The organism is Campylobacter sp. CFSAN093227 (assembly GCF_012897855.1).
In the GTDB taxonomy this organism is placed as follows: domain Bacteria; phylum Campylobacterota; class Campylobacteria; order Campylobacterales; family Campylobacteraceae; genus Campylobacter_D; species Campylobacter_D jejuni.
On record NZ_CP040610.1, the window covers coordinates 57,672 to 115,342 of the forward strand.

At 30.9% G+C, this 57,671-nt stretch carries 60 protein-coding genes, 1 other RNA gene and 5 pseudogenes (2 of these 66 cut by a window edge); 41 read left to right on the forward strand and 25 right to left on the reverse strand.

What is annotated here, in order from left to right:
- Positions 1-835, reverse strand: partial view of a translational GTPase TypA gene (typA, locus tag FBF06_RS00215; protein ID WP_002859745.1) — the beginning only. It extends 974 nt beyond the left edge of the window; only the first 835 of its 1,809 coding nucleotides appear in the window; it begins with the start codon at positions 833-835; the stop codon falls past the left edge of the window.
- A 134-nt stretch (positions 836-969) separates the two neighbouring features.
- On the opposite strand from typA, the gene FBF06_RS00220 reads away from it, so the two are divergent.
- The 4 genes from FBF06_RS00220 to FBF06_RS00235 are packed head-to-tail and all read left to right on the forward strand — an operon-like array spanning position 970 to position 5,681.
- Positions 970-1,293, forward strand: coding sequence for a hypothetical protein (locus FBF06_RS00220; protein ID WP_002782892.1), 324 nt, complete (start codon positions 970-972; stop codon positions 1,291-1,293).
- Between the two features lie 15 nt (positions 1,294-1,308).
- Positions 1,309-3,102, forward strand: coding sequence for a flagellar hook-length control protein FliK (locus FBF06_RS00225; RefSeq protein ID WP_079263621.1), 1,794 nt, complete (start codon positions 1,309-1,311; stop codon positions 3,100-3,102).
- A 53-nt stretch (positions 3,103-3,155) separates the two neighbouring features.
- Entirely contained in the window at positions 3,156-4,040 is an 885-nt protein-coding gene (locus FBF06_RS00230) for a flagellar basal body rod modification protein (protein WP_002805290.1), read from the forward strand.
- A gap of 3 nt (positions 4,041-4,043) precedes the next feature.
- Positions 4,044-5,681 (forward strand): flagellar hook protein FlgE, encoded by a 1,638-nt coding sequence (locus tag FBF06_RS00235; protein ID WP_002888850.1) that lies wholly within the window; start codon positions 4,044-4,046, stop codon positions 5,679-5,681.
- Between the two features lie 3 nt (positions 5,682-5,684).
- Here the strand turns inward: FBF06_RS00235 and FBF06_RS00240 are convergent.
- Together FBF06_RS00240 and FBF06_RS00245 are read right to left on the reverse strand one after the other, a co-directional pair.
- A pseudogene (locus FBF06_RS00240) lies at positions 5,685-7,557 on the reverse strand (flagellar assembly protein A).
- Entirely contained in the window at positions 7,514-8,278 is a 765-nt protein-coding gene (locus FBF06_RS00245) for a bacteriohemerythrin (protein WP_032592277.1), read from the reverse strand. Before FBF06_RS00245 ends, FBF06_RS00240 begins: the two are co-directional and overlap by 44 nt.
- A 179-nt stretch (positions 8,279-8,457) precedes the next feature.
- On the opposite strand from FBF06_RS00245, the gene ffs reads away from it, so the two are divergent.
- From ffs to FBF06_RS09950, 6 genes and pseudogenes are all read left to right on the forward strand, one after another.
- Positions 8,458-8,555, forward strand: an RNA gene (gene ffs, locus FBF06_RS00250) — signal recognition particle sRNA small type.
- Positions 8,556-8,792: 237 nt separating this feature from the next.
- Entirely contained in the window at positions 8,793-8,927 is a 135-nt protein-coding gene (locus FBF06_RS09555) for a hypothetical protein (protein ID WP_032591666.1), read from the forward strand.
- Positions 8,928-9,087: 160 nt separating this feature from the next.
- Positions 9,088-9,485: pseudogene (locus FBF06_RS09935) on the forward strand (SLC13 family permease).
- 53 nt (positions 9,486-9,538) lie between these two features.
- Entirely contained in the window at positions 9,539-9,763 is a 225-nt protein-coding gene (locus FBF06_RS09940; protein WP_002864358.1) for an anion permease, read from the forward strand.
- A complete protein-coding gene (locus FBF06_RS09945) occupies positions 9,702-9,941 on the forward strand; it encodes an anion permease (RefSeq protein ID WP_167557091.1) in 240 nt (79 codons plus the stop codon). The genes FBF06_RS09940 and FBF06_RS09945 overlap by 62 nt, the downstream gene beginning before the upstream one ends.
- Positions 9,942-10,063: 122 nt before the next feature.
- Positions 10,064-10,309, forward strand: coding sequence for an anion permease (locus tag FBF06_RS09950; protein ID WP_002908818.1), 246 nt, complete (start codon positions 10,064-10,066; stop codon positions 10,307-10,309).
- A 27-nt stretch (positions 10,310-10,336) separates the two neighbouring features.
- Here the strand turns inward: FBF06_RS09950 and mnmA are convergent, their stop codons facing one another.
- From mnmA to FBF06_RS00295, 4 genes are all read right to left on the reverse strand, one after another.
- A complete protein-coding gene (gene mnmA / locus FBF06_RS00280) occupies positions 10,337-11,353 on the reverse strand; it encodes a tRNA 2-thiouridine(34) synthase MnmA (protein WP_002889096.1) in 1,017 nt (338 codons plus the stop codon).
- On the reverse strand, positions 11,353-11,958 hold the full coding sequence (locus FBF06_RS00285) for a TIGR00730 family Rossman fold protein (RefSeq protein WP_002851677.1): 606 nt from the start codon (positions 11,956-11,958) through the stop codon (positions 11,353-11,355). The genes mnmA and FBF06_RS00285 overlap by 1 nt, the downstream gene beginning before the upstream one ends.
- Positions 11,959-12,057: 99 nt before the next feature.
- A complete protein-coding gene (locus FBF06_RS00290; protein WP_002859749.1) occupies positions 12,058-13,206 on the reverse strand; it encodes a hypothetical protein in 1,149 nt (382 codons plus the stop codon).
- 69 nt (positions 13,207-13,275) lie between these two features.
- The gene (locus FBF06_RS00295) at positions 13,276-13,791 is read right to left on the reverse strand and encodes a hypothetical protein (RefSeq protein WP_002870295.1); all 516 of its coding nucleotides are present in this window, start codon (positions 13,789-13,791) and stop codon (positions 13,276-13,278) included.
- Positions 13,792-13,923: 132 nt separating this feature from the next.
- Here FBF06_RS00295 and FBF06_RS09565 point away from each other — a divergent pair.
- Positions 13,924-14,777 (forward strand): annotated as a pseudogene (locus FBF06_RS09565) (hypothetical protein).
- A complete protein-coding gene (locus FBF06_RS00310) occupies positions 14,762-15,358 on the forward strand; it encodes a C39 family peptidase (RefSeq protein WP_002867895.1) in 597 nt (198 codons plus the stop codon). The pseudogene FBF06_RS09565 and the gene FBF06_RS00310 overlap by 16 nt, the downstream one beginning before the upstream one ends.
- 48 nt (positions 15,359-15,406) lie before the next feature.
- Here the strand turns inward: FBF06_RS00310 and fliY are convergent, their stop codons facing one another.
- Genes fliY through aroQ form a run of 8 tightly spaced genes read right to left on the reverse strand, consistent with a single transcriptional unit; the run spans position 15,407 to position 21,651 of the window.
- Entirely contained in the window at positions 15,407-16,249 is an 843-nt protein-coding gene (gene fliY, locus FBF06_RS00315; protein WP_002858804.1) for a flagellar motor switch protein FliY, read from the reverse strand.
- Positions 16,246-17,325: a flagellar motor switch protein FliM gene (fliM, locus tag FBF06_RS00320; RefSeq protein WP_002851710.1), complete on the reverse strand. Its 1,080-nt coding sequence runs from the start codon at positions 17,323-17,325 to the stop codon at positions 16,246-16,248. Before fliM ends, fliY begins: the two co-directional genes overlap by 4 nt.
- Entirely contained in the window at positions 17,325-18,017 is a 693-nt protein-coding gene (locus FBF06_RS00325; RefSeq protein ID WP_002851943.1) for an RNA polymerase sigma factor FliA, read from the reverse strand. The genes fliM and FBF06_RS00325 overlap by 1 nt, the downstream gene beginning before the upstream one ends.
- Positions 17,998-18,354 carry a membrane protein gene (locus tag FBF06_RS00330; protein WP_002851727.1) on the reverse strand — a complete coding sequence of 119 codons (357 nt, stop codon included), beginning with the start codon at positions 18,352-18,354 and terminating at the stop codon, positions 17,998-18,000. Before FBF06_RS00330 ends, FBF06_RS00325 begins: the two co-directional genes overlap by 20 nt.
- 18 nt (positions 18,355-18,372) lie before the next feature.
- Entirely contained in the window at positions 18,373-19,239 is an 867-nt protein-coding gene (gene flhG, locus FBF06_RS00335; protein ID WP_002851985.1) for a flagella biosynthesis ATPase FlhG, read from the reverse strand.
- On the reverse strand, positions 19,232-20,686 hold the full coding sequence (gene flhF, locus FBF06_RS00340; protein WP_002868362.1) for a flagellar biosynthesis protein FlhF: 1,455 nt from the start codon (positions 20,684-20,686) through the stop codon (positions 19,232-19,234). Before flhF ends, flhG begins: the two co-directional genes overlap by 8 nt.
- 9 nt (positions 20,687-20,695) lie before the next feature.
- Complete coding sequence (folK, locus tag FBF06_RS00345) at positions 20,696-21,169, reverse strand: 2-amino-4-hydroxy-6-hydroxymethyldihydropteridine diphosphokinase (RefSeq protein ID WP_002859755.1); 474 nt, start codon at positions 21,167-21,169, stop codon at positions 20,696-20,698.
- Positions 21,170-21,171: 2 nt separating this feature from the next.
- Entirely contained in the window at positions 21,172-21,651 is a 480-nt protein-coding gene (gene aroQ, locus FBF06_RS00350) for a type II 3-dehydroquinate dehydratase (RefSeq protein WP_002852001.1), read from the reverse strand.
- A 90-nt stretch (positions 21,652-21,741) separates the two neighbouring features.
- On the opposite strand from aroQ, the gene FBF06_RS00355 reads away from it, so the two are divergent.
- The 3 genes from FBF06_RS00355 (at position 21,742) to FBF06_RS00365 (ending at position 24,965) form a co-directional block, all read left to right on the forward strand.
- Complete coding sequence (locus FBF06_RS00355; protein WP_002851913.1) at positions 21,742-22,971, forward strand: metal-dependent hydrolase; 1,230 nt, start codon at positions 21,742-21,744, stop codon at positions 22,969-22,971.
- Positions 22,959-23,855, forward strand: a complete 897-nt coding sequence (gene sppA / locus FBF06_RS00360) for a signal peptide peptidase SppA (protein WP_002868363.1) — start codon at positions 22,959-22,961, stop codon at positions 23,853-23,855. The genes FBF06_RS00355 and sppA overlap by 13 nt, the downstream gene beginning before the upstream one ends.
- Positions 23,856-23,933: 78 nt before the next feature.
- Complete coding sequence (locus FBF06_RS00365; RefSeq protein ID WP_002860570.1) at positions 23,934-24,965, forward strand: Cj0069 family protein; 1,032 nt, start codon at positions 23,934-23,936, stop codon at positions 24,963-24,965.
- A gap of 243 nt (positions 24,966-25,208) precedes the next feature.
- On the opposite strand, the pseudogene FBF06_RS09635 reads toward FBF06_RS00365, so the two are convergent.
- From FBF06_RS09635 to cdtA, 8 genes and pseudogenes are all read right to left on the reverse strand, one after another.
- Positions 25,209-25,830: pseudogene (locus tag FBF06_RS09635) on the reverse strand (bacteriohemerythrin).
- A gap of 173 nt (positions 25,831-26,003) precedes the next feature.
- Complete coding sequence (locus tag FBF06_RS00380) at positions 26,004-26,660, reverse strand: lactate utilization protein C (protein ID WP_002857772.1); 657 nt, start codon at positions 26,658-26,660, stop codon at positions 26,004-26,006.
- A complete protein-coding gene (locus FBF06_RS00385; RefSeq protein ID WP_002851925.1) occupies positions 26,653-28,092 on the reverse strand; it encodes a LutB/LldF family L-lactate oxidation iron-sulfur protein in 1,440 nt (479 codons plus the stop codon). Before FBF06_RS00385 ends, FBF06_RS00380 begins: the two co-directional genes overlap by 8 nt.
- The gene (locus FBF06_RS00390) at positions 28,089-28,829 is read right to left on the reverse strand and encodes a (Fe-S)-binding protein (RefSeq protein ID WP_168977488.1); all 741 of its coding nucleotides are present in this window, start codon (positions 28,827-28,829) and stop codon (positions 28,089-28,091) included. The genes FBF06_RS00385 and FBF06_RS00390 overlap by 4 nt, the downstream gene beginning before the upstream one ends.
- A gap of 123 nt (positions 28,830-28,952) precedes the next feature.
- The gene (locus FBF06_RS00395; RefSeq protein ID WP_002851907.1) at positions 28,953-30,635 is read right to left on the reverse strand and encodes an L-lactate permease; all 1,683 of its coding nucleotides are present in this window, start codon (positions 30,633-30,635) and stop codon (positions 28,953-28,955) included.
- Between the two features lie 171 nt (positions 30,636-30,806).
- The gene (gene cdtC / locus FBF06_RS00400; RefSeq protein ID WP_002851967.1) at positions 30,807-31,376 is read right to left on the reverse strand and encodes a cytolethal distending toxin subunit Cj-CdtC; all 570 of its coding nucleotides are present in this window, start codon (positions 31,374-31,376) and stop codon (positions 30,807-30,809) included.
- A gap of 10 nt (positions 31,377-31,386) precedes the next feature.
- Positions 31,387-32,184, reverse strand: coding sequence for a cytolethal distending toxin nuclease subunit Cj-CdtB (gene cdtB, locus FBF06_RS00405; RefSeq protein ID WP_052796141.1), 798 nt, complete (start codon positions 32,182-32,184; stop codon positions 31,387-31,389).
- A complete protein-coding gene (gene cdtA, locus FBF06_RS00410) occupies positions 32,181-32,987 on the reverse strand; it encodes a cytolethal distending toxin subunit Cj-CdtA (protein ID WP_002852021.1) in 807 nt (268 codons plus the stop codon). Before cdtA ends, cdtB begins: the two co-directional genes overlap by 4 nt.
- Positions 32,988-33,099: 112 nt before the next feature.
- Here cdtA and FBF06_RS00415 point away from each other — a divergent pair, with 112 nt between their 5' ends.
- From FBF06_RS00415 to cydB, 3 genes are read left to right on the forward strand one after another with little or no spacing between them, the layout of a single operon-like run.
- Positions 33,100-33,333: a DUF4492 domain-containing protein gene (locus tag FBF06_RS00415; protein WP_002851632.1), complete on the forward strand. Its 234-nt coding sequence runs from the start codon at positions 33,100-33,102 to the stop codon at positions 33,331-33,333.
- Positions 33,334-34,896 (forward strand): cytochrome ubiquinol oxidase subunit I, encoded by a 1,563-nt coding sequence (locus FBF06_RS00420; protein ID WP_002859765.1) that lies wholly within the window; start codon positions 33,334-33,336, stop codon positions 34,894-34,896.
- Positions 34,896-36,020, forward strand: coding sequence for a cytochrome d ubiquinol oxidase subunit II (cydB, locus tag FBF06_RS00425; RefSeq protein ID WP_002867829.1), 1,125 nt, complete (start codon positions 34,896-34,898; stop codon positions 36,018-36,020). Before FBF06_RS00420 ends, cydB begins: the two co-directional genes overlap by 1 nt.
- A gap of 193 nt (positions 36,021-36,213) precedes the next feature.
- On the opposite strand, the gene FBF06_RS00430 is transcribed toward cydB, so the two are convergent.
- Together FBF06_RS00430 and ung are read right to left on the reverse strand one after the other, a co-directional pair.
- Positions 36,214-36,909 carry an aspartate/glutamate racemase family protein gene (locus tag FBF06_RS00430; RefSeq protein ID WP_002867827.1) on the reverse strand — a complete coding sequence of 232 codons (696 nt, stop codon included), beginning with the start codon at positions 36,907-36,909 and terminating at the stop codon, positions 36,214-36,216.
- A 119-nt stretch (positions 36,910-37,028) separates the two neighbouring features.
- A complete protein-coding gene (gene ung / locus FBF06_RS00435; protein ID WP_002859767.1) occupies positions 37,029-37,724 on the reverse strand; it encodes a uracil-DNA glycosylase in 696 nt (231 codons plus the stop codon).
- Positions 37,725-37,994: 270 nt separating this feature from the next.
- Here ung and aspA point away from each other — a divergent pair, with 270 nt between their 5' ends.
- From aspA to FBF06_RS00550, 23 genes and pseudogenes are all read left to right on the forward strand, one after another.
- Positions 37,995-39,401, forward strand: a complete 1,407-nt coding sequence (aspA, locus tag FBF06_RS00440; protein WP_002851742.1) for an aspartate ammonia-lyase — start codon at positions 37,995-37,997, stop codon at positions 39,399-39,401.
- Positions 39,402-39,417: 16 nt separating this feature from the next.
- Positions 39,418-40,755, forward strand: coding sequence for an anaerobic C4-dicarboxylate transporter (locus tag FBF06_RS00445; RefSeq protein ID WP_002859768.1), 1,338 nt, complete (start codon positions 39,418-39,420; stop codon positions 40,753-40,755).
- Positions 40,756-40,860: 105 nt separating this feature from the next.
- Positions 40,861-42,222, forward strand: coding sequence for a COG3014 family protein (locus FBF06_RS00450; RefSeq protein ID WP_002860580.1), 1,362 nt, complete (start codon positions 40,861-40,863; stop codon positions 42,220-42,222).
- 9 nt (positions 42,223-42,231) lie between these two features.
- Complete coding sequence (locus tag FBF06_RS00455; protein WP_002860581.1) at positions 42,232-42,600, forward strand: YcfL family protein; 369 nt, start codon at positions 42,232-42,234, stop codon at positions 42,598-42,600.
- A gap of 24 nt (positions 42,601-42,624) precedes the next feature.
- Positions 42,625-43,248, forward strand: a complete 624-nt coding sequence (gene lpoB / locus FBF06_RS00460) for a penicillin-binding protein activator LpoB (protein ID WP_002851945.1) — start codon at positions 42,625-42,627, stop codon at positions 43,246-43,248.
- Between the two features lie 82 nt (positions 43,249-43,330).
- A pseudogene (locus FBF06_RS00465) lies at positions 43,331-44,667 on the forward strand (DUF6844 domain-containing protein).
- 9 nt (positions 44,668-44,676) lie between these two features.
- On the forward strand, positions 44,677-45,879 hold the full coding sequence (locus tag FBF06_RS00470) for a CsgG/HfaB family protein (protein WP_002873439.1): 1,203 nt from the start codon (positions 44,677-44,679) through the stop codon (positions 45,877-45,879).
- 158 nt (positions 45,880-46,037) lie between these two features.
- Entirely contained in the window at positions 46,038-46,346 is a 309-nt protein-coding gene (gene rplU / locus FBF06_RS00475) for a 50S ribosomal protein L21 (protein ID WP_002778820.1), read from the forward strand.
- 10 nt (positions 46,347-46,356) lie between these two features.
- Positions 46,357-46,611 (forward strand): 50S ribosomal protein L27, encoded by a 255-nt coding sequence (rpmA, locus tag FBF06_RS00480; RefSeq protein WP_002800974.1) that lies wholly within the window; start codon positions 46,357-46,359, stop codon positions 46,609-46,611.
- A gap of 106 nt (positions 46,612-46,717) precedes the next feature.
- Positions 46,718-47,755: a GTPase ObgE gene (gene obgE, locus FBF06_RS00485; RefSeq protein ID WP_002873440.1), complete on the forward strand. Its 1,038-nt coding sequence runs from the start codon at positions 46,718-46,720 to the stop codon at positions 47,753-47,755.
- Between the two features lie 122 nt (positions 47,756-47,877).
- Positions 47,878-48,633, forward strand: a complete 756-nt coding sequence (proB, locus tag FBF06_RS00490) for a glutamate 5-kinase (protein ID WP_002873441.1) — start codon at positions 47,878-47,880, stop codon at positions 48,631-48,633.
- Positions 48,634-48,706: 73 nt separating this feature from the next.
- Complete coding sequence (fmt, locus tag FBF06_RS00495) at positions 48,707-49,624, forward strand: methionyl-tRNA formyltransferase (RefSeq protein ID WP_002901832.1); 918 nt, start codon at positions 48,707-48,709, stop codon at positions 49,622-49,624.
- Positions 49,587-50,240: a biotin--[acetyl-CoA-carboxylase] ligase gene (locus FBF06_RS00500; RefSeq protein ID WP_052796142.1), complete on the forward strand. Its 654-nt coding sequence runs from the start codon at positions 49,587-49,589 to the stop codon at positions 50,238-50,240. The genes fmt and FBF06_RS00500 overlap by 38 nt, the downstream gene beginning before the upstream one ends.
- Complete coding sequence (locus FBF06_RS00505) at positions 50,237-51,022, forward strand: AAA family ATPase (RefSeq protein ID WP_002851697.1); 786 nt, start codon at positions 50,237-50,239, stop codon at positions 51,020-51,022. Before FBF06_RS00500 ends, FBF06_RS00505 begins: the two co-directional genes overlap by 4 nt.
- A 5-nt stretch (positions 51,023-51,027) precedes the next feature.
- Positions 51,028-51,864 carry a ParB/RepB/Spo0J family partition protein gene (locus FBF06_RS00510; RefSeq protein WP_002859778.1) on the forward strand — a complete coding sequence of 279 codons (837 nt, stop codon included), beginning with the start codon at positions 51,028-51,030 and terminating at the stop codon, positions 51,862-51,864.
- Between the two features lie 60 nt (positions 51,865-51,924).
- Positions 51,925-52,350, forward strand: coding sequence for a FoF1 ATP synthase subunit B' (locus FBF06_RS00515; RefSeq protein WP_032583931.1), 426 nt, complete (start codon positions 51,925-51,927; stop codon positions 52,348-52,350).
- Between the two features lie 10 nt (positions 52,351-52,360).
- Complete coding sequence (locus FBF06_RS00520; protein ID WP_002867818.1) at positions 52,361-52,873, forward strand: F0F1 ATP synthase subunit B; 513 nt, start codon at positions 52,361-52,363, stop codon at positions 52,871-52,873.
- A 2-nt stretch (positions 52,874-52,875) separates the two neighbouring features.
- Entirely contained in the window at positions 52,876-53,397 is a 522-nt protein-coding gene (locus FBF06_RS00525) for a F0F1 ATP synthase subunit delta (RefSeq protein WP_002934628.1), read from the forward strand.
- A 13-nt stretch (positions 53,398-53,410) separates the two neighbouring features.
- Positions 53,411-54,916 (forward strand): F0F1 ATP synthase subunit alpha, encoded by a 1,506-nt coding sequence (gene atpA / locus FBF06_RS00530; RefSeq protein ID WP_002909187.1) that lies wholly within the window; start codon positions 53,411-53,413, stop codon positions 54,914-54,916.
- Positions 54,917-54,924: 8 nt separating this feature from the next.
- Complete coding sequence (gene atpG / locus FBF06_RS00535; protein WP_002918021.1) at positions 54,925-55,809, forward strand: ATP synthase F1 subunit gamma; 885 nt, start codon at positions 54,925-54,927, stop codon at positions 55,807-55,809.
- 25 nt (positions 55,810-55,834) lie between these two features.
- On the forward strand, positions 55,835-57,232 hold the full coding sequence (gene atpD / locus FBF06_RS00540) for a F0F1 ATP synthase subunit beta (RefSeq protein WP_002918022.1): 1,398 nt from the start codon (positions 55,835-55,837) through the stop codon (positions 57,230-57,232).
- Between the two features lie 3 nt (positions 57,233-57,235).
- Complete coding sequence (atpC, locus tag FBF06_RS00545; RefSeq protein WP_002918026.1) at positions 57,236-57,625, forward strand: ATP synthase F1 subunit epsilon; 390 nt, start codon at positions 57,236-57,238, stop codon at positions 57,623-57,625.
- On the forward strand, positions 57,625-57,671 hold the 5' end (the start) of the coding sequence (locus FBF06_RS00550; RefSeq protein WP_002892563.1) for a MotA/TolQ/ExbB proton channel family protein. It continues 508 nt past the right edge of the window; only the first 47 of its 555 coding nucleotides appear in the window; its start codon is at positions 57,625-57,627; the stop codon falls past the right edge of the window. Before atpC ends, FBF06_RS00550 begins: the two co-directional genes overlap by 1 nt.

Consider the following 57,671-nt stretch of genomic DNA (forward strand, 5'->3'; position numbering starts at 1 on the left):
CAAAACCTGCTATAGCTACGATATCTCCACTTCCTGCTTCTTCGATGTCCATTTTTTCTAAGCCCATAAAGCCAATGAGTTTTGAAATTCTACCATTTACCTTGGTACCATCAGCTTTTGCAAGCATTACGCTTTGGTTTTTCTTCACAACCCCATTGAAAATTCTAGCAATGCCTATTTTACCTACGAAATTATCATACCCCAAAGTGAAAACTTGAAGCTGCAAAGGATTTTCATCACTACCACTTGGAGCTGGAACGCGTTCAAGTATGGTTTTAAAAAGTGGCTCCATATTATCACTTTCATCGTTTAGATCAAGCTTAGCATAACCATTTTTTGCTGCAGCATAAACTATAGCAAAGTCAAGTTGCTCATCGTTTGCATCTAGGGCTACAAAAAGATCAAAAATTTCATTGATCACTCTTTCAGGATCAGCAGCTGGTTTGTCTATTTTGTTGATTACAACTATAGGTTTAAGCCCTAAAGATAAAGCTTTTTTAACCACGAATTTAGTTTGTGGCATAACGCCTTCTTGAGCATCTACTAAAAGCAAAACTCCATCAATCATTTTTAAAACACGTTCTACTTCTCCGCCAAAATCAGCATGCCCTGGAGTATCTATGATGTTGATTTTTGTACCTTTGTAATTGATCGCTGTGTTTTTTGAAAGTATGGTAATACCGCGTTCTTTTTCTATATCGTTGCTATCCATAACGCGTTCTGAAATTTGTTCTCTTTCGCTAAAGGTGCCTGATTGTTTTAACAATTCATCTACCATAGTGGTTTTACCATGGTCAACGTGAGCTATAACTGCTATATTTCTAATGTTTTCCAAATTTTCTTCTCCAAAGCTAAATTTTTAAAAGCTTAAATTATACAAAAATTTAACTTAAACTACAAAGTATCAAAACTTGGAACACTTCTTGCTTTAAAAACTTATGAAATTAAAATTTTAAAAAGGAAGTTAAAATGTCAAAACCATTAAATGAAGAGATTTTTGTTGAATTTAAAAGTGATCTAGCTGAAAGAAAAAATGAAGTTTTGCTTCAAGTTTTAGAGCTTTTAGAAACTTTTAGATCAGATGAAAACGAAAAAATGGCAAGAATTTCAAGTGAGCTTACAGAAATTTTAGAAAATGAAGAAAATTTAGAGAAAATTTTAAATGCTAAAAATTTAGAAGAGCTTTTAAATATCTTAACTGCTTTAAATGAAGATAAGATGATTAAAGTATATGAAGATTCTTATTTGAAAGAAAAATTTCCTAATGTAATGGTAGATAAATTTTTAAAATAATTTTTTGAAGGAAAAGTGATGTCAAATTTAGCTCCGCAAAATGATGTTTTAAATCTTACGCCGAGTAAAACTTCTAATACTAGTAGTTCCTTTAGTAAAACTAGTAAAAATAAAGAACATGAAAGTAGTGATAGTAAAAATTCAACTCAAGATGATACGGAAAGTTTTTTAAATTCTTTGCTTAATTCTATCAATGAAACCAATGAATTTTTACCTGATCATATGAAGATCAGTCAAAAAGAAGTTGTTAATGAAGCGATGAGCAGACTTCAAAAAGGAGCTTTTGATGAGAGCGATAAGATAAGCATTTTCGAATCTGCTTCTTTTATGCAAATTCTTTCTTTGTTAGATAAGCTAAAAACAGATACAGCAGATGTTAAACTAGCAAATCTTTCTACTCAACTTTCAAGTCTTATTAAAACAGAGGCTAATTTTAATGCTTTAAAAGGTGCATCAAATCTTAGTGAGCTTTTGGACATAGCTAAAGATCTGGGCTTAAATGTAAAAAATATTAAAGTAGATCGTCTTCTTGATCTTAAAGCAACTTTTCCAAATTTAGATAAGGCTGATTTTTTTAAGGGTGCTGTGGATAATGTTTTTAAAGAAATCATCAATAATAAAATTTCCAATGTGAGTAAAAATTTAAATCACAATTTAGAAAATACAACTCATACTACAAGCACTCATTCTATGCAAAAAACAAATTCTAAAGATAGCGGTTCTTTGCTTTCTCAAACTTTAAAAAATTTAGATTCCATACTTTCATCCAAAGAAAGCAAACACGAAAAAAACGATAAAGTTAAATCAAAAATAGAAGAAGATACCACAGATGCTAAAAATACTTTAAAAAATATCAAAAATGATGAGTTTGCAAAAAATTTAACAGAAGAGTTAAATATAAAAGATAAAAAAAACCAAGATAATTTAAATAAAGAAAGCAAAGACTTAAACAAAGATTTTAATAAAGAGTTAAATAAAAATCAAGAAAAAAACAATTTAAATCAAGAAAATATACAAGATCAAAATAAAAATTTAAAGAACAATGATCAAAATTTAAATCTTGATAAAAATTTAAATAAAGAAATTGTTAAAGATACTCAGAAATTAGTTTCAAATTTAACACAAAAAGATTTTAATCTAAATAAAGAGCCTAAAAACAACAACAAAGAAAATAAAGATATAAAACAAAATTTCTTTGATCAAAAATTAAATTTTGAAAATTTAAATAAAACTCAAGTAGTTCAAAACAAAGAGAATAATGCAAATTTTAATAATAATACTACTAATAAAGAAACTTTTACTCAAGAGCAAACAAAAACGCACAGTGAAAATGTAGATAAAAATAGCTTAGATGAGTTAAATTCTTTAGTCAAAGATTTAAATAAAGTAACACAAAACAATGCTCGCAATATCACTCCTAAAGAAACTTTGCAGTATTTTTCACAAGATTTAAAAGAGGCTGTGGATCAATACAAAGCGCCTATTACTAAACTTAGTATCACTCTAAATCCTAATAATCTTGGAGAAGTGGAGGTAACTTTGATACAAAGAGGTAATAACCTTCATATCAATTTCAACTCCAATACCAATGCAATGAATTTGTTTATCCAAAATCAAGCCGAGTTTAAAAATTCTCTTGTAAATATGGGATTTACTGGACTTGAAATGAATTTTAGTGATCAAGGTAAAAGAGAGCAAAATCAAAATCAAGGAAAAAATCGTAGTGGATATGGTTTTAAAGATGCTTTAGATGGAAAAAATGAAAGTGAAAAAGTCAATCTAGAGCTTGTTTTAGCGAAGTATTTTTAAATTGGAACACTTATTGCTTAAATAATAAAAAACTAAATAAAAAGGAGTTTATAATGATATCATCATCGGATTGGAATTTAAATACCACTGCTACAACTTCAGGTACTACTTCTTCAGGAAGTACTAGTGGAACAACTAGAACAGATTCAAGCAGTAGCTCAGGAATAGTGAGCAATCCAAACGCTACCTTAGATAAGGATGCGTTTTTAAAACTTCTTTTGATAGAGCTTCAACATCAAGATCCAACAGATCCTATGGATAGCGATAAAATGCTTACTCAAACTTCGCAGCTTAGCGCACTTGAAATGCAGCAAAATACCAATACAACTATGCAAAAAATGGTTGAAACTATGCAAAAGCTTTCTGATTCTTTTAGTACAAGTATGAGTACTTCAGCTTTAGGGGCTATTGGTAAAATGGCAACTGTTTCAGATAATAAAATCAAACTTACAGGTGCAGATGAGCTTATCGCTCTTAAAATGTATTTGCCTGAAGATTCTGATGAAAACGGTGTTACGCTAGAAATTTATGATAGCAATAATAAACTTGTTTTCAGTGAAAAAAGCGATGCTAAATCTATTTCTCAAGGTTTATTTACTATGGAGTGGCCAGGAAGAAATAACGATGGGGTTTATGCAGGTGATGGTGAGTACACTGTTAAAATGGTTTATAATAATAAAAATGGTGAAAAAATCACTGCAAATTACGGAACTTATCCTATCGAAGGTGTTGTTTTTAAAGATGGTGTTGCCTATGCAAAAATGGCTGGACAAGAAGTTCCTTTTGATGCAATACAAGAAATAACAGATTATAAGCTTGGTTCATCTTCATCTACTGGAGGAAGCGGTTCAAGTGGAGACTCAAGTGGTGGTTCAAGCGATGGAGATTCTTCTGGGTCTGGATCTACAGAAGATGGCGACAAAGAGGAAAAGGCATAAGCCATGATGAATTCATTTTATAATGGGATTTCTGGAGTAAAAAGCAATAGCTTTGGTATTGATATCACTGCTAATAACATAGCAAATGTCAATACCACGGGCTTTAAATACTCTGATGCTCAATTTAAAGATATTTTTTATACTACCATAACAACCCAATCAACCAACCCTGCTCAAGGTGGTTATGGTAGCAGTGCAGCATCTTCTCAAGTTGTTTTCGAACAGGGTTCTCCTGTTGCAAGTGATGGCGAATTTGATGTGGCTTTGCAAGGAAAAGGATTTTTTGGGGTTTTAGGGGCTGATGGCAATGCTTACTATACTAGAAATGGATCATTTAGAAGAGATGCCAATGGATATTTGGTAGATTCTTATGGAAATTTTGTTTTAGGAACAATGAATCCTGCTTTTACTGGTATTAACTATAGCGATAGAGTTGCTGGGCTTATGGGGGATTATCTTAACACAGGAACTCCGGTAAATAATGGTTTTACTGTAAATTCAAATAATTCTTTCAGTATAGGCACAACCGCTTCTCAAGGGGCTATTAAAGTACCTGTGAATATGTATTTACCTCCTCAAGTAACTCAAAATGTAAAATGGAGTGGAAGTTTAAATACTAACACAACAACAGAAGTAGTTAAAGTAGATCTTGATCCTAGTAAATTTAACATTACAAAAACTGAAGATGGAAAATATGTAGTTAGTGGTAGTGTTAGCAAAGAAGATGTGTTTAGTGCTAAAGCGGGTGATAGGATTATTTTAAATTTCACTGATGATAATGGCGTAAAAACAAGCTTTGAAGCGACTTTAGATGAAAATCTAAATTTTAAAAGTAACGAGCTTGATTTAAAAGGATTGGATGAAAATAGCATCAAGCTTGATACAGCTCAAATTTCAACAGAGCAACAAAAAGCCAATAAAGATATTTTAGAATCCCCTATTTATAATGCAGATGGAAGTAAAAGCACTTTAAGGGTTACACTTGAAAGAGTTTTACCGCAAGAAGGCGATAATATACAATATAAAGCTATTGCACAAATTTATGATTCTAATGGCAATGCCGTAGGCAATCCGACTGAAGGAAATATGGTTTTTGATAAAAATGGTGCTTTGCTTCAAAACAATATTACAAGCATTGCAAATCCAAATGGTGGAACAATTAATATTGATTTAGGTTCTCCTTATGATGCTAACAAGCCTGGTTCGGGTTATAGTGGGATTTATATTAAACAAGGCGTCGAAAAAAATGTAGTTACACAACAAGATGGTGTAGCTGAAGGGTTTTTTGAGCAATATAATATATCCGATGATGGAAGTATTGTTGCGCAATTTAGCAATGGTAAAAATGCCATAGTTGGAAAGCTTGCTTTATATAATTTTATCAATGAGCAAGGATTAGTTGCTATGGGAGATAATATTTTTGCAGCAACGGCAAATAGCGGTGATGCAAGTTTTATTATGAAAGATGGTCAAGTTGTTAATACAGCTAAATTTAAAGGCGGATTCTTAGAACAATCAAATGTTGATTTAAGCGCAGAGCTTTCAAACCTTATCGTAACTCAAAAAGCCTTTGATGCAAGCTCAAAAAGTATCACTACAAGTGATCAGATGATACAAAAAGCCATTAATATGAAAAGATAATTCTTAGGAATTATCTTTTTCTAATTTTTCAAAAATAATTTTAATTTCTTCTATGTCGCTTTCGCTATAATTATGGCTTGATTTAATATAACTTACTTGCTGTCCTTTTTCAAGATATAAAACCTTTTCATAGTCTTTTAAATTTATATGATGTTTTAGTTCAAGGTTGGTGTTTGTGTTAGGATAAAATTTTAAAAAATTATCCTCTCCGATATTTTCGGCTTTTATGTATATTTTTACATTGTAAACCATTTCATTTAAGAAATTTAATTTCGCATCAATTTGATATTTTAATTTTATAAATTTTTTATACGAAATGCTAAGATGATTGTATTTTTTTATGATATCGTGATAAAGATTTGAAAATTTCATTTCTATGGCGCTAGGATTTTTAGTCTTTTGAAGTTTGATGATTTTGATTTGATTTTTGATTAGATAATCATAGTAATTTTGCATTTTGCTTATGGTGTCATCAAGCTTACTTTTTATTTTAAGGCTTAGATTTTTAAGATTTTCGCATTCTGTATCTGAGTTGTTTTCAATAGAAACTAGTGGTGAAACTACGATATTGTTTTTAAATTTTATATTGTTTGTTATGATTAGATTTTTTCTTGGATATAAAGTATTATCCGTTAGTAAATTGCAAATATAAATATTTTCTGCTTCTATTTTTCCACCCATGCAGTTTTCAACAAATACATTTTTAGCTATAATTGTCCCATTTTCTAAATTTTTTATATATACAGTGTCAGCCTGCAAAGTTCCTTTGTTGTGTTGTAATAAAAATATCTTGTGCAAAAATTTCGCTTTTTGCATGAGTTAAGCCTTTTATGCTGATATTTTTTCCATAAAGTTTTGTTGCTCCAATACTCCCATTTACTTTTATATTTGAAGCTTGAACATTTACAATACCTGATTTAATAGCATCATCACTTATATCAAAATTAGTGATTTCTAAGTTTATATTTTCATCGGTATTTGTTTTGATTGAACCGGTTGTTTTAAGCCCTATTTGTGATAATTTTAAATTGTTTATAACGCTATATCCTGAGTGGTCTTTATTTAAAAATCCATAATTGGCGCTAAAATATTTAATTCTATCTTCTAATTCTTCTGTGTAAATGCTTTCATCTTTTATGATAAAAGGATTATCAAGAAAGGCTATTGGATTTAAATGAAGGATTTCTCCTCTTAAATTTCGTCCTTCTTTTCCAAGAATTCTATAAATGTATTCAAAAAGTAGCTCATTTTTTTCAATAGGTTTACAGTAGTTTCCTTCATCATAGTTAATATTTTCGTCAAAACATTCTTCGTTAACATCTCTATGATAAATAATTTCATCACTTTTATGTTCAATCTTATCTACACCTTTGGCAATTTCAAGCTCTATTTCTTTAATAGATGGACTTTTTTGTATTGATAAGATAAAATCATCAATCTTGTCAAATAAATTTTTATCAAGTCTTAAGATTAAAAATTTTTGTTTGATCATTATTTTGTAGATATTTTGCAAAATATCAAATTTTAAATTAGGGTAATATTTAAAATTTTCTGTAAGGTTGATACTGGCTTTTAGATGGGTTAGGTTGGAGTTGGATCTAAGTTTGACTGTAAAAGGAAAACTTTGGGTTTTTGGGTAAATTTCTATAAGAAATTTTTGCACTATGGTATTGTAGTTTTTTACAAAAAAATCATCTGCATAAAATAAGTCAAAATCCTTTCTTTCATAAGTTTTTGTTTTTGCTGGTTTTACACTAGAACACAGAAGTTTAAAATCTATAACTCTAAAATCAAGAATTTGTTCTGTGTTTACTTGTTCATGATTTAAACTTTCAAAAGGATTGAAAGTTTCTAAGGTTTTTACTTGAAAATTCATCTATCCCCCCCCCCATATCATTTTTTTGAGTCGTGAAATGGTGATTTTGTAGTGCATCTTCAAAAATAGCATTGAATTTTTCGAAATTTTGATTCAAATCAAAATAATCCAAATGAACTAAAATTTGCCCACATTTTTCGCACTTTAAGGTATTTTCTTTGCTAACAAGCTCTTGATGTATAGTCTGTGGAACTGCATGGATACGCAAAGAACAATTGCAAATATAATCATGAGTTTTTTCAGCTCTTAGGTCTTGTTTGATTGATTTTAGTTTTATGTATTGTTCTAAGGTATAATGGATTTCTTGAAGGTGTAGGGTTTTTTTTGTAAAATTAGCTATCCATAAATCTTCATTAGCAAAATGATCTAAAATCCAATCTTTGGTTAATATGGAAAGTTCTTGAGACATTTTTACAATATTATCTGAATGCTCTAAAAGCTCTTTAGTTTTTTCTACTAATATTTGATGAGATTTTTTATGTTCTTCAATCAAAGGAAAATCAATGCTTTCCATAAATTTTTCTTCATCTTTAAAATGAATTTTGATGTATTGAAATAGCTTTACAAGAATTTGTTTTAAATCATTTTTGTGTTGTGTATTATTATCTTGAATGTTTAGAGCTAAATCATTTGCAAGATTGGTAATTTCAAAAATTAGTTCGTGTTGTTTGTCTAATTGCATATTTTTAATGCTAAAATCTCTACTCCATTTAACTTCCATATTTTTCCTTTTTGGATGTAATAATTATTTTTATATCGTATTTTTTGAAAATAAAATAATAATTTGACAAATGAATTTTTAAAATTCTTATAAAAACAATGGATTGATTGCAAATTTATATATTGAATCTTAACAACTCAAGGCTTTTTAAGTATATTATGATATAATTTTTAAGCCTTTTCTTAGACCTGTGCAATGCTATTTTTAAGCACCGCTTCAGGGTGGGAACACAGCAGAGCACTTGATTTTAGTGTGTGCCGCAGTTATCTGGGGAAGGGTTTTATTCATTTTAAAATTCCCATTTTTCAATTAGGCTAGCTTTTTTATAAATTAAAAATTTATTTAAAAATTATAATTTTAAGATTTATTAAAATATTAGTTAACTAGAATTTAAGCATTGTAAATTACATTACCAATATCAAAGGATAAACAATGGATAGAAAGAAAATTCCCTTGTTGGTGCTGTGTATTTTAATTGCAACTGTGTTTTGGCCTATACCTACTCCTTGTAGGTTTGGAAGATAATTCTTGGCATTTTCTTGAGTTTTTTATTGCCGTGATTATGGCAGTGATTTTACAAGTAATGCCTTTTATAGCTATTGCCATAGTAGCTCTTAGTGGTATTACCACTACCCAATTGAAAATCTAAGTAAAATTTACACCAAAGCTACTTCGAAAACTTCTGCGCAACAACTTATTGATGAGACTAAAATTTCCTTTAAATACTTCAGCACTTGATTTTTTATATCAAAAGAGCATAAGATGAAAAGGTAAATACTGCTATATCAAATTTAAAATCTAAAACGGGTATAAAAGATGCTTTAAGTGGTTTTTCAAATTCTCTTATTTGGCTTATAGTGATTTCTATTATTGTGGCTCGTGGAGTTATTAAAACAGGACTTGGAGAGCATTTGGCTTATCATTTTATCAGTATTCTTGGTAAAAAAACTTAGGTATTGCTTATTCTATAGCTTTTTGTGAAACTATTTTAGCTCCAGTTGCTCCTTCAAATACTGCAAGAGCAGGGGCTATCATAAATCCTATAGTTCAAGTTATTGCAAGAAGTTTTAAATCCACTCCTGAAGATGGAACACAAAATAAAATAGGCACTTATCTTTCTTTGGTAAATTATCAAGAGCCAATCCTATTTCATCAGCTATGTTTATTACAGCTACAGCTCCAAATCCTTTGGTGGTTGATCTTATAGCACAAGCTACAAATTTAGAAGTGCATTTAACTTGGGGGTAATAGGCTTTAGGGATGTTTTTACCTGGTATAGCTGCTATGCTTTTGATGCCTTTGATGCTTTATTTTCTCTCTCCGCTAGAAATTAAATCCACGCCTAATGCTTCTACTTTTGCTAAAGATAAATTAAAAGAACTTGTAAAAATGAAAAATAGTGAAAAAATCATGCTCAGTGTTTTTGTCTCGCTTTTACTTTTATGGGCTGGAGCTTTGGGCTTGTTTTTTTGGAATTTCTCTTGATGCGACTAGTGTGGCTTTGCTTGGGTTGTCTTTGGTGTTGATTAGTGGAGTTTTAACTTTTGGGGAAGTTTTGGCTGAAAAAGCTGCTTGGAATACTTTAGTATGGTTTTCAGCTCTTGTAATGATGGCAACTTTACTTGGCAAACTTGGTGTTACACAGTTTTTAGCTGAAGCTTAAGGTGAATTTGCTTCTGCTATGGGACTTGGGGAAATTTCTATTATGATATTTTTAAGCCTTGCTTTTTTTATATACACACTATTTCTTTGCTTCTACTACAGCTCATATATCAGCAATGTTTTTTGTTTTTTATAGTGCAGCTTGCCTTAGGAGCACCACCACTTTTTTATGCTTTTATTATGATAGCTTCAGGTAATGTTATGATGGCATTAACTCACTATGCAATAGGAACAGCTCCTGTTATTTTTGGAACAGGCTGTGTAACTCTTAAAAAATGGTGGAGTATAGGTTTTGTGATTTCCATAGTTGATATAGTAGTGATGATAGCTGTTGAGCTTTTTTGGTGGAAAATTTTAGGATTTTATTAATAATTTCTAGGAATTAATTCCTAGAAATTATTCTATAAAACCGCTTGCTATGACTTTATCATGATCATAAAAGACTGCCATTTGTCCGCTAGCAAGTCCATAAACAGGATCTTTTAGAGTGATTTTTGCGCTTTTATCTTCATAAATTTCTACCTTACAAGGTGTAGATTTTGAACGATAGCGGATTTTTACTTCGCAAACAAGCTCTTTAGCGTCTATAAAAAGATTGATATTTTTTAGGTTAAATTCACTGATTTTAAGTTCTTCTTTGGTTCCTACGATGATTTGGTTTTGCTTAGGATTGATTTTTAAAACAAAATGTGGTTCATGTGCCCCACGCACTTCAAAGCCCCTTCTTTTGCCTATGGTATAGTGCATATAGCCCTCATGTTTGCCTACCACTTTTCCGCTACTATCTAATACTTCTCCAGGAATTTTTGTATCCATAAACTGATCTAAAACTTGCACATAAGTATCTTCAACAAAGCAAATTTCAGAACTTTCCTTTTGGGTGGCAAAAGATTTTAAAACCTCTATAGTGGAAGCAAATTTTTTCACATCTTCTTTTTTCATTTCGCCTAGCGGAAAAATAAGATATTTTAAAGCTTCTTTATCTGCGCTAGCTAAAAAATAGCTTTGATCCTTGCTTTCATCTACTGCGGTTTTTATTAAGTTGTTTTCAAGTCTTGCATAATGCCCTGTGGCAAGTTTTTCACAACCTAAACTTTTAGCAAATTCTAAAAGTTTTCCAAGTTTGATAAAACGGTTACATAAAGCGCAAGGATTTGGTGTTTTACCCTCTTTATAAGTATCCACAAAAGGCATGTAAACTTTGTTTTTAAAATCTTCTTGTAAGTCTAAAATATGATAAGGAATTTGCAAAAAGTTTGCAACTTTTTCTACTTTTTTGATATTTTCTTCGTGATAATTTGGTTTGCCATGAAGTTTCATATAACAACCTATAACTTCATGACCTAAATTTTTAAGTTTGTAAGCAGTGACTGTACTATCAACTCCACCGCTCATAGCGACTAGAATTTTCATTAAATTTCCTTTAAAGTATTAATTATAAAATCCAAGTCGTCAGTGATTTTATACTTTAACTCATCTCCTTTAGAAATCACTTCAAGTTTGAGTAAAGAATTTCTGACGAACTCATCAAAACCTCGCCAAAATTCACTCCCAAACAAAATAATAGGAACATCTTTTTTAAATTCTAATTGTTTTAATGTAAGAATTTCACACAATTCATCAAGTGTTCCAAAGCCGCCTGGGAAGATCACAAAAGCTAGACTCTTTTCAATAAGAGCCATTTTGCGTATGGCTAAGCTCTCAAAAGTAATATTATATTCTACAAAATCATTAAGTTTTTGCTCGTGAGGTAAAAATATATTAAACCCTACAGAACTCATTGAATTTGTATTATTTTTTTGTGAAAAAGCACCTTCGTTGGCTGCACGCATAATACCACCACCTCCACCACTTATCACACAAAAACCATTTTGAACACATTTTTGTGCCAAAATTTTAGCCTGCTGATAATAAAAATTATCTTCTTTAAGCCTTGCTGAACCAAAAAAAGTTACGGCATTTTTTAGGTTTGGTATGTTAGCAAATTTTTCTAAATCTTGGCTTATTTTTTCATTCATTTTTCAACCTTTAGTTAAAATAAATTCCATTCTAGCTAAAAATTTATAATAAGTTCTTTATTATATAAGTTTTAATAGAATTTAAAGACTTTTAAATCCTTAAGCTTTAATATCTATACTTTTTTGTGCAGTATTTTGAGAAATAATTTTGTTAAATTCTCCTGTGTTATCATCACTAAATTTCATACCAAAAAGAAGTTCTAACTCATCGCTTGTGCCAAATTTATTTTCCAGTAGCTTTTTTAAAAGCTCATTCATTTTATTATCATCTTTATAGGTTTCGCTTGAACTTTGCGCTTGTATAGGTTTAAATGGCTTTTTTTTGTCTTCTTCTGAAGTTTCTTTGTTATTTGTATTTTTTGTAGGATTGTTTAAATTTTCTTTTTGTTCTAGTATTTTTTGTTTAAAATCATCAATGCTCATATCTGAATTTAATAAATCAAAAAGCTTAAAAATATCTCCTTTAAAATTCATACTATTTTCACTTATGAATTTGTTTAAATTATCAATTTCACTTTGACTCATAGTTTTATCAAATCCTTGCATTTTGCCTAAAATACTTGTTTGTCCTTCGATAAAATAGTTTTTTGCTTGAAATCCAGTAAAGAAAGTCATAAAAATACCACTTTTTGTTATAGTTTTATCATTATTACTATAAGGAGTAGGATCTATTAAAGAATATTTAAAAATATCACTTTTATCATCAAGTGAGAAAAAAGTCATTATTTTTATATTATGGGAAGTCGGAGAGTAATTTTGATAATTAGACATAAAATCTTTATACTCTTTATCATTTAAATTATATTTTTTATTTATCTCCAAAGTATTTTGATTAAATTCGAAACCTTGTGGTATTTTTACTAAGTCTTCTTTTGTAAAATTGATTTTATTGTTTAACTCATCATTTAAAAGTTGTGAAAATACTTTATAAGCATTTCCTATACTTTTTGCTATATCAATATTAATATAACTTGATAATAGACTTTTTGTTTGAATATTAACAAAATTTTCTATATCTTTAGCATAAATCTTATAATCTTTTGGTAAGCCTGCAGCTTCGTTAAAATCGCTTGTAAAAAAGCCATCTTTATCTACGCCATATCCTAGCATTTTACTTACTGCCCTAGATTTATCGCTTACAAGGCTTGAGTTATCATTTGCAACATTAGATGATTTTATATTTGAAGTATTATTACTAAAAGTATTTGTGTAATTGTAGCTTGAATAAGAATTTATACCATTAATCATTTTTACCTTCCTGTAAGTAAAGTTTTATTTATAAGATAAATCGGCAAAAATGATTTTTTCATAAGTTTTTTATCTTCTAGCTCTAGCAGTCCAGCCACCAAGATTACTTTCAAATTGAGTTTTATATTTCATAGTTAATTCTTTAATAACCTGATTATTATTTAAAATCTCACTCGAATTAACTCTATGCAACCCCGTTTGTCTATCAAGTAGTGCAACACCATAGTTAAAAAGAACATAAGGTTTTCCCGAGCTTGATATTGCGATATTTCTTTTTACTGTATAACCTAAAAATGTATTTGAAAAAGTGTTATCGCCAGTTACGGTATAAATGGCTACCAACTGTTTATATGTTGTTGTATTATCTGGAATAGCTAATGCTATATATTCAGAATTTCCAAGTTTGCTTGTAAGAACTTGATATCCACCCTTAACTTGTTTCATCTCATCTAAATTAAGAGCCTTAACTCCTTGAGAATTATCACTTAAAGCACCATTACTAACCTTAGCTAAAAAATCCCCAGCAAAAGCAGAACTTGTAAATAAAGAACCCAAAATTAAACAATTTACTAATTTTTTTAACATATAATTCTCCTTTTCTTAACTATTTTACTCTTTATTTGAATAATATCATAAATTATATATTAAAATCAAATTTTTTTATTTGGAACATTCATTGCTTTAAAAAAATTTTTTAAAATATTTAGAAAGGTAACAATGAAAAAGATTTATTTAACATTTATGGTTTTAGTCAGTTGTGTTTTTGCTAGTGATGAACTAAATATAGACAGTTTGTTTAAAAAGCAAATAGGTTTAAGAAGTATTACAAGCTTTTCTTTACTTAGCACAGGAAATGCAAACTCGTATTCTCTTTATCCTAATATAACAATAGGCGGAGATCCTACAATTTGGAATGATACAAAGCAAGTGTTTTTAACTCAAACTTTCATTTATACCATAACACCTAAGTTTGACATACTTATTTCAGGGGGCGGAAGTTATGCAAGACAAGAATATACAAACTTTTTTACAAATGAGTATTCTAGTAAAAACAGAATAGGTTTTGATAGTTTATGACTAGGTTTTATTTATACAGGCGATAGCATTGCAGATTTAATTCCACAAATTACCTTTCAAGCTGCAGTCGTTCAAAGAGAAAAAGCAGTCAATCAAACCAAAACTTTTACCTAAAATCACAAAGCTTACAAGCTAGTCTAAGGGGATATAGCGATCCTGTTGTATATAGCATTTATACCGGCTTTGGTTATAACCAATCAAGAAAATTTAAAACCCTTAAAATAGAGTATGGAAATAGTATTTATGTGGGTGGGGATTTATCTATTATTCTAAGTCCTAAAATTACTTTAGATTTAGGAGCAGAGCAAAGATTTCAAACCGAGCAAAAAATTAATGGTTATCAAAATTCTGAAGTGCGTTCTATTCCAACTTTAAGTTTAGGTTCTACTTATAGCATTAATTCAGATACCGCAGTTTCTGTTAATGCTAGTTTTGGAGGAAGCTCTGCTTCTCCTGATAGCATATTTGGGATAAGCTTATGGAAAAAATTCTAAAAATTTTATTATTTTTACCCATTCTTACTTTGAGTGCAAAAGCGGAATGGGTAGTTAAATCCTATCAAGAAATTAAAAACGAAAGAGTAATAAGGCAAACTTACGAGCAATCTTGTGGGGCTTCATCTTTGGCAACTTTACTCAATATACTTGATGATAAAAAGTTTGATGAACTTGAACTTTTAAAGATTATGAGTGGACAGGAACTTTATACGGATATGGTAAGCTTTGCAGATTTAAGCGATGCAGTTAAAAAACTAGGCTATGAAAGCAATTCATATCAAATCAATAGAGAAAACTTGGATAAACTTGTAAATATTCCAATGCTTGTAAAAATTGAAGATGATCCACGCTTTCCACATTTTGTTATAATTATCAATCATAAAGGTAATTATTTACAAGTGCTTGATCCAAGTCATGGAGAATATATAAGTTCTAAAAGTCAATTTTTTAGTATTTGGGATAGATATAATAAAGGTGGTTATGCTTTAATTGTTGCTCCTAAAAAAGAGCTAAAACCTTTTAAGTTAAATACTCCAAAATCTTTACATTTTGATTTCAGCCCTTTTAGTTTGTTTTAGTTTTAATTCGTTTATATTTATTATTCTTAATTTGTAGGCTAAAACTTTTTATCTTAGTTGTTCTAATCTTTCTTTTTTAGAACCAATTTCTGTAATTTGAACGCCGAAGTTACCATCGACAATTACTACCTCGCCATAAGCAATTCTTTTATCCCCAATTAAAATTTCAAGCGGATCGTTTGCAAGTTGATTAAGCTCCACAACTGAACCTATATCCATAGTTAAAACATCTTTTAAAAGCATTTTTTTATTGCCTATACGCACACGAACAGGCAAACGCACATCCATGATAAGATTGATATTTTTAAGCTCTTCGCTAAGCATTATCGCTTTTTCTTCAGTATTGTGATTAGAATCAGTGCTTGTATTTCCTGTTTCAGCAGGTTTCCCGCTTAGGATGTTATGGAGTGTTTGATCCATGGCTAAAGAAACTTGTTCTTCTAAATCGCCTATTTTTACATCATATAAAAATAATTTTTTAAAATCTTTAAAATCTACGCTTTCAGGCACAAATTCACAAGATTCTATGCTAAAATCCATTTTTGGAATGTCTTTTTGGGCTCCTAAGGTTGTAGAAAATGCTGAAATGATATTTTGGATGGCTTCTTTAGCTGCATCCATTTCATCAGGACCTAGTTTATCGTTTTTGGTGATCTCTTCTTCACCCATCATCCATTCACCAATAGCACTCATTAAAACAGCACCAGCTAAAATTCCTATTTTTCCACCATTTGCTATATTAAATATAGCATACACTAAAGGTGCTTTTAAAGTATCGCTTGTATTGACATCAAATTCTTTATATTCGCTAAATTCAGCACTTTTTCCTGTTAAACCTTCAATGGTGCTGATGCATTCATTTGTAAACATTTTTAAAAAATCATTGATCATATTTCTTCATCCTCCTCTTCAGGCTCATCATAAACACTGGCTTTAGCTTTACGCTCTTCTTCGTATTTTTCCAAAATTTCTTTGATTTCATCTTTATCTGTGCGTATAAGTTCTAAAATTTTAATAGATTTTCTAAAACGATGCAATCCAATTTGTGCTAAGAAAACATCTTTTTTATCGATACTTACTATAGCTTTATCGTCTGCTTCTCTATCAAGCCTTAAAATATCGCCTTGTTTAAGTTCTAAAAATTCATGAACATTAATTAAGGTTTTTCCTAAAATTGCCTCATATACCACTTCAGCACGACCGATTAAAGTTTTAAGCTCTTTGTTACGTGATTTTTTGGCTGAGGTTTCACCCATCATAATATCACGGTTTGCTAAACGGCTTAATATACTTTCTAAATGTACTACAGGATAGCAGATATTTACCATTCCGCTTGAATTTCCTATGATGATTTCCATTACTACCATGATAACAATCTCATTTTGAGATACGATTTGCACAACATTTGGACTTGATTCTTTAGCTTCTATACTAGGATAAATTTCAGTTACGGTAGCCCAGCTTTCTTTAAGTCTTTGCATAATGATACGCAAAATAGAATCAAGTAAATTAAGCTCAATATCCGTAAGCTCACGCGAAGCTTCATAGCTATCGCCTTGACCACCTAAAAGCCTGTCTATCATAGGAAAAGCTATGCTTGGATTGATTTCTAAAACACAGTTTCCATCTAAAGGTTTGATAGAAAAAACATTAAAACTTGTTGGGCTTGGCAAAGACATTAAAAACTCTCCATAAGTCATCTGATCGACTGAATGAAGTTTAGTTTCAACAATACTTCTCATCATCGATGAAATTTGAGAGGCTAAATTTCTTGCTAATTTATCATGTATGCCTTTGATTGTCCTAAGTTGTTCTTTTGAAACTCTGTTGGGACGCTTAAAATCATATACAACGATATTTCTTTCATCTTTTTCATCTTTTGAATTTGAGGCTATGGGTGTGTCGGTGTTATCATCGACAACTTCAAGTAGAGCATCAATTTCTTCTTGGGAGAGTATCTCAGCCATTACACTAGCCTTTCTCTAAGTTTTTTAAGAAGTTTTTTGTGAATTTGTGAAATTCTGCTTTCACTGATTTGTAAAATTTCACTGATTTCTTTTAGGCTTAATTCTTCATAATAATAAAGCTGAATAATTAACTGATCGCGCTCTTTAAGATCATCTAGCACTTCGTGAATTTTTTCTAAAAGTTCTTCTTTTTCAATTTTTTCTAAAGTATTGTCTTCATTATAAAGTTCGATTTGCTCATCAATGGGCAGGGTATAGCTAATAGCATGAGCTGTTCTTACTTCTTTGATTTTTTCTACATCTAAATCAAGTTTTTTGGCTAGATACTCATCATCAGGTTCGCATTCATGTTCTAAAAAATATTCATCCATGATTGCATCAATATCTTTAATAATTTTACGATTATTTCGACTCATTACATCAAGACTTCTAAGATAATCAAGCATAGAGCCATTAACTCTTTTTCTTGCAAAACCCCAGAAGTTATCATTTTGTTCTTTATCGTAACGGCGTGAAAGCTTTATCATTTCTTCAACGCCTATGCTAATAAGATCATTAACATCTATACTTGAAGGCAAGCGTTCTTTTAGTCTAAAAGCCATAGCACGCAGAGCTGGCATGTAAGAAAGCACAAGCTCATCTTGCTCTTTCTTTAGCATTTGTGCATAAGCTTTAGGCGGCTCTTTTAGCATTTCTTCGTCTTTCTTTGAATTCATTTTTCTTTAGCTCTTCTCTTTCTTCATTGAGCTTTTCTAAAATTATATCCATTTTCTTTTCACGAATAACTAAATCGTTGATAATATTATTGCTAGTTTTTTCATAATCGTGTTTATTAAAGATTCTGCCACTAATTTTCTTTACATCTATAAAATTCATAATAGCAATATGAACAAAAACATAAAACATAAAAGTAATAAAACAAGTAAAAATCAGTATATCAAAGGCTTCATCTATACTAATAATGCTAAATGCAAGTCCTATAAAAAATCCACAAACAGTGAAAAATGCTACGTAATTTTCTGGCCTCATAATCTCTTCTCTTTATTGCTAAAATCTTTCAATAATTTTTCTAAAAAAACTTGAAAAACTACGATTTGAAACATTATCAAGCACTTTCCGTTCCAATCTATATAAAAGCTTGGAAGCTAGGGCTTTAATCTCATCACTTGAGGCTGTGTTTTCATCGCTAAATAAAGTTCTTTTTTTAATACTACCACTTACATCTTTAGAAGCGCTTAAATGACCTAAGAATTCTAAATTTAAAGGATTTTTAATGTTTGCATCTGCAACTTTTTTAATATTTTCAAAAACTTTTAAAGCTTCATTTTCATTTTTTACAACATTAAAGAGCATTAGTAAATTTTCTTTTGTCTTAGAAGTTGTTTTTATGGTTGCATACGCATCAGTGATTGCTGCAGGATCAGGAACAGTTACTACTATAACTTCATCAGCCATTTCTAAAAAATTTAAAATATTTCCACCAATACCCGCGCCTGTGTCGATAATAAGAAAATCAAGTTCATCTAAAATACTTGCTTGATTTAAAAATCTCTCGTAAATATTTTTATCATTATATTTTAAAATCTCATCTCCACTTTCGCCTGGGATGAGCCATAAATTTGGCTTAACTTCTATTAAAATGTCTTCCAAGGAGCATTCTCCGCGTAAAACATGCAAGAGATTTTTTTGTATGCGTACATTTAAAATGACATCCAAATTTGCCAAGCCAATATCAGCATCAAAAAGCCCAACTTTATAGCCATTATTTGCTAAAACATTGGCTAGATTCGCGCTAATCGTACTTTTTCCAACGCCACCTTTTCCACTTGTAATAGCTATAAAATGAGTGTTTTGGGATTTTTTGGTTCCATTTTGACTCATGAGATTGCGAAGTTTATTTGCTTGGTTATTCATTATTTTTTCCTTTGTTAAACCCTTCTAAAATACAATGAACTAGAAAATCACTATTGGCTACTTCTAAATCATCTGGCACTTCTTGTCCTATAGAGAAAAAGCTTAGAGGAATATTTGTTTCATAAACAAGAGAGAAGATATTTCCAAAAACCTTTGTTTCATCAAACTTAGTAATAATCAAAGTATCAATATTTAAAAATGAAAAATTTTTATAAATTTCCATTAAATCTTCATGTTTGGTGTTTGCAGAAACCACTAAATTTACATCAATTTCTGCATTTGAGTGCATTAAAAATTCTTTAGTTTTAGCAAGTTTGCTTTGATCGTATTGTGAATTTCCTATAGTATCAACTAAAATTACTTCGCAATTATTTAAGCTTTTTATCGCTTCATCTAAATCCTTTGGTTCTATGCTATCAATAATAGGAAGTTTCATCATTTTTGCATACTGAAAAAGTTGCTCAACTGCACCGATTCTATAAGTATCAAGCGTAATAATACCTGTTTTATAACGCTTATCTCCATAAGCATAGCGAAAAGCTAACTTAGCTAAGGTTGTTGTTTTTCCGACTCCTGTTGGGCCTACTAGCATCATGATTTTTTGTTTTTTTATATCGCTTTCAACACGACAAGGCAAGATATTTCTTAAAAGTGAGTGAAAATATCTTTGAACCGCATCTTTGTTGGTTTTCATAGCAGCTGGCATATTTTCTATAGTTGCTTTCATAATCGCTTCTAGATGATTTTCAAGCATTCCACTTTCTTTGGCTTGTTTATAAATACTTGCAAATTCAGGAGGTATCATAAGATTTTTTCTAGCTTCAGCTTTATCGTCCCACATCATATCTGCAAGAAGATCTATTTTATCATTAAGCTTGTTGATTTGTTTTTCAAATTGCTTTTCAAAATTTTCTATTTTTTTATTATAATTTGGATTAGGGGTGTAATTTTCTAAAGGTGTGTTTGTGACTTTAGAAATTTCATTGCTAACTTCACTTAGTTTTTCTTTGAAATCATCAAAGCCTAGAGTCTTATTTTGATGAGGGTTGATTTTGTTTTGCGGAAAATCTTGATAGGTTTTTTTAGTTAAGTCATTGTTTTTTACAGTGTTTAAATTTGTATTTAAGCGAGTGTTTGAGAAATCCAAGACTACATCTTCATCTTCTTGAGGGATTTGAGATCTAATTTTTTCTTCTGCAAGAGAGGTAGAAGATGGTTTTGGCGAGCTTTTTTTTGCAGGTAAAGATTTTCCTTGTTTTTTTAAGTGTTCTTCATAGTCGCTTTCTTCTATGGCTACCATAACCTCATAAAGCGCACTGCGATTTAAGGTTTTAGGACGAATTTGTTTATTTGTTATAATTAAAGCTTTATCTCCGTAATCTTCTTTTACTTTGGGTATAATTTGTTCTGTATCTTCAACAGTAAAAGTATGTATAAGTTGTCCCATTTATATTCCTTATATCATGCCTAAAGGCAAAATTACACTCACTCTTTCTTTAACCCCTTTATGAGGCACCTCACACCACTTATCACGCTTGACTTTTTGTGAAAAGTATAAAAGATCTAAATCAAGCGTTCTAGGAGCGTTTTTGAAAGTTCTCTTGCGTTTAAATTTTACTTCATAATAAAGTAAAACTTTCAAAAGTGCTCGTGCATGCAAATTAGTTTGTATCAACATAACAGCATTGGTAAAATCTTTTTGCTCTTTAAAACCAAAGGCTTCATTTATCAACATAGGAGATGTGGATAAAATTTTAAATCTTTTATCATCCATCATTACTCGAAAAAGCATATCAAATCTTTTTTTTTCGGGCTCTATATTGCTTCCTAAGCCTATAAGAGCTAAATATTTAAAAGATCGTATATTTTGACTAAAAAAAGGAAAAAAACGACTTTTTTCAAAGTGTTTTACTCCTTGAATTTTTAGCATTATTATTTATTCGTTTGTTGTGCTTGTTGCATCGCGCGCAAATTTTTTATTTGTTCACAAATTTGAATTATACCCATTAAAGCCAAGTGATAGCCAAAAGGACCAAAACCAACAATAGTTCCAGAACATACAGGTGCTATAAGACTTTTTTGACGAAATTCTTCTCTACGATAAACATTGCTAATATGTACTTCAATTGTAGGCAAAGCTACTGCTGCAATAGCATCGCGAATAGCTACTGAAGTATGAGTATAACCTGCTGCATTGATAATAATTCCATCAACTGTTCCAAGGCATTCTTGAATTTTATCTACGATTTCACCTTCAAAATTACTTTGGAAAAAGTCAAGTTCTACATTATTTTGCGATGCTGCAAGTTTCATTTGCTCGTGAATTTCTTCCATTTTCATAGCACCATAAATTCCCACTTCTCTTACGCCAAGCATATTAACATTTGGGCCTTGGATAATCATTATTTTCATGGATTTAACCTTAAAAATTTATTTTTAACCTTTTATTATAACATTTTAAAAATAAATTTTTGCTACAATGTAATTTTTGAAAGGAAAATCGTGTTTATAGTTGCTGCAAGATATCTTTTTTTATGCGATGAAGATTTTACAATACTAGAAAATCAAGCCTTTGTTTTTGAAGATAAAATTTTAGAATTGGGTGAATTGGATAATTTAAAAAAAAAATATCCTAAGGCTAAAATCATCAAAACACCTAAAAATTCGGTTATTTTACCTGCTTTTATAAATCCTCACACACACTTAGAATTTAGTGCAAATTCAACAACTTTACATTTTGGAGAATTTTTAATTTGGCTTAAAAGTGTTATAAATTCTCGTTCCATATTAAATGCACAGGCCAAAGAAGAATTAATACTTCAAAGCATTAAAAAAATGCAAAAAAGTGGTATAGGCACTATAGGTGAAATTTCAAGTTTTGGGAGTGATTTAGATCCTTGCTTAAAGGCTAGTCACAAGGGTATGCGTATAGTATTTTTTAATGAAATTTTGGGTACAAATGAAAATCAAGTTGAAGATAAAAAACAAGAATTTTTAAAAAGATTTGAAAATTCTTTGAAATTTAAAAATGATTTTTTTATCCCGGCAATTTCGATTCATTCTCCTTATTCAACTCATCCTAGTTTGGCTCATTTTGCTCTTGATTTAGCTAAAAAGCAAAATTTACTAGCTAGTACGCATTTTTTAGAAAGTAAGGCTGAAAATATCTGGCTTAGAGAGTCTAAAGGGGGTTTTAAAAAATGGCTTGAAAATTTCACACTTCATCCTAAGCCTCTTTATACACCAAAGGATTTTGTTAAACTTTTTAAAGGAGTAAGGACTCTTTTTACGCATTGTGTTTATCTAAAAGAATATGAATGGTTAGATAAAAATTTACATTCTATTACACATTGTGCATTTTCAAATCGCCTTTTAAGTCAAAAAAGCTTAGATTTAAAAACGGCTTTAAAAAGTGGATTAAATATCCATTTAGGAACCGATGGACTTAGCTCAAATATTTCATTGTCTTTACTTGATGAAATGCGCGCGAATTTGCTTATACATAAGAATTTTGATTTATTAGAGTTAGCCTCTAAGCTTTTGCAAATGGTAACACTTTATCCTGCAAGGGCTTTAAATTTAAATTTAGGAGAGCTTAAAAAAGGTAAAATTGCTGATTTTAACGTATTTGAGCTAGGAGAATGTGATAAAAAGCAAGCTCCTTTGCAGTTTATTTTAAATGCTAAGGAAGTGGATAAATTATTTATAAAAGGAAAAGAATGCAAATTTTAAAATCATTTTTTAAGGCTTTAGGATGCGGTATAAAATTTATCAATACTTATTTTAAAACCTTTGTTTTATTGTTGATTGTTATATGGATTTTAATACCTAGTGCAAATTCAAGCTCTAATCTTGCAAATTTAGAACGCATTGATTTAAAGGGTGAAATTTTTGACAGCTCTGCGGTTTTGGAAAAAATTATCAATGCTAAAAATGATAGCAATATCAAAGGAGTGCTTTTTGTTATAGACTCTCCTGGTGGAGCTTTTGCTCCTAGCATGGAACTAGCTCTAGCTATAAAGGATTTAAAAATTAAAAAGCCTGTGCTTGTTTATGCAAGCGGAACTATGGCAAGTGGAAGTTATTTAGCAGGAGTTGGAGCAAATAAAATTTTAGCCAATCCGGCAAGTTTTATAGGCTCTATCGGTGTGATTATGCAAGGAGCTGATTTAAGCGGATTGGCTAATAAACTCGGTATTAAAGAACAAACTATTCAAGCGGGTGAATTTAAAAGTGCTGGAACTTTTGCAAGAGCTTGGAATGAGAATGAAAGAAATTTTTTACAGGGTTTAATTGATCAAAGTTATGATCTTTTTACAGGTTTTGTTGCCAAGGAAAGAGCATTAGATCTTAATAAAAAAGATCAATGGGCAAATGCAAGAGTGTTTTTAGCTGCCAAGGCTAAGGAGCTTGGTCTTATAGATGAGCTTGGTAATTATGAAAATGCTAAAAAGGAGCTTGAAAAACTTGCTAATGTTTCAAATCCTGTTTGGAAAGAAGAAGATAAGATTGATAAATTTCTTAACCGCCTAGAAGGACAAACATCAAGCTTGATAAGTAAAAGCTTAATCGAAATCGCTTATAAAACTAATAGCAGTTTTATAAACGCTAGATAAAATATATAAATATTTTTATTTAATTTTTGTAATATTTTTATGCAATAATTATTTATATCTTAGATAAGGAGTAAAATAATGAAAAAAAATATTGTTTTTTTCGAAGTTAAAGGTGGGAGTGATAAAGGTGAAGATGGCTATAGAAAAGATACCATGCCTATGGTAAATGCCTTAAAAGCTAAGGGTTGGAATGCTGAGGTGATTTTTTTTGAAGTGGGTAAAAAAGATGAAATTTACAAATATGTGAAAGAAAATTTTGATGGTTATGTTTCTCGCATCAATCCTGGCAATCTTAAAGAAGAAAATGAGTATTTTGATATGTTAAGAAAACTTTATGCCGATAAGCTTGTAGGCATGCCTCATCCTGATGCTATGATAGGTTATGGCGCTAAAGATGCACTTACAAAATTAGCAGATACTGATCTTGTTCCAAGCGATACTTATGCTTACTATGATATTAAGACTTTTAAAGAAAATTTTCCAAAAAGTTTGGCTAAAGGTGAAAGGGTTTTAAAACAAAATCGTGGCTCTACAGGAGAGGGAATTTGGCGTGTGAGTGTAGAGGGTAATGTTAGTGGAGATAGTTTGCCTTTAAACACAAAAATCAAATGTACAGAAGCTAAGGATAATCATGTAGAACATAGAGAGCTTGGGGAATTTATGGATTTTTGCGAGCAATATATCATAGGTGATAATGGTATGCTTGTGGATATGACTTTTTTACCGCGCATTAAAGAAGGTGAAATCAGACTTTTAATGCTTTATAACACCCCTGTAAATGTAGTGCATAAAAAACCAGCCGAAGATGCTGATGCTTTTTCTGCTACGCTTTTTAGTGGGGCAAAATATCGCTATGATAAGCCAGAAGATTGGAAAACTTTGGTGGATATGTTTTTAGGCGAGCTTCCTAAGGTAAGGGAAAAATTAGGCAATTACGACTTACCATTGATTTGGACGGCTGATTTTATTTTAGATACTGATGAAAAGGGCAATGATAAATATGTTTTAGGCGAGATTAATTGTTCTTGTGTAGGTTTTACTTCTCATTTAGAACTTGCTGATGAAGTAGCTTCAAATATTATTAATATTGTAAGTAAAACTAAGGCTTAGTCTTTAAGTTTAATGTCCATTTTATTATTGCAAAATGGACATTCTTTTTCTATTGTTTTTAAGTTTGAGCTATATTCTATCGGGAAAAAATTTTCACAAAATGAGCATTTTGTATCTTTGGTTAGTATAGGATAGGAATAGTCAAATTTATCCAAAATAAAATATTTTATTTTTTTTATCCATTAAATTTCCTTCTTTGTCTAACTTATACTTTATTTATTATTTTAACGCATAAATAGTTAATTAGAAATTTTCTGAATATTTTTTATAAAACTGTATGGCTTCTTTACATTTTTTACATTTAAATTTTACACCCTTAAGTTGAATTTTTTGATGAATTCCAAAAGGTACATCATGCATTTGTCCTACGCATTCACATGTGTAAAGATAAACTGCATTTTCATCATCTTTTTCTTCTTTAACTTCTTCAAAGCTTACTTCTCCATCATCTTCAGAAGCCAAAGAAGATCTTCTGTATTGTTCAACCTTCATATCTTCATAAAGTATATGTTCTAAAAGCCATTTTTTAGAAACTGTGTAAAGCTTCTCTTTTAAATCATTAGTGGTTTTTATGTTTTGTATAAGATAAGACATATCACGAATGATATTTTATGCATGATTTTGTGTTCATTTAAATAAGGATAATGAATTTCTTGCATATAATCTTCTTCATTACTAAAATGTTCTTTCATATAGTTAAAAAGTTCTGTTAAAATTTCTTTGAGTTCTTCTCGTTTTACAAATTTATAAACAGCACTTTCAACCTTGCTTGCAAGTTCACAAAGTTTTTGGTGTTGAATGTCAATCATTGTGTCATGAATACTGTATTTTCATTCCAAGTTGGAATTAGTTTATCTAAAAGCACCTTCTTTAATTTTTGTATTTAAAAATTAATTTAATATATTTGAGTGAAATATTACATAATATTTTATTAAAATATTATTAATTAGAAATTATTTATTTTATTTATATTTGTATAATATAAAAAATATATATAATTAATATTAAAAATTAAGACTTACTGATTCTAGTATAGAATCAGTAAATAATAATATGTGCAATTTGTGGCCCATGAACACCAAAAACAGTGATAAGTTCTATATCTGCTGTTCTTGAAGGCCCTGCTATAAATAAGATATTAGTAGGTAAAATTTCATTTTCTTTTTTTACTAAATTTAAAGCTTCGCTAAGACTTTTAACAACATTTTCTTTTTTAAGCAATACTATGCAAAGTTTAGGTGCAAGGCTTAGCATTCTAGGTTGGGTTTTACTTGAAGGTATAAGTGCAACTCCGTGAGAGCTTACCCCTGCTCTTGCGTGAATGATGGAAAAATCACTATGAAAAACTTCAGATCTTAAATTTTCGATTTCTTTATCAAAGCAAATCTTTTTTTCTGCTTTGATTTGTTCTAAATTTAAATTTAAATCCGCTCCATAAATCATACTTTTAAAGCCATATTTTGCGACAATTTCATTGATTTTTTCTTCTAAGGTATCTTTTGTAGCATTTTCAACGATGTATTTGTTATCGCTCATTTTTTGCTTCATTTCTGTAAGCATATCTTGGGTTGTCTGGATATGTTCTACAGGATCTATACTTTCAATGCGTGTGAAAGTTGTTTCTTTGTAAGCTTTTTTAAGATGTTCTAAAATATTTGCTTTGCTTTTGCTTGAAATTTCATCGATTTTACTCATAGCTTACTCCTTCTAGTTTTTGCACTTCTTTATAAAGATCCATTTTAATTTGAGGTAATTCTTTAAAAGCGTACCATTTTTTAATCACAGGCAAAATGCTTGCGAAATTTTGTACCGTCCAGTTGAAATAATGTGCTTTTGAAAGTGAAAAACGCCATTTATCGCCATTGGTTGCGATATTTTTAAATTGTTTAAAAGCAAAGGCTTCTAGGGCATTGTGATGAACATTATTTGCTCCTAAAGGTGGATTTTTACCTTGTCCTATTTTATCACATCTTAATTTGCGAATAAGATCAGCCAAAGGAATTTGGACTGGACAAACTTCAGAACAACGCCCACAAAGTGAACAGAAATTCAAAATATCTCCTGTATGATCTATACCAAAAATATTAGGACTGATTACTTCTCCTATAGGTCCTGGATAAGTGGTTTGATAAGCATGTCCGCCGATTTGATCATAAACAGGGCAAAAATTCATACAAGCCCCGCATCGAATACAACGCAAAGCCTCATAATAATCCTCATGAGCTAACATTTTAGAGCGATTGTGATCAAATAAAATCACATGTACTTCTTTAGGACCATCTAAATCTCCATTTTTTCTAGGACCTGTAATGATATTGTTATAAGTTGGTATAAATTGTCCTGTGGCTGAAGGAGTAAGTAAAGAAACCATAGTAGCCGCATCTTCAAAGCTTTCCATGATTTTTTCTATACCACAAAGTGCGATATGAATATCAGGTGCTGTAGTGCACATTCTACCATTTCCTTCATTTTCTATAAGCCAAAAAGCTCCTTCTCTTGACATGGCAAAATTGACCCCACTAAGTCCAAGTTTTAAGCCTTCAAAATCTTTTCTTAAATGTTCTCTAGCCACCGCATTTAAACTTTCGGGTTCATCGTTTTCTAAATTTGCTCCTAATTTTTCTTTGAAAATTTCTCCGATTTCATGGCGGTTTCTATGTATGGCAGGTACAACTATGTGTAAAGGGGGTTCTTCATTAAGCTGTAAAATAAGCTCTCCAAGATCGGTTTCTATAGCTTTTAAACCTTTTTTTTCTAGGTAGTGATTTAGGCCTATTTCTTCACTTGCCATAGACTTGCCTTTTAAAAGCTTGGTGATATTTTTTTCTTTCATGATTTCATAGACGATTTCACAGGCATCTTCATCACTACTTGCCCAATGCACCTTAATGCCATTTTTTGTAGCATTTTTTTCAAATTCTAAAAGTCTTTCTTCTAAGCTCATTAAGGCATTATTTTTAGCTTGCTTAGCTTTAGCTCTTAAGCCCTGCCAGTCTTTAAATCTAGCATCAATAACATTGAGTCTATTTTTTTGCAAAGTATGCATGGCAGTCATTAAATTTTCTTGCATTTGTTTGTCATTGAGTTTAATTTGAACGATTTGTTCGTGAGGAATTTTTTGACTCATAGTCTCCCTCCTTCTAAGCGTTTAAGTAAAAAGTCATATAAATGTATGCCTTTTATATCCAAACCCATTCTTTTCATTGTGCCATCTATATTTAAAAGACAACCTCCATCACCACTGATGAGATATTTTGCACCGCTATTTTGTATATCTTTGATTTTGCTTCTTACCATAGCATTTGAAATTTCAGGCTCTTTTACTGAAAAGGTTCCTCCAAAACCACAGCATTCTTCTTCGTATTGAAGTTCTACTAATTCTACGTTTTTTAGTTTTTTGATAAGATTTTTACTCGCTTGTATGCTTTTTTGCACTCTTAAAGCATGGCAATTAGAATGCCAAGTTACTTTTATAGGTGCACCTTTATCTTCATAATCTACTTTTAAAACTTCATCAAGGTATTGTGAAAGTTCTATCACTCTAGAGCTAAAAGTTTTTATTTTGGAAAATTCAGGTCTGTTTTTAAAAAGCTCTTTATAGTCATGACTCATCATACCCGCACAAGAACCACTGGGTACAACGATGGGATAATCTTTATCAAATAAATCTACATTATATAAAGCGATCTCACGACTTTCATCGAAATAACCTGAGTTAAAAGAAGGTTGGGCGCAACAGGTTTGATTTTTTTTGAAAATCACTTCAATACCCTCACGCCTTAAAAGTTTTATCGCATTTAAAACGCTTTGTTGCATAGCAGTACTTCCTAAGCATGTGGCGTAAAAATACACTTTTTTCATCATTTTTCTCCTTTTAGGATAATTTAGGATAAATATTCTAATCCTGTAAAAATAAAAGCAAAGTAAAATTTCTAACAAATATTCTAAAAACGAATATTTGTTGAAATAAAACTTAAATTTTTTTAATTATTTCACTATAACTTCAGGGATGATTCCTTGTAAGAAAAAAGCTATAATGCAAGTCCAAATTCCTATTAAAATAATAAAAGCTACAGAATATTTTAATGTGAATTTGAAAAGATCAGATTCTTTTCCCACAAGTCCAACCGCTGCACAAGCTATAGCAATGCTTTGTGGACTGATCATCTTCCCAACAACCCCACCTACTGAATTAGCTGCTAAAAATAAAGCTTCGCTAATACCTAGTTTTTGAGCGCTTACTTGTTGCAAGGTTCCAAAAAGTAAATTAGCACTTGTATCAGAGCCTGTTAAAAATACCCCTATCCAGCCAATGATTGGTGAAAAGAAAGAAAAAGCATCACCTGTGTGTGCAAAAGCAAGTCCTAAAGTAGTGCTCATACCACTATTTTTAGAGATAAAAGCAAAGGCCACAACCAAACCTATGGTGATACAAGGTATAGCCATTTCTTTTAAGGTAACCCAAAAGCATTCTGCAGCATCTTCGGCTTTGATTTTTAAAATAGCTATAGTTAAAAAAGCGGCAAGTAAAATCGCTGTTCCTGCTTGAGCTACGGTTTTTCCATTGATTAAATCTACACCCAAGGCCAAAGATAAAGGCTTAGCTTCTCCTATGCCTGTGATAGAAGGGCTTAAAATTCCAGTTGTGATATTGCTAAATTGTAAAGTAATACTTGTATAGCTTAAAATTCCGTCCTTATCAAAGAGAGCTTTAAACCAAGGTTGTGTCCAAATGATAATACAAACAATGAGTAAAATAAAAGGTGACCAAGCTTTTAAAATTTGATTAAAACTTAAGGTGTTATCTTGAGTGAAATTGCTTTCATTGTCAAATCTAAAAATATTTTTTGGTTTCCAAAATTTCAAAAATACAGTCGTAACTGCTAAAGAAACCACAGCTGAAATAATATCAGGTAATTCCGCTCCTAGGTGATTTGAGCTTAAAAATTGAGTAGTTGTAAAACTTAGCGCCGCAACTAAAATAGCTGGAAAAGTTTCTTTAATACCTTTAAATCCATCCATTAAAAAAACTATGAAAAAAGGTATAGTAAGGCTTAAAGGAACTAGCATTCTACCTACCATGGCAGAAACTGAATGCTGTTCTATGCCGACAAGATTTGCCATAGCAATAATAGGAATTCCCACCGCACCAAAAGCAACAGGAGCGGTATTTGCGATAAGACAAAGCCCTGCAGCTTGTAAAGGACGCAAGCCAAGTCCTACTAAAAGTGCAGCGGTTATAGCCACAGGGCCACCAAAACCTATAGCACCCTCTAAAAATGAACCAAAACAAAAACCTATTAAAATCACTTGAATTCTATGATCTGGAGTAATGCTCATCACGCTTTTTTTAATGATTTCAAAAGAACCTGACTTGATAGAAAGTTTGTAAAGAAAGATTGCCGCGATGATAATCCAAGCTATAGGCCACATACCATTTGTAAAGCCTTGAATAAAACTTGCACCCACTAAATTCCAAGGCATTTTATAGGCAAATAAAGCTACTAAAGTAGCAAGTATAACAGTTAAAAAACCTGCTTGATAGCCTTTAAGTTTTAAAACAACCAAACAAACTAAAAAACATAGTATAGGTAAAAATGCCACTAAAGCACTTAGCCAAATGTTTGAAAAAGGGTCATAAATTTGTTGCCATGTTAAAATTTGTTCCAATTTTTCCTCCTTGATAATTATTATGTATAAATTTATTGTAACAAAAAATTAAATTAAAATAAAAGAATTATAAAGTAAGGTAAATTACATTGTATTATTATTAATTATTTTGTGTATTTTAGTAATATCATAAATATTAAATAAATATAAAAATAGAACAAGATAAAAATCTTATTCTAAAGGGGTAGCAGCTGTTAAAGGTGGGGTTATAATCATTAGTTCATTTACTTCAGCAAAAAAAATAGGATCTAGGGTGCAAGGGGCTATTCCAAAGCGTTTTTGTATAGGAATATTTGGATTAAAAAAAGTTACTATACATTCATCAGATTCCAAAACTAAAGAACGAATTTGCACAGCTGAAGTTGTTGTTGGCATTATAGAAAATACAGTTTCTAATTTACCATCTTTTAGATCATCTTGACAAGATTTTGCTCCAAAGGTTCCATCTTCTAAGATGGCTAAACAAAGATCGCTTTCTTTTGGATTTGTAAATTGCACATAACCAAAAGGAAGTTCATCAGCTAATTTATCTTTTTGTTTTAACTCATCGCTTAAAACAATTTCTTTAATATTCCAATTTTGATCAATAGGATCTTTTGAGGTATCCCTAAAGGCGCTTAAAAAAATTCCCGTTTCTAAGCTTCTTATAGAAACCATTTCGGTAAAATCTTTCAAATCTCCAGTAGGAGTTGCAAAGGCTAAAGTTATAAACATAAAAAACAAAGTAATAATTTTTTTCATATTAAATGTCCTAAAATTTTCTAAAATTTACTGGAAAATGATCTGAAACTATATGAGATCTTAAACTTGCAAGCATTAAAATCGCAGCTAAAAGCGGTGGAGTATAGGTTTGTTGTCTATTTGAATTTCCTGTAATTGCATAATCAAGAGTCCCTCCGCTTGCTTGAGTTGCGCTAGTTGGAAAAACCACTCTAATTCTATTTGCTAATTCTCTATCCACTGTACTTGTTATAGTAGAAGGATCACGGTTAAAATCCCCTGCTATCATCCAGTTAACTCGAGGCATATTTGCAAAATGTGCATCTACAGCTGTGATAATTGCTCCTACATCTGTTCCTCCATTAGCTAAAGCATGGATATTGAAAAAAGCATCATTTCCATTGCGAATTCCTATAATGGGTCTTGAAACTGTAGTAGGTGGAGGTAAAACAATCACTTCTTCAGCTTGCATTCTTGAAACTATAGCTAAATTTACACGATTAGCTCCTACATCAACGCGAGAATAATAAATAAAAACCCTATCAGGCCTTGAAAGAGTTCCTAAATTCCACTCATATTCATCAATAGGTGTTCCACCTTGTTGCACATGGCGTCCTGTTGGAGTGGCTGTTCTTGGTAAAGTTCCTGCTTCTTGTATCATTAAGATATCTAAGGGGTTTGCTCCACTTACAAGTTGTCTTACGCTAACACTCCATTTGCTTTCTGTGGCTGCGGATGAGCCTTGCAAATTCCAAGTGCCAACATTAAAATTTTCTAAATTTGCAAAAGCAAGGTTAAAAGATAAAAATAAACATATAATTTTTTTCATCGTACCTCTCCTTGGCGATATAAAGGTTTTGCGGTAAAAGGCGGAGTAGTTAAAAACCATTGTTGATCAAAATTATCTTTTTTTGCACACTCTACGGTAAAAATTTTAAAAACCTTGTGAAAATCACCATAAAGATTTGTAATAGGTGCTTGTATGCATTTTCCATTTCCTAAATTTTTAATTTGAACCGCTGTATTGCTCATAGGGATAAGTTTCCACATTTGTGCGTGATTGCTTGCATCGCAAGGATAATGGACAATTCCATTACCATAAGCATTAAGACAAGTATTGGTTTTGGCATTTTTAATCATTGCAAAATCATTAGGATAAAGCAAAAGTTGCCAAACTCTAGCATCGCCAAATCCTTTGCTATCGATTAAAGTATAGCCCCAAATCCAATTTCCTTGTGCTAAAGCCCAAACCGTTAAAGCTGCTCCGCTAGGGCCTAAAATGGTTAAAAAATCAGAAACCGCAGGGCGATTTTCAAAAATTAAAACATCATTAAAAGCTTCGTCTTTAAAGCGAGGATTGATCCCATTTGCTGCATTATTGTTGGCACTATTGCTTGTTCTAGTTAAAGGTGGGGTAATAGGAGTAATAGGTACTAAATCAGCACCGCTAATTAAACTTGGAATTTCTTGATTGGTAGGAAAAGTAGGTTCAAGTCCTAGTTTTAAAGGATCAGTATCTTCAAATTCTCCAAATGAACGCCCCAAAGGATTTACATTTTCAAATTTAGAAGAACATGCATAAAGAAAAAAAGTCATAAAACAACATAAAATAAAAACTATAATTTTTTGCATTAAAAACCTTGATATGTATTTAAATTTTTAAGAAAATAATAACATAAATTTCATTATAATTTTCCGCTTTTTAAAAATGTTTTATTTTGTTGTTTTTAAAGGTAGAATTTACATGTATCTTAAACACTTATATTTTAGCATCTCTCAAATTTTTAATTTTTACAAAGAAGGTTTTAAAAATTTAACTCTTGGAAAGACCCTTTGGAAAATTATTTTTATCAAACTTTTTGTTATGTTTGTGATTTTAAAACTTTTTGTTTTTGATGTAAATTTTAATTCTATTTTTAAAAGCGACAAAGAAAAAAGCACTTTTGTACTCAAAAATCTTACACTCGAAGGAAAATAAATGAACGAACTTAGTAGCGTTGATTGGTCAAGAGCGCAGTTTGCTTTAACTGCACTTTATCATTTTTTGTTTGTGCCTTTAACCTTAGGCTTGTCTTTTATGATCGCTATCATGGAAACCATCTATGTAAAAACTAAAAATGAAAGATGGAAAAAAATCACCAAATTTTGGCTTTCATTATTTGCTATAAATTTTGCTATCGGTGTAGCTACAGGCATTATAATGGAATTTGAATTTGGAACAAACTGGGCAAATTATAGCTGGTTTGTGGGTGATATTTTTGGTGCACCTTTGGCGGTTGAAGGTATTATGGCATTTTTTTTAGAGGCTACTTTTTTTGCAGTTATGTTTTTTGGCTGGGATAAAGTAAGCAAGGGTTTTCACTTACTTTCAACTTGGTGTGTGGCTATAGGAAGTAATCTTTCTGCTTTTTGGATTTTAGTGGCAAATGGTTGGATGCAATATCCTGTAGGAATGAGCTTTAACCCTGACACAGCAAGAAATGAAATGCAAAGCTTTTTTGAAGTAGCACTTTCTCCTGTAGCTATTTCAAAATTTTTACATACCATAGGCAGTGGTTATGTGATTTCAGCTTTATTTGTAATGGGAATTTCAGCTTGGTTTATGTTAAAAGGACGCCATATTATCGAGGCTAAAAAAAGCTTAGTTGTAGGAGCTAGTTTTGGTTTGGTTTGTTCAATCTTTTTGTTTTTCAGCGGAGATGAAAGCGCTTACCGTGTAACTCAAACTCAACCTATGAAACTTGCAGCTATGGAAGGGGTTTATCAAGGTGAACATCGTGCAGGACTTGTACCTTTTGGAATTTTAAATCCTAAAAAAACCATAGATAATAACGAAAGTGTGTTTTTATTTGACATTACTATACCTTACGCTCTTTCTATATTAGGAAACCGTGATCCAAATTCTTTTGTTCCAGGAATTGAAGATTTGATCTATGGAAATGAAAGCAAAGGTATAGAACCTATGCAAAATCGTATCGATAGAGGAAAAATCGCTATACAAGCTCTAAAAGACTATAAACTTGCTAAAGAAAACAATGATACAATAGCTATGGCAAATCACAAATCCATTTTAGAAACTCATTTTAAAGATTTTGGTTATGGATATTTAGAAAAACCAAGCGATACTATTCCACCTGTGGCTTTAACTTTTTATAGCTTTCATATCATGGTTGCTTTAGGAAGTTTTTTCTTTTTACTTTTCATCGTTACGCTTTATCTTACCATGGCAAATGATATTGAGAAATTTAGAAAAGTACTTTGGGTGTGTTTGTTATCCATTCCATTGGGTTATATTGCCGCTGAAGCAGGTTGGATTGTTGCTGAAGTAGGCAGACAACCTTGGGCAATTCAAGACTTGCTTCCTGTACATATCGCAGCAACACAACTTGGAAAAGTCAATGTTCAAATTTCATTTTGGATTTTTGCAGTACTTTTTACAGCCTTATTGATTGCAGAAGTTAAAATCATGCTTACTCAGATTAAAAAAGGTTTTGACGCACATGCAGGACATACTCCACTTATGGGCAAAGGAGAAAAATAATGTTTTTTGGTTTAGAACTTGAAGGTTTGCAAATTTATTGGTGGTTGATTTTAAGTTTACTCGGCGGACTTTTGGTTTTTATGTTTTTTGTCCAAGGTGGACAGACTTTAATCGATGAGCTTAGCAAGGATGAGCTTGAAAAAACCATGCTAGTCAATTCTTTAGGGCGTAAATGGGAGCTTGGTTTTACAACTCTCGTACTTTTTGGTGGAGCAGCTTTTGCGGCTTTTCCACTTTTTTATAGTACAAGTTTTGGCGGTGCTTATTGGGCTTGGCTTTGTATTTTATTTTGTTTTATCTTGCAAGCTGTAGCTTATGAATATCGCAAAAAAGAAAATAATGTTTATGGCTCTAAAACCTATGAAATTTTTCTTAAAATCAATGGCTATTTAGGTGTGTTTTTAATCGGAGTTGCGGTAAGTAGCTTTTTTAGCGGCTCTGAATTTATCTTAAATGAGCATAATTTTGTTTCTTGGCAAAATCCTTTGCATGGCTTAGAACTTTTACTTAATCCTTTTAATTATCTCTTAGGCTTAGCTTTAGTATTTTTAGCAAGGCTTTTAGGTGCAGCGTATTTTATGAACAATATCAATGATGAGAATATCAAAATAAGAGCTATGAAAAAACTCATGGTCAATAGCATTTTATTTTTACCTTTTTTCTTAGGTTTTTTAGTGTGGATTTTCTTAAAAGATGGTTTTAGTGTAGATGCAAATGGAGTTGTAAGCATGAGTGCGAATTTGTATTTATATAATTTCTTAAATCAAATGATTTTTGCTATCTTGCTTGTTGTTGGTGTGATTTTAGTGCTTTTAGGTATGGTTCAAGGAGCAAAAGGTTGCTCTAAAGCTATTTTTACCCTAGGACTTGGAACGGTTTTAACAGTTTTTGCTTTATTATCAAGCATTGGTTTAGGTCAAAGTGCTTTTTACCCATCTTTAAGTGATTTGCAAAGTTCTTTAACTTTAAAAAATGCAAGTTCAAGCTATTATACTCTAAGCGTCATGGCTTATGTGTCTTTACTTGTACCTTTTGTTTTAGCTTATATTATCTATGTCTGGAATGCAATGGATAAAGTAAAAATCACACGCGAAGAAATCGCAAACGATGATCACGCATATTAAGGAGAAAAAATGTTACATGCTTTGTTTTTATTGGCTTGGCCTTTAGTAATTTATCTAAGCTATAAATTTATCATGCTAAATATCAATCAATTAGAAAAAGATAGCAAACTATAAAGCAAGATAAGATTTAAACCGATATAAGTATAAATCTTTTCAAAATATTGCAATTTGCCCATTTTTGGGCATCTTTTAATTATAAATCTTTTAAAGCTTCATTAGCAGCATCAAGGGCGTGAATAAGACTTGTATCAAAAATTTTGATATTTGTATCATTTTTGGATATTAATAAACCAATTTCAGTGCAAGCTAAAAGCACTCCCTTTGCCCCTTTTTCTTGTAGTTTTTTTATAATATTTAAATATTTTTCTTTAGATTCTTGCTTGATTTCACCTTTACAAAGCTCATTAAAAATAATATCATTAACGATTTTTATATCTTCATCGCTAGGAATAATAACGCTAATATTTTCTTCAATCAGCATTTTTTTATAAAAATCCTGAGTCATTGTGTATTTAGTACCCAATAAACCAATTTTTTGTATGTTTTCTTGTTTTAAAGCCTTAGCAGAACTTTTTGCAATATGTAAAATAGGGATATTTATATTTTGTTGAATTTCATCAAAAACCTTATGCATAGTATTAGTTGCAATTATTATAAAATTAGCCCCTGCAAGTTCTAATTTTTTAGCACATTGAGTCAAAATTTGTGCAGCTTCTTGCCATTTATCTTGGCTTTGTAAATTTTCTATTTCTTCAAAATTAACACTGTAAAGTAAAATTTTTGCAGAATTTAAAGATTTTAATTTATCATTTATAGCTTGATTTATTGTTTTATAATAAGTAATAGTGCTTTCAAAACTCATTCCGCCTATAATACCAATGGTTTTCATTTTTCTCCTTAAGAATTAATTTTTGAGTCGTTTTATTACAATATATTTCATAGAAATATGATTTATTTTTAAATAAATAAATATATTTTAATATTTTTATTAAAGTTTAAAATAATTTTTTAAACTATTTTCCAATCTATAGGAATTTTACCAACTTTTTTTAAAAATTCATTAGCCTTTGAAAAATGCTTACAACCTAAAAATCCTGTTCTAGCTAAAGGACTTGGGTGAGCTGCTTTTAAAATCAAATGCTTAGTATTATCAATCAAAATCTCCTTGTTTTTTGCGTAATTTCCCCAAAGCATAAAAACAAGCCCTGATTTTTCATTACTTAATTTATGTATTATAGCATCACTAAATTCTTGCCAACCCCACGAACTATGGCTAGCTGCTTTATTTGCTTCAACGCTAAGAATAGAATTTAAGAGCAAAACTCCTTGTTTTGCCCAAGAGCTTAAATCTCCGCTTTTTGCTGGAGTGATGTTTAAATCATTTTGCAATTCTTTAAAAATATTATTAAGACTTGGTGGGATTTTTACATTTTTTGGAACCGAAAAACTAAGCCCCATTGCTTGATTTGGTTGATGATAAGGATCTTGTCCTAGGATAATAATTTTAATTTCTTTTAAAGGACATAAATTAAAAGCATTAAAGATTAAATTTGCAGGCGGATAAATAACTATATTTTGATTAATCGCATTTAGGTATTGTTTTTTGATTTCTAGAAAATATTTTTTTTGAAATTCGTCTCTTAAAAATTCTTTCCAGTCATCATTTATTTTAATCTTATCTATGTTTATTGTAATTTCTTCCATATTATCCCTAATTATTTAAATTATTAAAAATTTTATTCTAACAAAAAAGCTTGCAAAAATATATTAATTTTTTTTGAAGTAAATAAAATTTTTTATATTAATAAAAATTAAATATAAAGACATAATAGGATATAAAAATACTTAATTTATTGTATTTGAAAGTAGTTTTCTTATTAACCAATTATTAACTAAAAATGCAATATCATTATTTTATGATTTAAATCAAAAATTTTTGATTTTAAATTAAAATACTTTTATGGAAGGTTCAAAATGGGAACAAGAAAAGAACATGATTTTATTGGGGAATTAGAAATCTCTGATGAGGTTTATTATGGAGTGCAAACTTTTAGAGCTGTTGAAAATTTTGATATTTCTCATGATAGATTAAAAGATTTTCCTCGCTTTGTTAGAGCTTTGGCTAGAGTAAAAAAAGCTGCAGCTATGGCAAATCATGAATTAGGTCTTTTGGATAAAAATATCCAAGATGCGATTATTAAAGCGTGCGATAAAATTTTAGAAGGCGGGTATTATGATCAATTTGTAGTAGATATGATCCAAGGAGGTGCTGGAACAAGTACAAATATGAATGCTAATGAAGTTATAGCGAATATAGGACTTGAACTTATGGGTCATAAAAAAGGTGAATACCAATATCTTCATCCAAATGATCATGTTAATTTAAGCCAAAGTACTAATGATGCTTATCCTACGGCTTTACACCTTGCCTTGCATGATTATTTAAGTGATTTGGCAAAAGCTATGGAACATCTAAAAAAAGCTTATGAGAGAAAAGCTGAAGAATTTAAAGATGTTCTTAAAATGGGTAGAACCCAACTGCAAGATGCTGTACCTATGACTTTAGGTCGTGAATTTAAAACTTTTGCCGTAATGATAGGTGAAGATATACAAAGAGTATTAGAAGCTAGAAAATTGATTTTAGAGATCAATTTGGGTGGAACTGCTATTGGAACGGGAATTAATTCTCATCCTGATTATCCGAAGGTTGTAGAAAGAAAAATAAGAGAAGTGACAGGTTTTGAATATACTGTGGCTGAGGATTTGATCGAGGCGACTCAAGATACGGGAGCTTATGTACAAATTTCAGGTGTTTTAAAACGTGTTGCAACAAAACTTTCTAAAGTATGTAATGACTTAAGACTTTTAAGTAGTGGTCCAAAATGTGGTCTTAATGAGATTAATCTTCCAAAAATGCAACCAGGTAGTTCTATCATGCCAGGTAAGGTAAATCCTGTTATTCCTGAAGTAGTTAATCAAGTTTGTTATTTTGTTATTGGAGCAGACGTAACTGTAACTTTTGCTTGTGAGGGTGGACAATTACAACTTAATGTTTTTGAACCAGTTGTAGCATATAGCTTATTTAATTCTGTTGTAATGCTAGAAAAAGCAATGTATACTTTAGCTGATAAATGTATAGATGGTATTACCGCAAATGAAAAAATTTGTTCAGACTTTGTCTATAATTCAGTAGGTATAGTAACAGCTTTAAATCCTTATATTGGTTATGAAAATTCAGCTTCTATAGCTAAAGAGGCAATGAACACTGGAAAAAGAGTGGCTGATATTGCGCTTGAAAGAGGGCTTTTAAGTAAAGAACAAATTGATGAAATTTTAACTCCATCAAATATGCTAAATCCTCACATGGAAGCTAAAAAATAGCATTTTAGGATTTAATATGGATATAATGATAATTTTGCAAGTAATCGTCCTTCTTGGGGCGATTTTTATCGGTATTCGCCTAGGCGGCATTGCTATAGGTTATGCTGGAGGATTAGGTGTAGTTATACTAGGACTTGTTTTAGGTATGAAACCTGGTAATATTCCTTGGGATGTTATTTTAATTATTGCTGCAGCTATTGCAGCAATTTCTGCTATGCAACAAGCAGGTGGACTTGATTACATGGTAAGGGTGACAGAAAAAATTTTAAGATCAAGCCCTAAATTTATAAATTATTTAGCTCCAGCTTGTGGATGGTTGCTTACAATCTTAGCAGGAACAGGAAATGCAGTATTTTCTTTAATGCCTGTTGTAGTTGATGTTGCAAAATCTCAAAACATAAAACCTAGTGTTCCACTTTCATTAATGGTTGTTTCTTCGCAAATTGGAATCACTGCTTCTCCTGTAAGTGCAGCTGTGGTTTATATGAGCGGAGTTTTAGAGCCACTTGGATGGAATTATCCAACTTTAATTGGAATTTGGATTAGCACAACTTTTGTAGCTTGTATGCTTGCAGCTTTTATAGTGAGTTTAATCACTCCTATGGATTTGAGTAAGGATAGTGTTTATCAAGAACGATTAAAAGCAGGACTTGTAAAGGATGCAGGAGCTGTTTTGCATGGCGAAGATAAACCAGGTGCTAAACTTTCAGTGGTAATTTTCTTGATCACTGTTTTGGCAGTTGTACTTTATGCAACCGCAATTTCAAGTAATATTAAATGGATTGATCCTGTTGTGGTTCCAAGAGATGCAGCTATTATGAGCTTTTTACTTACTGCAGCAACTTTGATCACTTGGCTTTGTAAAGTTGAACCAGGTAAAATTCTTGACACTAGTGTATTTAAAAGCGGTATGACTGCTTGTGTTTGTGTTTTTGGTGTAGCATGGCTTGGAAATACTTTTGTTGCAGGACACGAAGCTTCTATCAAAGAAGTAGCAGGCGACTGGGTTAAACAAACCCCTGCTATGTTAGCAGTTGCATTTTTCTTTGCAAGTATGCTTTTATATTCCCAAGCAGCAACCGCAAAGGCCATTGTACCTGTAATTATCACTGCTTTAGGAATTTCAGCAGCAAATCCGCATGATTCTTATATGCTTGTAGCTTGTTTTGCAGCAGTTTCGGCACTTTTTGTGCTTCCAACTTATCCAACCTTGCTTGGTGCAGTGCAAATGGATGATACAGGAACGACTAGAATTGGTAAATTTATATTTAATCACTCATTCTTTATACCAGGGGTTTTAGCTATTGCAATTGCTGTAGTATTAGGCTTTGTATTAGCTCCTATGCTTATTTAAATCAAACCCTAGGTTTTTCTCCTAGGGTTAAATTTTTTTCATTAGTTTTTAAGTATATACTACGTTATAATATTCATTTTCAATTTTCTTTAAGAAAGGAATTTAATGAAGATAAAAGTTGGGTTGATTTTTTCAGGTATTGTTTGCCTTTTTTTAACAGCTTGTGTTAATCAGGTTAAACAAAATACAACATTTGAAAATACTTTAACACAAAAATATTGTGGTGATGATTTTTTCAATCAAAATTTAGAAAAAATTAAAAAAAATGATGATGTCATTTATACAGGATTAAATGCAGGTTTGATTGCTAGAAATTGTGGTGATTTTAATAAAAGTAATGTATTTTTTGATGCTGTAGAAGAATCTTATAAATATGATGTGGATTTAGAAAATGTAAGCCCTAAAGCAACTAAATTTGTTGGTACAACCTTGCTTAATGATACTATAGTAGATTATGATGGTTCTTTATATGAAAGAATTATGGTTAATATATATAAAGCTCTAAACTATATGGAAGAAGATGATTATGAAAATGCAAGAGTTGAGTTTAATCGTGCTTTAATGCGTCAAGATAAGGCAAAAGAATATTTTGCTAAAGAAATTGAAAAAAATCGTGCTGATTTAGATAAGGCAAAAGAAGATAAAAATTATGATAAAAATATGAATGAAAATTCAAAAGTTATAGAAGAGCAATATGACAACTTATTTAAAGAATTTGATACAACAAAAAATTTCATAAATCCTTATGCGACTTATCTTGCTTCAATATTTTTCTTTATGGATAAAGATTATAGAAAAGCTGCAGATTTATTTAGAGAAGTAGCTATTATTTATCCAAAAAACAAAACTATCAAAAAAGAGGCTAAAATTTTTAAAGAATATGCCACAAAAATAAAAGTCAAAAAAGCTAAAAAATATGTTTTTGTAGTTTATGAAAATGGATTTGGTGTAGTTAAGGATGAATTTGCTTTAACCTTACCTTTTATAGTGGATAAAAAAATTATTAGCACAAATATTGCTTTACAAACCTTAAAAAAAAGGGAAGCTTCTTTTGCAAATTTAAATATAAATGGTCAAAATACAAATGATTTTGTAGATTTAGACAATATTGTCGCTACTGAATTTAAAATAAATATGCCTGCAATGATTGCTAAAGCCTTAGCTCAAACTATAATTAAAACCACTTTAAATGTAGCTGTTGCAAATAATGACTCTACAGGTGGATGGCTAAGTCTTGCAACAGCAGTAGCAACTGCTGCAACCAATAAAGCTGATGTGCGTTCTTGGAGAGGTTTACCAAAAAGTATTGCCATAGCAACAATAGAAAACGACGGAAATTTAGAAATCAAAGATCCACAAGGCAATATTTTGTTTCAAAAATCATTGGATAAAAATAAAAATGCTCTTGTGATAGTGCGTTCTTTTGCTCCGTATTTACCCGCAAGTGTTGCTATCATGGAAAAATAAGGCTAAAAGATGAAAAAAAATATTTTATTTATTTTAATGTTTTTACTTAGTGCTTGTGCACCAAGTTATCAAATAAATTCAAATCAAAATACTGTAATTTTAGGTTCAAATTTACCAAAAAGTTTAGTAAAACAATTTCAAAAGCGTATAAATAGCAATGGTTATTTAGAATTTGAAGTGATTTTACGCAGTACTTTTGCTAAAGATGTAATTTATAAAGTGGATTGGTTAGATAAAGATGGTTTTGTGCTAAGAGATGTTTTAAATGAGGACTATCAAGCCCTTAGAATTCCAGCAGGACAAGAGGTAATTCTTCGTAAACTTGCATCTGATACAAGAGCGAAGGATTTTAGATTAGAAATTAAAGCAAAAAATTAATCTCATTTGTAGGAAGGATAAATCATGAAAAAAACAAAAATTTTAGGAACAGCTCTTATTGGAGCTTTGCTTTTTAGTGGTTGTGCGCAAACAGCTTATACAGATGGAAAGGCAAGTCAGGTAAAAAAAGGCGATGCTTTAACCTTGGGTCTTGATAGACAAGATTTTGAAAGTGCAGCTGAAACTATGATAAATAGTATGTTAAGCGATCCTGCTTTTGCAAATATTAAACCAGGTACAAGAAAGGTTATTGCTATTGGTAGGGTTGTGAATGATACCCCGCAAAGAATCGATACTGAAAAACTCACCGCAAAAATCACTTCTGCATTAAGAAAATCAGGTAAATTTGTTCTAACTTCAGCAGTTGCTGCAGGCGGAGCACTTGATAGCATGAGTGAAGATGTAAGAGAATTAAGAGATAATGATGAGTTTAATCAAAAAACCATAGCAAAAAAAGGGACATTGGTATCGCCTGATTTTTCTCTTGCGGGTAAAATTAGACAAGATAATGTAAAACTTAGCAATGGTAAAACTCAAGTAGAATACTTTTTCTTGCTAAGACTTACTGATCTAACATCAGGTTTAGTTTATTGGGAAGATGAACAAACTATTGATAAAACCGGTTCTAGTAAATCAGTTACTTGGTAAAATAAAAATTAATTTATGAATAAATTTTTTTAGCTCAAGTGTTTAGCTTGGGCTTTTTTTATGATTTTTAAAAGGATACGAAATGAAAAAAATATTATTTATCGGCTCTTTAGTTATGGCAAGTTTACTTTATGCACAAGGTTCCCAGCCTGTAGAAATTACACAACAAGATATAAATATTCAAAATGAAATGTCTGACGCAAGTACTAAGGATATTACCCCAAAATCAATTGAAGATTTTTTTGAAGAATTTGCCGATAATTTCGGTATAGAATATGGTATAACCAAAGATGGAAAAACTTTTTATACAGGAAAAAGTACTGTTGCTGTAAATGATACTGATCCACAATTTGCACAAGCTTTACAAAATGCTTATCAAAAAGCAATGTTAAATTTACAAAGCGAATTTATAAGAGATGCTTTTGGAAGAATTGCTACAAGCAAGATTCAAAATTATGAAGCAGACAATTCTACTAATGCTAAGGAATTTGATGAATTGCCAAAAGGTGATAAGGTTGATCAAATTTTAAATAAACTTACACAATTAGCTGGTGCTCAGCTTGATAAGGCATTAAAAGATTTAGGTATAGATACAAATTCTTTAAGCGAAGACAGAAAAAAGACTTTATTAAAGCAAGAATTTCTTAATAAAACTATGACAAATGCCATAGGTTCTATGAGTGGACTTGTTCCTGTGTAAACTATAGTTACACAAAGAAGAGGTGAGTATGATGTAGGTGTTATTGCTGTTATTTCCAATAAAACTCGCCAATTAGCAAAAGATATGGCACTAGCAAGACAGAGTGCTATTAAGGGTAAAGGCAAGGCAATAAGTGAGTATCTGCCAAAAGATACAAAAGGCTTTTAAATGAATATGGAATTCGCTTAGTTTATGATGAAAATGGTGCACCTATTATTTTAAGTTATGGAAACTGGGGTTATGTAGCAGATCCTAGCAATGCTAAAAAAACAAATATTTTAGAAGATAGAGCCAAAGAAACAGCACTTACTATGGCTGATGCTGCTATTATAGAGTTTATTAATACAAATTTAAGTCTTAAAGATGAAAGAACAACTGGTGATACTTACGAGGAAATCATCAAACAAAGTATTAATGTTAATGATAGTTCCACTCAAGAACAAACTCAAAACATAACAAATATTATTGACAAAGTAAATAGTAAAATAAAAGCAAGCGCAAGCGGTAAAATTCGTGGTATTCGTACTCTTAAAAAATGGAGCTATACAAGTGAAAATGGTATTGAACATGTAGGAGCTGTGAGATTTTATTCTTATGAAAATTTAGCTAACACAAATGAGGCTTTAAATTCAAAGTCAAATGCAACAAAAAATGAAGCTAAAAAATCTTCTAGCATACAAAGAAGTTCTAATGTTGTAAATAGCATGGATGATTTTTAAAGGTAAAAGATGAAAATAATTAAAATTCTTTTTTTAGGCTTATTTTTAAGCCTAAGTCTTAATGCTAAAGTTATAACCACAACTTCAACAAAATCAAGCACAGGTGAAGGCACAGGCTTGACTAGGGAAGATGCGATAAACAATGCCATTATAGAAGCTATAGGAAAAATGAGTGGAGTAAGCATCAATTCTCTTAAGAAATCTAACACTAGCGTTTCAACTGATAATTCAGGTTCAAATATACAAGATAATTACAGCGAGCAAATTTCAAAAGCCACCAAAGGTAGAGCTGATACTTATGAAATCAATAGTGTTGAACAAGATGTAAATGGTAAATATACAGCCAATGTAACGATTTTTAAAACCACAACAACAAAAAAGTATCAAGCTCCAGGTTTAAGTGCAGATAATAGAAGAAGTATTACTGTTTTTGATTCTACTCCAGATGCTGCAAAAAGAGGTATAGGCTCAGCTTTGCAACAAAAAATCATTTCTGATTTATTGCAAAGTCGTAAATTTAATGTTTTAGACCGTGATTCTAGTGGCTATTATGAAATGGAAAAAGCTTTAATCAAAAGTGGCGACGCAGCTAGCGATGAAGTTTATAAACTTAAAAATGTGTTAGCAACAGATTATATTTTATTGTTTTCTATTTCAGGACTTGAAGGTAAACAAAAAACAAGCAATTTAACAGGAAAAAGCAAAACTGAAATTGAAGTTATCGTAGATTATCGTGTGCTTTTATTTGCTACAAGACAAATTAAATTTTCTAATACTTTAAGCATGAAAGTCAATCTTAAAGACAATAGTCTTAGTGCCAATGAAACCGCACTCAAACAAATTGCAAATCGTATAGCAGGAGATATTTTAAACGCAATTTATCCTTTGAAAGTTGCAAGTGTTGAAAACAATGAAGTAATATTTTCTCAAAGCTTAAATCAAGGTGATGTTTATGAATGTTTTGCTCTTGGCAAGGCTATAAAAGATACTTATACAAAAGAAAATACAGGAAGAGTAGAAAGCAAAACAGGAAGTATTGAAATCACTCGCACAAGCCCTAAATTTTCTTATGCAAAAATCACAGAAGGTAGTGTAAAAGTGGGCGATATTTGCAGACCTTTAAGTAATACTGGTAGTGGAAATGGCTACACTATAGGTCGTGATGCAAATTATCAAACCCAAGAAGGCGGCGGAGTAAATCTAGGCTTTTAAATTTTTAGAGTTTGATTTTTCTCAAACTCTAAACTCTTTCTTAAATTCATCAAAAATTAAAGAAAAATTTTGTAAAATCGAAATTTTATTAAACCACTAAAGCTTTTAAATCCGTTATTACGGTGCTTTATGGTACTACCAATTTATAAGGAAAAGCAATGTATGCTATTATCAAACACAGCGGAAAGCAATACAAAGTAAGTGTTGGCGATGAGCTAAAACTAGATCACTTTGAAGCTGAAAGCAAAGCAAGTATTGAAGTAAGCGAAGTTCTTGCTATCAATGATAAAGAATTAAAGGTAGGTGCGCCTTTCGTAGCAGGTGCAAAAGTTGTTTTGGAAGTGATCAATCACGGAAAAGATAAAAAAGTTGTGATTTACAAAAAAAGACGCAGAAAAGATTCTAAACTCAAACGCGGTTTTAGAAGACAATTTACTCGCGTTGTAGTAAAAGATATTAAAGCTTAAGGAGTAAAGAATGGCACACAAGAAAGGTCAAGGTTCAACTCAAAATAACCGCGATTCCATAGGTCGTCGTTTAGGTGTTAAAAAATTTGGTGGCGAGTTTGTTAGAGCTGGAAATATCATCATCCGCCAAAGAGGAACTGCAACTCATGCAGGTAACAATGTAGGCATGGGAAAAGATCATACTATCTTTGCTCTAATTGATGGTTTTGTAAAATTCGAAAGAAAAGACAAAGATAGAAAAAAAGTTTCTGTATATCCTGCATAAGTTTTTAGGACGCTTTTTAGCGTCTTGAAAACTTTAAATTTATAAATTTAACTTCTTTTATTTACTCAAATTTAGCTTTATAAATTTAAAGTCAAAGGCAATTTAAATGTTTATTGATAGTGTTAAAATTACTTTAGCTTCAGGCGATGGTGGCAAAGGTGCTGTAAGTTTTCGCCGTGAAAAACATGTTCCACTTGGTGGCCCTGATGGAGGAGATGGTGGAAATGGTGGTGATATTATTTTCGTATGTGATAATAATACCCACACTCTTGTAAATTTCAAAGGCAAAAGAGAATTACGCGCGCAAAATGGTGCTGGTGGAATGGGACGCAATAAAAATGGCAAAAAGGGTGAAAATTTAGAACTTATAGTGCCCGAAGGAACGCAAGTTATCGATGTACAAACCAATGAAATTTTACTTGATCTTACCAAAGAAGGACAAAGAGAGCTTTTTTTAAAAGGTGGAAAAGGTGGACTTGGCAACACCCATTTTAAACACGCCACCAATCAACGCCCCGATTACGCACAACCTGGTATAAAAGGAGAAAGTCGCTTAGTCAGACTTGAACTTAAACTTATTGCCGATGTAGGGCTTGTGGGCTTTCCAAATGTGGGAAAATCTACTCTTATAAGCGTTGTTTCAAATGCAAAACCTGAAATTGCAAATTATGAATTTACCACCCTTACTCCAAAACTTGGACTTGTAGATGTAGATGAGTATAATTCCTTTGTTATGGCTGATATTCCAGGGATTATCGAAGGAGCAAGTGGGGGTAAAGGCTTAGGACTTGCCTTTTTAAAGCACATAGAAAGAACGAGCTTTTTACTTTTCGTGCTAGATCCTATGAGGCAAATGCCTTTAAAAGAACAATTTATAGTACTAAGAAAAGAACTTGAAAAATTTTCCAATGAACTTTTTGGGCGTAAATTTGGCATCATGATTTCAAAAAGTGATAGTGTTCGTTTAGGAGAGGAATTTGCTGAGCAAATTGCTTTAAACATTAATGAGTTAGACAATTATCTCAAAGAAATAAATAATCCACAAAGCTTTTTAATCAAAGTCTCAAGCCTTGAAAAAACAGGACTTAAAGAACTTAAATTCATGCTTTTAGAAGAAATTAAAACTTTAAGAAATAACAAATAAAAATTTTAACAATCTAGGAAGTGTTTTATATTAAAAATTTCAAACACTCCCTATTTTTTCAAAAAATAACTAGTTTATATGAAATTTTGGCTAAAATTATAAAAATTTTTCAAGGAATAAGCATGAAAAGAATAGTTGTTAAAGTGGGTTCTCATGTGATTAGCGAAGAAAACACTTTAAATTTTGAGCGTCTTAAAAATTTAGTCGCATTTTTAGCTAAACTCATGGAAAAATATGAAGTAATTTTAGTAACCTCGGCGGCTATTTCGGCAGGACACACCAAACTAGATATCGATAGAAAAAACCTTATTAATAAACAAGTTTTAGCTGCTATTGGACAACCTTTTTTAATTAGTGTTTATAACGAGCTTTTAGCCAAATTTAACAAACTAGGCGGACAAATTTTACTTACAGGCAAGGATTTTGACTCTAGAAAAGCTACCAAACACGCAAAAAATGCTATCGATATGATGATAAATTTAGGAATTTTGCCTATTATCAATGAAAATGACGCTACAGCTATAGAAGAAATTGTCTTTGGTGATAATGATAGTTTAAGTGCTTATGCTACGCATTTTTTTGATGCGGATTTGCTTGTGATTTTAAGCGATATTGATGGATTTTACGATAAAAATCCTAGTGAATTTAGTGATGCAAAGCGTTTAGAAAAAATCACTCATATTAAAGAAGAATGGCTACAAGCAACCATAAAAACAGGTAGTGAGCACGGAACAGGTGGCATAGTAACCAAACTTAAGGCAGCTAAATTTTTACTTGAACACAATAAAAAAATGTTTTTAGCAAGTGGCTTTGATTTAAGTGTGGCAAAGACATTTTTATTAGAAGATAAACAAATAGGTGGAACTTTGTTTGAGTGATTAATTTATTAAATTCTCTTTTAAAATCAAATAAGCTATAATTAAAACTTTTAATTTCACACAAAGCGAAAAAATGAAAAAAATTATTTTTATGGGCACTCCATCTTACGCAACTTGTATTTTAAAAGCACTAGTAGAAAATGAAAATTTTAAACTCGTAGCACTTTTTACTCAGCCTGATAAAGCCGTAGGTAGAAAGCAAATTTTAACTCCAAGTGATACTAAGGCTTTTTTAAGTCAAAATTATCCTAGTATTCCTATTTTTACTCCAAGTTCTTTAAAAGATAAAAATATTATAAGAGAGATTAAGGATTTAAATCCTGATTTTATCGTGGTTGCTGCCTATGGAAAAATTTTACCTAAAGTCATTTTGGATTTAGCGCCTTGTGTGAATTTGCACGCTTCTTTACTTCCAAAATACCGTGGTGCCAGTCCGATCCAAAGTGCAATTTTAAATAAAGATGAAAAAAGTGGAGTTTGCACCATGCTCATGGAAGAAGGGCTTGACACAGGTGCTATACTTGAAAGCTTAGAATGTGATATAAAAGATAAAAATTCAAGTGAAGTTTTTGAACTTTTAGCAAATTTGGCCGCTAAGCTGATCCTCTCTACTCTTTTAAATTTTGATAAAATCACCCCTAAAAAACAAGAGGAAAGTCTAGCAACGCTTTGTAGAAAAATCAAAAAAGAAGATGGGCTTATAAATTTGCAAAATGCAAGAGAACTTTATCAAAAATATCTAGCTTTCACCCCTTGGCCTGGAGTTTTCTTGGAAAATGGACTTAAATTCTTAGAACTTGAACTTGTGGATGAATTAAAACAAAATGCTAAGATGGGTGAAATTTTAGAATTAGAAAAAGAAAGTTTTTTGCTTGCTTGCAAACAAGGAGTTTTGCGTATTAAAAAACTTCAAGAAAGTGGAAAAAAAGCTCTTGATGGCAGGACTTATTTAAATGGAAAAAGGCTTAAAAGTGAAGATAGTTTGTGTTGAAAGTATAGACTCAACTCATCTTTTTTTATGCGAGCAAATACGCAATGGAAAGATTGATGAAAATTTTGCTATTTATGCTTTAGAACAAACAAATGGAGTTGGAAGTAGGGAAAATTCTTGGCAAAGCTCTAAAGGAAATTTACATCTTTCTTTTTGTATTAAAGAAGAAGATTTACCAAAAGATTTACCTTTAGCTTCTGTGAGTATTTATTTTGCTTATTTACTTAAAGAACTTTTACAAGAAAAAGGTTCTAAAATTTGGCTTAAATGGCCTAACGATCTATATTTAGATGATAAAAAAGCTGGAGGAGTTATAAGTGCTAAAATTTCAAATTTTATCATAGGCGGTATGGGTTTAAATCTTAAATTTGCACCCCAAAATACAGCTTTATGCGATATAGAAATTTCGCTTAAAGATTTAGTGAGTGAGTTTTTGCAAAAAGTAGAAAAAAAAATTTTATGGAAGAATATTTTTAGCAAGTATATGTTAGAATTTGAAAAATCAAGAAAATTTAGCGTCCATCATGAAGGTAAAGTTTTTTCACTTGAAAATTCTTTTTTGTACGAAGATGGTTCAATTTTACTAGGCGATAAAAGGGTGTATAGTTTAAGATGAGCGAAATTATTACAATAGCAAATCAAAAAGGTGGAGTAGGAAAGACTACAACAGCAGTAAATTTAGCCGCTTCTTTGGCTGTGGCTGAAAAAAAAGTACTTTTGATTGATGTTGATCCACAAGCTAATGCGACTACAGGGCTTGGTTTTAATCGTAATAATTATGAGTATAATATTTACCATGTTTTTATAGGAAGAAAAAAGCTTTCAGATATTATTTTAAAAACAGAATTGCCACAACTTCATTTAGCTCCTTCAAATATAGGTCTTGTAGGTATAGAACAAGAGCTTGCTAAAGGTGAAAATAATGAGAAAAAAATGTTACTTAAAAATCAAATTCAAGAAGTAATTGATGAGTATGATTTTATTATTATTGATTCTCCACCTGCTCTTGGAAGTATTACTATAAATGCTTTTGCAGCAAGTGATAGCGTAATTATCCCTATACAGTGTGAATTTTATGCGCTTGAGGGTGTAGCTATGGTTTTAAATACAATTAAAATTATCAAAAAAACTATTAATTCTAAACTCAGGGTTCGTGGATTTTTACCGACAATGTATAGCTCTCAAAATAATCTTTCTAAAGATGTTGTAGATGATTTGAAACAAAATTTTAAAAAACAACTTTTTACTATTAATGGAAACGAAGATGACTTTATTGTGATCCCTCGCAATGTAAAACTTGCAGAAAGTCCAAGTTTTGGAAAGCCTATAATTCTTTATGATATTAAATCGCCAGGTTCTGTTGCTTATCAAAATTTGGCGTATTCTATATTAGGATAATTATAATGGGGTTAAATAAAGATAGGGGTTTAAGTAGTTTAATCAGTGATATGGATACTGTTTATAGCAAAGAATTGGGTTTTGATAAAAATCAAAGCACTATGATAGAAATTGATCAAATTTCACCCAATCCATTTCAGCCAAGAAAGAATTTTGATCAAGAAGCTTTAGATGAGCTTGCTAATTCTATCAAAGAATTTGGACTTATTCAGCCTATTATTGTATTTAAAAAAAATAATAAATTTATTTTAATTGCTGGGGAACGTCGCTTAAGAGCAGTGAAAGCATTAGGAAAAAAAGAAATTCTAGCTTTTATTGCTGATATTGATGAGAATAAACTTAGAGAATTGGCTCTTATTGAAAATATACAAAGAGAGAATTTAAACCCTATTGAACTTGCTAATTCTTATAAGGATTTGATGCAAGTTCATAAGATTACTCAAGAGAATTTAGCAGAACTTATTCATAAGTCTCGTACTCAAATAACAAATACTTTAAGACTTCTGAATTTAGATATTAGAACTCAAGAGTTGATTGCTTCTGGAAAAATTTCTCAGGGTCATGCTAAAGTTTTGGTTGGTTTAGATCAAAAAGATGAAAAAATGTTGGTTGATAGCATAATAGGTCAAAAACTTAATGTTAGAGATACTGAAAAAATAGTTAAAAAAATAAAAAATAATGAAAGCTTACCTAATCAAGAATTTGAAGATGAAATAAAAAAATTAAAACAAATACTAAATCGCTTTGGATTTGACTGCAAAAATAAAAATAATGATTTTGTAATTCATTTAGAAAATATTGATAAAATTAAAAAATTAATCAAAATGCTTGAAAAGTTTTAACCAAAATCTTAGCTTTTTTATGGTAAAATAGTCCTTCAAAAATTCTAACCAAGGAGAATTATGTTTGAAGATATGCATCCTTCCATAATGCTTGCTACTATAGCTATTTTTTTGGCTATGATAGTTATTTTAAATAGTATGCTGTATAAGCCGCTTTTAAAATTTATGGATGAAAGAAATGATTCTATAAAAAATGATGAGAATAAAGTAAAAGAAAATTCTCAAGAAGTTTTATGTGTGAATGATGAATTAGAAGTTATTCATATTAACACTAGAGAAGAAATTCAAAAAATCAAACAAAGTGCTATAGCTGCTGCTAAAGAAGAGGCAGAGCAAATTCTTAGAAGCAAGAAAGAAGAATTAGAAAGAAAAATGGCCAGCTTTTATGCAGATTTAGCTATTCAAAAAAAAGAGTTACAAGAACATTTAAACATACATTTACCTGAGCTTAAGCAAGTTTTGCAAAATAACATAAAGAAAATTTAAGAGGAGAGAAATGAGTAAGTTATTATTTATTATATTTTTGCTACCTTTGTATGCTTTTGGTGCATCAAACGGTAGTGGAGAATATGATATTATTCCAAGGACTATTAATTTTCTAATTTTTGTGGGTATATTGTATTATTTTGTTGCAACTCCATTTAAAAATTTTTACAAAAACCGTATTGTAAAAATTTCTTCTAAACTTGATGAAATTCAAAAAAAACTTTTAGAAAGTAAAGCTAAGAAATTAGATACGATGAAAAAACTTGAAGAAGCTAAGGCAAGTGCTGCTGCCGCTTTAATTACAGCAAAAAAAGAAGCTGAAATCTTAGTTAAAAATATTAAGAAAGAAACTCAAGATGAGTTAGATTTACTTCAAAAACATTTTGAGGAACAAAAAGATTATGAATTTAGAAAAATGGAAAAAGAATTAGTATCAAATACTTTAAATGAAATTTTTTCTGATCCAAATATGACATTAAAACAGAGTGAAATAATAGAACTTATGATGAAGAAGGTATCTTAAATATGGAAAATATAATTGCAAGAAGATATGCAAAAGCGATAGCTTCAAGAGCTGATATAAATGATTTTTATCAGAATTTGTGTATTTTAAATTCTGCTTTTGTTTTGCCAAAATTTAAAAATATTATAGAATCTAATGAGATTAAAAAAGAAAGAAAAATGGAATTTCTTGATTCTTTTCTTGATATTAAAAATTCTAGTTTTCAAAATTTTTTAAGACTTTTGATTGAAAATTCAAGATTAGAATGCATTCCTCAAATAGTTAAAGAACTTGAAAGACAAAAAGCTTTTAAAGAAAATATTTTTGTTGGTATTGTATATTCTAAAGAAAAATTAAGTCAAGAAAATCTTAAAGATCTTGAAGTCAAACTTAACAAAAAATTTGATGCAAATATTAAACTAAATAATAAAATCAGTCAAGATGATAGTGTTAAAATAGAATTAGAAGAATTAGGTTATGAACTTTCTTTTTCTATGAAAGCTCTTCAAAATAAGCTAAACGAATATATATTGAAAATTATCTAAGGAGAAAAAATAAATGAAATTTAAAGCTGATGAGATCAGTTCAATAATCAAAGAAAGAATTGAAAATTTTGATTTAAATCTTGAAATTGAAGAAACAGGAAAGATTATTTCTGTAGCTGATGGTGTTGCTAAGGTATATGGACTTAAGAATATTATGGCTGGAGAAATGGTAGAATTTGAAAATGGTGATAAAGGAATGGCCTTAAACCTTGAAGAGTCGAGTGTAGGTATTGTTATACTTGGAAAAGGAGAAGGTTTAAAAGAAGGTGCTTCTGTAAAAAGACTTAAGAAATTACTTAAAGTTCCAGTAGGTGAGGCTTTGATTGGCCGTGTTGTAAATGCTTTAGGTGAGCCAATTGATGCTAAAGGTGTGATCAATGCTAATGAATATCGTTTTGTTGAAGAAAAAGCAAAAGGTATTATGGCGAGAAAAAGTGTTCATGAGCCTTTACATACAGGAATTAAAGCTATTGATGCGCTTGTGCCAATTGGTCGTGGTCAAAGAGAGCTTATCATAGGTGATAGACAAACAGGTAAAACTACTGTTGCTGTTGATACTATTATATCTCAAAGAGGTCAAGGAGTTATCTGTATATATGTTGCAATTGGTCAAAAGCAAAGTACAGTGGCACAAGTGGTTAAAAGACTAGAAGAACATGGTGCTATGGAATATACTATTGTTGTAAATGCTGGTGCTTCAGATCCTGCGGCTTTACAGTACTTAGCTCCATATACTGGTGTAACCATGGGTGAATTTTTTAGAGACAACGCAAAACATGCTTTAATTGTTTATGATGATTTGAGCAAGCATGCTGTAGCTTATCGCGAAATGTCTTTGATTTTACGTCGTCCTCCAGGTCGTGAAGCTTATCCAGGCGATGTTTTTTACCTTCATTCAAGATTGCTTGAAAGAGCAAGCAAGCTAAATGATGAATTAGGTGCTGGTTCTTTGACGGCATTGCCGATAATTGAAACACAAGCAGGAGATGTTTCTGCTTATATTCCAACTAATGTTATTTCAATTACAGATGGACAAATTTTCTTAGAAACTGATTTATTTAACTCAGGAATTCGTCCTGCAATTAATGTTGGTTTATCAGTATCTCGTGTAGGTGGGGCTGCTCAAATTAAAGCTACAAAACAAGTTTCAGGCACATTAAGACTTGACCTTGCTCAATATAGAGAGCTTCAAGCTTTTGCACAATTTGCTAGTGATTTAGATGAGGCAAGTAGAAAACAACTTGAACGTGGACAAAGAATGGTTGAACTCTTAAAACAACCACCTTATTCTCCGCTTAGCATTGAAAAACAAGTAGTTTTAATTTTTGCAGGAACCAAAGGTTTCTTAGATGATATTGCTGTTTCTAGAATTAAGGAATTTGAAGATGGAATTTATCCTTTTATTGAGGCAAAACATCCAGATATTTTTGAGCAAATTCGCTCTAAAAAAGCTTTAGATTCTGATTTGGAAGAAAAACTAGCTAAAGCCATTAATGAGTTTAAAGCAAATCATTTATAAGGTCTTTTATGTCTAATTTAAAAGAAATTAAAAGAAAAATTAAAAGTGTTCATAACACTCAAAAGACTACAAATGCTATGAAGCTAGTTTCTACTGCTAAGTTAAAAAAAGCAGAAGAAGCAGCTAAAAGATCAAAAATTTATGCACAAAAAATCGATGAAATTTTGAGTGAAATTTCATTTCAGATCAATAAAATTGTTCACAATGAAGATGATGTGCGTTTATCTTTTTTTCATAAAAAAGAACAAATTAAAACCGTAGATTTAATATTTATCACTGCAGATAAAGGCTTATGCGGTGGTTTTAATATTAAGACTTTAAAAACAGTAAGTGAAATGCTAAAAGAATATGAAGCAAAAAATATTAATATTCGTCTTAGAGCTATAGGTAAAACTGGGATTGAATATTTTAATTTTCAAAAAATAGAATTGTTAGAGAAATATTTCCATCTTAGTTCTAGTCCTGATTATGAGAAAGCATGTGAAGTAATTCATGCTGCTGTAGATGATTTTTTAAATGGAAATACAGATGAAGTGATTTTAGTTCATAATGGTTATAAAAATATGATTACCCAAGAACTTAAAATTAATCATCTTATTCCAGTTGAGCCAAAGAGTATTGAACAGACTCATAATTCTCTTTTAGAGCTTGAACCGGAAGGAACTGAGCTTTTAGAAGATTTAATGAAAACGTATTTCGAGTATAATATGTATTATGCGTTAATCGATTCTTTGGCGGCAGAGCATAGCGCAAGAATGCAAGCTATGGATAATGCAACTAATAACGCAAAGGCAAGAGTGAAACAACTAAATTTAGCTTATAACAAAGCAAGACAAGAATCCATTACTACTGAGCTTATAGAGATTATCAGTGGTGTTGAATCAATGAAATAGTAAAATTTTAAGGAGAAGATAAATAATGCAAGGATTTATTTCACAGGTATTAGGTCCGGTTGTTGATGTAGATTTTAACGACTATTTACCTCAAATTAATGAAGCAATTGTTGTAAATTTTGAAAGCGAAGGAAAAAAACATAAACTTGTTTTAGAAGTAGCAGCTCATTTAGGAGATAATAGAGTTAGAACTATTGCTATGGATATGACAGATGGTTTGGTAAGGGGCTTAAAAGCTGAGGCTTTAGGTGCTCCTATTAGTGTTCCTGTTGGTGAGAAAGTTTTAGGAAGAATTTTCAATGTTACTGGAGATTTGATCGATGAAGGTGAAGAAATTTCTTTTGATAAAAAATGGGCAATTCATAGAGATCCACCAGCTTTTGAAGATCAAAGCACAAAAAGTGAGATTTTTGAAACAGGGATTAAAGTTGTGGATTTACTTGCTCCTTATGCAAAAGGTGGTAAAGTAGGTCTTTTTGGTGGTGCAGGTGTTGGTAAAACTGTTATTATTATGGAGCTTATTCACAATGTTGCATTTAAACATAGCGGCTATTCTGTATTTGCAGGTGTAGGTGAGAGAACTCGTGAAGGAAATGACCTTTATAATGAAATGAAAGAAAGTAATGTTTTAGACAAAGTTGCTCTATGTTATGGACAAATGAATGAACCACCAGGGGCAAGAAATCGTATTGCTTTAACAGGTTTAACAATGGCTGAGTATTTTAGAGATGAAATGGGTCTTGATGTGCTTATGTTTATTGATAATATCTTTAGATTTTCACAATCAGGTTCTGAAATGTCAGCACTTTTAGGAAGAATTCCATCAGCTGTGGGTTATCAACCAACCCTAGCAAGTGAAATGGGTAAATTCCAAGAAAGAATTACTTCAACTAAAAAAGGCTCAATCACTTCAGTTCAAGCTGTTTACGTTCCAGCTGATGACTTAACAGACCCAGCTCCAGCAACTGTTTTTGCTCACTTAGATGCTACAACGGTTTTAAATAGAGCTATTGCTGAAAAGGGTATTTATCCTGCAGTTGACCCACTTGACTCAACTTCAAGAATGCTTGACCCAAATATCATTGGAGAAGAACATTATAAAGTTGCTCGTGGTGTTCAATCAGTGCTTCAAAAATACAAAGATTTACAAGATATCATCGCCATTTTAGGTATGGATGAGCTTAGCGAAGAGGATAAACTTGTAGTTGAAAGAGCAAGAAAGATTGAAAAATTCTTATCACAACCATTTTTCGTTGCAGAAGTTTTCACAGGTAGCCCAGGAAAATATATAAGCCTTAAAGATACAATAGCAGGATTTAAGGGAATTTTAGAAGGTAAATATGATCATTTACCAGAAAATGCTTTCTATATGGTTGGAAATATAGATGAAGCTATTGCAAAAGCGGATAAATTAAAAGGTTAATTTATGAACGATTTGATTAATTTCGAGATAGTTACGCCTTTGGGTGTAATCTATCAAGGAGAAGTAAAATCTGTTACTTTACCAGGTAGTGAAGGAGAATTTGGTGTGCTTAAAGGACATGCTGCTTTGGTTTCTTCTTTAAAATCTGGAGTAATTGATATTGAAAAAGCTGATTTAAATCATGAGTTAGTTGCTATTGATGCTGGACATGCAAAGGTAGATGAAGATAAGATTTGCGTGTTAGCAAAGGGTGCGGTTTGGGTTTGTGGAAGTGATGAAAGTGAGATTGAAAAAAATCTTGCTCAAGCAAAAGATTTGATTAAATCTATGAGTTCTGATAATGCAGCTTTAGCAGCAACTTTTTCAAAACTTGATAATGCAAGGATGCATTAATGAATTTTGAAGCTATATTTCATTTTTTCAATAGTTCAAGTATTAT

Excerpts from the sequence above, each read along its gene's own strand:
- FBF06_RS00220 (WP_002782892.1), top strand. The coding sequence starts at position 970 with ATGTCAAAACCATTAAATGAAGAGATTTTTGTTGAATTTAAAAGTGAT.
- FBF06_RS00230 (WP_002805290.1), top strand. The coding sequence starts at position 3,156 with ATGATATCATCATCGGATTGGAATTTAAATACCACTGCTACAACTTCA.
- FBF06_RS00235 (WP_002888850.1), top strand. The coding sequence starts at position 4,044 with ATGATGAATTCATTTTATAATGGGATTTCTGGAGTAAAAAGCAATAGC.
- FBF06_RS00245 (WP_032592277.1), bottom strand. The coding sequence starts at position 8,278 with ATGGAAGTTAAATGGAGTAGAGATTTTAGCATTAAAAATATGCAATTA.
- FBF06_RS09940 (WP_002864358.1), top strand. The coding sequence starts at position 9,539 with ATGTTTTTACCTGGTATAGCTGCTATGCTTTTGATGCCTTTGATGCTT.
- mnmA (WP_002889096.1), bottom strand. The coding sequence starts at position 11,353 with ATGAAAATTCTAGTCGCTATGAGCGGTGGAGTTGATAGTACAGTCACT.
- FBF06_RS00285 (WP_002851677.1), bottom strand. The coding sequence starts at position 11,958 with ATGAATGAAAAAATAAGCCAAGATTTAGAAAAATTTGCTAACATACCA.
- FBF06_RS00290 (WP_002859749.1), bottom strand. The coding sequence starts at position 13,206 with ATGATTAATGGTATAAATTCTTATTCAAGCTACAATTACACAAATACT.
- FBF06_RS00295 (WP_002870295.1), bottom strand. The coding sequence starts at position 13,791 with ATGTTAAAAAAATTAGTAAATTGTTTAATTTTGGGTTCTTTATTTACA.
- FBF06_RS00310 (WP_002867895.1), top strand. The coding sequence starts at position 14,762 with ATGGAAAAAATTCTAAAAATTTTATTATTTTTACCCATTCTTACTTTG.
- fliY (WP_002858804.1), bottom strand. The coding sequence starts at position 16,249 with ATGATCAATGATTTTTTAAAAATGTTTACAAATGAATGCATCAGCACC.
- fliM (WP_002851710.1), bottom strand. The coding sequence starts at position 17,325 with ATGGCTGAGATACTCTCCCAAGAAGAAATTGATGCTCTACTTGAAGTT.
- FBF06_RS00325 (WP_002851943.1), bottom strand. The coding sequence starts at position 18,017 with ATGCTAAAAGAGCCGCCTAAAGCTTATGCACAAATGCTAAAGAAAGAG.
- FBF06_RS00330 (WP_002851727.1), bottom strand. The coding sequence starts at position 18,354 with ATGAGGCCAGAAAATTACGTAGCATTTTTCACTGTTTGTGGATTTTTT.
- flhG (WP_002851985.1), bottom strand. The coding sequence starts at position 19,239 with ATGAATAACCAAGCAAATAAACTTCGCAATCTCATGAGTCAAAATGGA.
- flhF (WP_002868362.1), bottom strand. The coding sequence starts at position 20,686 with ATGGGACAACTTATACATACTTTTACTGTTGAAGATACAGAACAAATT.
- folK (WP_002859755.1), bottom strand. The coding sequence starts at position 21,169 with ATGCTAAAAATTCAAGGAGTAAAACACTTTGAAAAAAGTCGTTTTTTT.
- aroQ (WP_002852001.1), bottom strand. The coding sequence starts at position 21,651 with ATGAAAATAATGATTATCCAAGGCCCAAATGTTAATATGCTTGGCGTA.
- sppA (WP_002868363.1), top strand. The coding sequence starts at position 22,959 with ATGCAAATTTTAAAATCATTTTTTAAGGCTTTAGGATGCGGTATAAAA.
- FBF06_RS00365 (WP_002860570.1), top strand. The coding sequence starts at position 23,934 with ATGAAAAAAAATATTGTTTTTTTCGAAGTTAAAGGTGGGAGTGATAAA.
- FBF06_RS00380 (WP_002857772.1), bottom strand. The coding sequence starts at position 26,660 with ATGAGTAAAATCGATGAAATTTCAAGCAAAAGCAAAGCAAATATTTTA.
- FBF06_RS00385 (WP_002851925.1), bottom strand. The coding sequence starts at position 28,092 with ATGAGTCAAAAAATTCCTCACGAACAAATCGTTCAAATTAAACTCAAT.
- FBF06_RS00390 (WP_168977488.1), bottom strand. The coding sequence starts at position 28,829 with ATGATGAAAAAAGTGTATTTTTACGCCACATGCTTAGGAAGTACTGCT.
- cdtC (WP_002851967.1), bottom strand. The coding sequence starts at position 31,376 with ATGAAAAAAATTATTACTTTGTTTTTTATGTTTATAACTTTAGCCTTT.
- cdtB (WP_052796141.1), bottom strand. The coding sequence starts at position 32,184 with ATGAAAAAAATTATATGTTTATTTTTATCTTTTAACCTTGCTTTTGCA.
- cdtA (WP_002852021.1), bottom strand. The coding sequence starts at position 32,987 with ATGCAAAAAATTATAGTTTTTATTTTATGTTGTTTTATGACTTTTTTT.
- FBF06_RS00415 (WP_002851632.1), top strand. The coding sequence starts at position 33,100 with ATGTATCTTAAACACTTATATTTTAGCATCTCTCAAATTTTTAATTTT.
- FBF06_RS00420 (WP_002859765.1), top strand. The coding sequence starts at position 33,334 with ATGAACGAACTTAGTAGCGTTGATTGGTCAAGAGCGCAGTTTGCTTTA.
- cydB (WP_002867829.1), top strand. The coding sequence starts at position 34,896 with ATGTTTTTTGGTTTAGAACTTGAAGGTTTGCAAATTTATTGGTGGTTG.
- FBF06_RS00430 (WP_002867827.1), bottom strand. The coding sequence starts at position 36,909 with ATGAAAACCATTGGTATTATAGGCGGAATGAGTTTTGAAAGCACTATT.
- ung (WP_002859767.1), bottom strand. The coding sequence starts at position 37,724 with ATGGAAGAAATTACAATAAACATAGATAAGATTAAAATAAATGATGAC.
- aspA (WP_002851742.1), top strand. The coding sequence starts at position 37,995 with ATGGGAACAAGAAAAGAACATGATTTTATTGGGGAATTAGAAATCTCT.
- FBF06_RS00445 (WP_002859768.1), top strand. The coding sequence starts at position 39,418 with ATGGATATAATGATAATTTTGCAAGTAATCGTCCTTCTTGGGGCGATT.
- FBF06_RS00450 (WP_002860580.1), top strand. The coding sequence starts at position 40,861 with ATGAAGATAAAAGTTGGGTTGATTTTTTCAGGTATTGTTTGCCTTTTT.
- FBF06_RS00455 (WP_002860581.1), top strand. The coding sequence starts at position 42,232 with ATGAAAAAAAATATTTTATTTATTTTAATGTTTTTACTTAGTGCTTGT.
- lpoB (WP_002851945.1), top strand. The coding sequence starts at position 42,625 with ATGAAAAAAACAAAAATTTTAGGAACAGCTCTTATTGGAGCTTTGCTT.
- FBF06_RS00470 (WP_002873439.1), top strand. The coding sequence starts at position 44,677 with ATGAAAATAATTAAAATTCTTTTTTTAGGCTTATTTTTAAGCCTAAGT.
- rplU (WP_002778820.1), top strand. The coding sequence starts at position 46,038 with ATGTATGCTATTATCAAACACAGCGGAAAGCAATACAAAGTAAGTGTT.
- rpmA (WP_002800974.1), top strand. The coding sequence starts at position 46,357 with ATGGCACACAAGAAAGGTCAAGGTTCAACTCAAAATAACCGCGATTCC.
- obgE (WP_002873440.1), top strand. The coding sequence starts at position 46,718 with ATGTTTATTGATAGTGTTAAAATTACTTTAGCTTCAGGCGATGGTGGC.
- proB (WP_002873441.1), top strand. The coding sequence starts at position 47,878 with ATGAAAAGAATAGTTGTTAAAGTGGGTTCTCATGTGATTAGCGAAGAA.
- fmt (WP_002901832.1), top strand. The coding sequence starts at position 48,707 with ATGAAAAAAATTATTTTTATGGGCACTCCATCTTACGCAACTTGTATT.
- FBF06_RS00500 (WP_052796142.1), top strand. The coding sequence starts at position 49,587 with ATGGAAAAAGGCTTAAAAGTGAAGATAGTTTGTGTTGAAAGTATAGAC.
- FBF06_RS00505 (WP_002851697.1), top strand. The coding sequence starts at position 50,237 with ATGAGCGAAATTATTACAATAGCAAATCAAAAAGGTGGAGTAGGAAAG.
- FBF06_RS00510 (WP_002859778.1), top strand. The coding sequence starts at position 51,028 with ATGGGGTTAAATAAAGATAGGGGTTTAAGTAGTTTAATCAGTGATATG.
- FBF06_RS00515 (WP_032583931.1), top strand. The coding sequence starts at position 51,925 with ATGTTTGAAGATATGCATCCTTCCATAATGCTTGCTACTATAGCTATT.
- FBF06_RS00520 (WP_002867818.1), top strand. The coding sequence starts at position 52,361 with ATGAGTAAGTTATTATTTATTATATTTTTGCTACCTTTGTATGCTTTT.
- FBF06_RS00525 (WP_002934628.1), top strand. The coding sequence starts at position 52,876 with ATGGAAAATATAATTGCAAGAAGATATGCAAAAGCGATAGCTTCAAGA.
- atpA (WP_002909187.1), top strand. The coding sequence starts at position 53,411 with ATGAAATTTAAAGCTGATGAGATCAGTTCAATAATCAAAGAAAGAATT.
- atpG (WP_002918021.1), top strand. The coding sequence starts at position 54,925 with ATGTCTAATTTAAAAGAAATTAAAAGAAAAATTAAAAGTGTTCATAAC.
- atpD (WP_002918022.1), top strand. The coding sequence starts at position 55,835 with ATGCAAGGATTTATTTCACAGGTATTAGGTCCGGTTGTTGATGTAGAT.
- atpC (WP_002918026.1), top strand. The coding sequence starts at position 57,236 with ATGAACGATTTGATTAATTTCGAGATAGTTACGCCTTTGGGTGTAATC.